This window comes from Cupriavidus sp. 96C5-1, from assembly GCF_057798855.1.
Genome location: NZ_JBYOJU010000064.1, coordinates 1 through 43,718, shown reverse-complemented (window position 1 = coordinate 43,718; position 43,718 = coordinate 1). Strand labels below are relative to the sequence as shown.

Annotated in this window: 33 protein-coding genes; 21 read left to right on the top strand and 12 right to left on the bottom strand. The window is 64.9% G+C overall.

Annotated elements, in window-relative coordinates; translation table 11 throughout:
• Positions 1-71: 71 nt before the first annotated feature.
• Complete coding sequence (locus AC3FOF_RS40705; protein WP_488729852.1) at positions 72-3,167, top strand: efflux RND transporter permease subunit; 3,096 nt, start codon at positions 72-74, stop codon at positions 3,165-3,167.
• A 162-nt stretch (positions 3,168-3,329) separates the two neighbouring features.
• Here AC3FOF_RS40705 and AC3FOF_RS40700 read toward each other — a convergent pair whose 3' ends face one another.
• A complete protein-coding gene (locus tag AC3FOF_RS40700) occupies positions 3,330-3,869 on the bottom strand; it encodes a transposase (RefSeq protein WP_488729851.1) in 540 nt (179 codons plus the stop codon).
• Between the two features lie 337 nt (positions 3,870-4,206).
• Complete coding sequence (locus AC3FOF_RS40695; protein WP_488729850.1) at positions 4,207-6,033, bottom strand: efflux transporter outer membrane subunit; 1,827 nt, start codon at positions 6,031-6,033, stop codon at positions 4,207-4,209.
• A gap of 34 nt (positions 6,034-6,067) precedes the next feature.
• Between AC3FOF_RS40695 and AC3FOF_RS40690 the strand changes: the two genes are divergently transcribed.
• From AC3FOF_RS40690 to AC3FOF_RS40640, 11 genes are all read left to right on the top strand, one after another.
• Positions 6,068-7,291 carry an efflux RND transporter periplasmic adaptor subunit gene (locus AC3FOF_RS40690; RefSeq protein WP_488729849.1) on the top strand — a complete coding sequence of 408 codons (1,224 nt, stop codon included), beginning with the start codon at positions 6,068-6,070 and terminating at the stop codon, positions 7,289-7,291.
• Positions 7,292-7,373: 82 nt separating this feature from the next.
• Positions 7,374-10,550: an efflux RND transporter permease subunit gene (locus AC3FOF_RS40685; RefSeq protein WP_488729848.1), complete on the top strand. Its 3,177-nt coding sequence runs from the start codon at positions 7,374-7,376 to the stop codon at positions 10,548-10,550.
• Positions 10,551-10,828: 278 nt separating this feature from the next.
• Positions 10,829-12,130 (top strand): 4-aminobutyrate--2-oxoglutarate transaminase, encoded by a 1,302-nt coding sequence (gabT, locus tag AC3FOF_RS40680; RefSeq protein WP_276265038.1) that lies wholly within the window; start codon positions 10,829-10,831, stop codon positions 12,128-12,130.
• A gap of 40 nt (positions 12,131-12,170) precedes the next feature.
• Positions 12,171-12,524, top strand: coding sequence for a DUF3870 domain-containing protein (locus AC3FOF_RS40675; RefSeq protein WP_017227815.1), 354 nt, complete (start codon positions 12,171-12,173; stop codon positions 12,522-12,524).
• Positions 12,525-12,775: 251 nt separating this feature from the next.
• Positions 12,776-13,720 carry a glutarate dioxygenase GlaH gene (glaH, locus tag AC3FOF_RS40670; protein ID WP_017227816.1) on the top strand — a complete coding sequence of 315 codons (945 nt, stop codon included), beginning with the start codon at positions 12,776-12,778 and terminating at the stop codon, positions 13,718-13,720.
• Between the two features lie 9 nt (positions 13,721-13,729).
• Positions 13,730-14,056, top strand: coding sequence for a hypothetical protein (locus tag AC3FOF_RS40665; RefSeq protein WP_488729847.1), 327 nt, complete (start codon positions 13,730-13,732; stop codon positions 14,054-14,056).
• Positions 14,057-14,197: 141 nt separating this feature from the next.
• Positions 14,198-15,961 carry a caprolactamase subunit beta gene (gene capB, locus AC3FOF_RS40660; protein ID WP_017227818.1) on the top strand — a complete coding sequence of 588 codons (1,764 nt, stop codon included), beginning with the start codon at positions 14,198-14,200 and terminating at the stop codon, positions 15,959-15,961.
• Positions 15,962-15,979: 18 nt separating this feature from the next.
• Entirely contained in the window at positions 15,980-18,091 is a 2,112-nt protein-coding gene (gene capA, locus AC3FOF_RS40655; protein ID WP_488729846.1) for a caprolactamase subunit alpha, read from the top strand.
• Positions 18,081-19,511 (top strand): aldehyde dehydrogenase family protein, encoded by a 1,431-nt coding sequence (locus AC3FOF_RS40650; RefSeq protein WP_017227820.1) that lies wholly within the window; start codon positions 18,081-18,083, stop codon positions 19,509-19,511. Before capA ends, AC3FOF_RS40650 begins: the two co-directional genes overlap by 11 nt.
• 200 nt (positions 19,512-19,711) lie before the next feature.
• Positions 19,712-21,094 (top strand): GABA permease, encoded by a 1,383-nt coding sequence (gene gabP, locus AC3FOF_RS40645; RefSeq protein ID WP_017227821.1) that lies wholly within the window; start codon positions 19,712-19,714, stop codon positions 21,092-21,094.
• A gap of 206 nt (positions 21,095-21,300) precedes the next feature.
• Positions 21,301-22,692, top strand: a complete 1,392-nt coding sequence (locus AC3FOF_RS40640; protein ID WP_017227822.1) for an aminotransferase-like domain-containing protein — start codon at positions 21,301-21,303, stop codon at positions 22,690-22,692.
• A 114-nt stretch (positions 22,693-22,806) separates the two neighbouring features.
• Here the strand turns inward: AC3FOF_RS40640 and AC3FOF_RS40635 are convergent, their stop codons facing one another.
• The 4 genes from AC3FOF_RS40635 to AC3FOF_RS40620 all read right to left on the bottom strand — a co-directional run bounded on the left by AC3FOF_RS40635 (position 22,807) and on the right by AC3FOF_RS40620 (position 27,732).
• Positions 22,807-23,922 carry a CaiB/BaiF CoA transferase family protein gene (locus AC3FOF_RS40635; protein ID WP_488729845.1) on the bottom strand — a complete coding sequence of 372 codons (1,116 nt, stop codon included), beginning with the start codon at positions 23,920-23,922 and terminating at the stop codon, positions 22,807-22,809.
• Between the two features lie 17 nt (positions 23,923-23,939).
• The gene (locus AC3FOF_RS40630; RefSeq protein ID WP_276265044.1) at positions 23,940-24,923 is read right to left on the bottom strand and encodes a tripartite tricarboxylate transporter substrate binding protein; all 984 of its coding nucleotides are present in this window, start codon (positions 24,921-24,923) and stop codon (positions 23,940-23,942) included.
• A gap of 72 nt (positions 24,924-24,995) precedes the next feature.
• Positions 24,996-26,168, bottom strand: coding sequence for an acyl-CoA dehydrogenase family protein (locus AC3FOF_RS40625; RefSeq protein WP_017227825.1), 1,173 nt, complete (start codon positions 26,166-26,168; stop codon positions 24,996-24,998).
• 10 nt (positions 26,169-26,178) lie between these two features.
• Entirely contained in the window at positions 26,179-27,732 is a 1,554-nt protein-coding gene (locus tag AC3FOF_RS40620) for an AMP-binding protein (protein ID WP_488729844.1), read from the bottom strand.
• Between the two features lie 99 nt (positions 27,733-27,831).
• Between AC3FOF_RS40620 and AC3FOF_RS40615 the strand changes: the two genes are divergently transcribed.
• On the top strand, positions 27,832-28,722 hold the full coding sequence (locus AC3FOF_RS40615) for a LysR family transcriptional regulator (protein WP_017227827.1): 891 nt from the start codon (positions 27,832-27,834) through the stop codon (positions 28,720-28,722).
• 185 nt (positions 28,723-28,907) lie between these two features.
• A complete protein-coding gene (locus AC3FOF_RS40610) occupies positions 28,908-29,681 on the top strand; it encodes an arylamine N-acetyltransferase family protein (protein WP_276265046.1) in 774 nt (257 codons plus the stop codon).
• Positions 29,682-29,712: 31 nt separating this feature from the next.
• Here the strand turns inward: AC3FOF_RS40610 and AC3FOF_RS40605 are convergent, their stop codons facing one another.
• Complete coding sequence (locus AC3FOF_RS40605) at positions 29,713-29,838, bottom strand: hypothetical protein (RefSeq protein ID WP_488729843.1); 126 nt, start codon at positions 29,836-29,838, stop codon at positions 29,713-29,715.
• 16 nt (positions 29,839-29,854) lie between these two features.
• Complete coding sequence (locus AC3FOF_RS40600) at positions 29,855-30,142, bottom strand: DUF6881 domain-containing protein (protein ID WP_017227830.1); 288 nt, start codon at positions 30,140-30,142, stop codon at positions 29,855-29,857.
• 365 nt (positions 30,143-30,507) lie between these two features.
• Here AC3FOF_RS40600 and AC3FOF_RS40595 point away from each other — a divergent pair, with 365 nt between their 5' ends.
• A complete protein-coding gene (locus AC3FOF_RS40595; protein ID WP_488729842.1) occupies positions 30,508-31,848 on the top strand; it encodes a hypothetical protein in 1,341 nt (446 codons plus the stop codon).
• 65 nt (positions 31,849-31,913) lie between these two features.
• Here the strand turns inward: AC3FOF_RS40595 and AC3FOF_RS40590 are convergent, their stop codons facing one another.
• Entirely contained in the window at positions 31,914-34,448 is a 2,535-nt protein-coding gene (locus AC3FOF_RS40590; protein ID WP_488729841.1) for an ankyrin repeat domain-containing protein, read from the bottom strand.
• 88 nt (positions 34,449-34,536) lie between these two features.
• On the opposite strand from AC3FOF_RS40590, the gene AC3FOF_RS40585 reads away from it, so the two are divergent.
• Positions 34,537-34,821, top strand: a complete 285-nt coding sequence (locus AC3FOF_RS40585; protein WP_488729840.1) for a hypothetical protein — start codon at positions 34,537-34,539, stop codon at positions 34,819-34,821.
• A 21-nt stretch (positions 34,822-34,842) separates the two neighbouring features.
• Here AC3FOF_RS40585 and AC3FOF_RS40580 read toward each other — a convergent pair whose 3' ends face one another.
• Positions 34,843-36,423, bottom strand: a complete 1,581-nt coding sequence (locus AC3FOF_RS40580) for an AcrVA2 family anti-CRISPR protein (RefSeq protein WP_488729839.1) — start codon at positions 36,421-36,423, stop codon at positions 34,843-34,845.
• A 553-nt stretch (positions 36,424-36,976) separates the two neighbouring features.
• Between AC3FOF_RS40580 and AC3FOF_RS40575 the strand changes: the two genes are divergently transcribed.
• Positions 36,977-38,029 (top strand): phytoene/squalene synthase family protein, encoded by a 1,053-nt coding sequence (locus AC3FOF_RS40575; RefSeq protein WP_488729838.1) that lies wholly within the window; start codon positions 36,977-36,979, stop codon positions 38,027-38,029.
• 159 nt (positions 38,030-38,188) lie between these two features.
• A complete protein-coding gene (locus AC3FOF_RS40570; RefSeq protein ID WP_488729837.1) occupies positions 38,189-39,112 on the top strand; it encodes a LysR substrate-binding domain-containing protein in 924 nt (307 codons plus the stop codon).
• Between the two features lie 49 nt (positions 39,113-39,161).
• On the opposite strand, the gene AC3FOF_RS40565 is transcribed toward AC3FOF_RS40570, so the two are convergent.
• On the bottom strand, positions 39,162-39,305 hold the full coding sequence (locus AC3FOF_RS40565) for a hypothetical protein (RefSeq protein ID WP_488729854.1): 144 nt from the start codon (positions 39,303-39,305) through the stop codon (positions 39,162-39,164).
• On the opposite strand from AC3FOF_RS40565, the gene AC3FOF_RS40560 reads away from it, so the two are divergent.
• Positions 39,289-40,479, top strand: a complete 1,191-nt coding sequence (locus AC3FOF_RS40560; RefSeq protein ID WP_488729853.1) for an MFS transporter — start codon at positions 39,289-39,291, stop codon at positions 40,477-40,479. The two genes, AC3FOF_RS40565 and AC3FOF_RS40560, sit on opposite strands and share 17 nt — an antisense overlap.
• Positions 40,480-40,620: 141 nt before the next feature.
• On the opposite strand, the gene chrA is transcribed toward AC3FOF_RS40560, so the two are convergent.
• Positions 40,621-41,823 carry a chromate efflux transporter gene (gene chrA, locus AC3FOF_RS40555; protein ID WP_488729836.1) on the bottom strand — a complete coding sequence of 401 codons (1,203 nt, stop codon included), beginning with the start codon at positions 41,821-41,823 and terminating at the stop codon, positions 40,621-40,623.
• Between the two features lie 381 nt (positions 41,824-42,204).
• On the opposite strand from chrA, the gene AC3FOF_RS40550 reads away from it, so the two are divergent.
• On the top strand, positions 42,205-42,477 hold the full coding sequence (locus AC3FOF_RS40550) for a metal/formaldehyde-sensitive transcriptional repressor (protein WP_017227838.1): 273 nt from the start codon (positions 42,205-42,207) through the stop codon (positions 42,475-42,477).
• 157 nt (positions 42,478-42,634) lie between these two features.
• Entirely contained in the window at positions 42,635-43,132 is a 498-nt protein-coding gene (locus AC3FOF_RS40545; RefSeq protein ID WP_017227839.1) for a GyrI-like domain-containing protein, read from the top strand.
• The last annotated feature ends 586 nt before the right edge of the window (positions 43,133-43,718 follow it).

Here is a 43,718-nt window from a genome sequence, read left to right as displayed (position 1 = left end):
CGCGCCGGTTCGCGTGGTGACGCAGGGCGGCATGCTGCTCAACGAAATGCTGCTCAAGCAGGAGGCCTGAGATGGTCTTCTCGCCCATCAGAAGTATCCTCAAGCGGCGCCTGGTCATCGTCTTCCTAGCCGTTGGCCTGCTGGCGGCCGGCGTGCTGAGCTTCCTGCAGTTGCCGCTGCAGGCGTATCCCGGCGTGGCGCCGGTCACGGTGCAGGCCATCACGCAGTGGTCGGGCCGCAGCACGGTGGAGGTCGAGCAGCAGATCACGATCCCGGTGGAGAACGCGCTGGCCAGCGTGCCGGACGTGCAGTCCTTCCGCTCGGTCTCGCTGTTCGGGCTCTCGGTGGTGACCGTCAAGTTCAAGGAAGGCGTCGACAACTTCAAGGCGCGCCAGAACTTCGTCACCTACCTGTCGCAGGCCAACCTGCCGCCCGGCGTGCAGGCCGCGCTGTCGCCGGACAGCGACGCCACCGGTGAAATCATGCGCTTCGGGGTGGAAGCCCATGGCGTGGACCTGACGACGGTGAAGACCTACCAGGACTACACCATCTACAAGGAACTGAAGCATATCTCGGGCGTGGCGGATGTGTCCGCCTTCGGCGGCATGGTCAAGCAGTACCAGATCGTGCCGACGCCGGAGAAACTGCAGGCCTACGGGCTCTCGCTCAAGCAGGTGATCGACGCCATCTCGAACGCCAACGCCAATATCGGCGGCGGCCTGATGAAGGCCGGCGAACAGCAGTTCGTGGTGCGCGGCGTGGGCCTGCTGCAGAACATCGAGGATATCCGCAACGTAACGGTCTCGGTCGCCAGCGGCGTGCCGGTGCGCGTACGCGATATCGCCGAAGTGCGCATCGGCCACAATCCGCGCCTGGGCATGGTGCAGTACAACGAGCACGACGATATCGTCGAAGGCATCGTGCTGCTCAAGCGCGACGACAATGCGTCGGAAGTCCTGGCGCGCGTGCGCGACAAGATCGCCGACCTCAACCAGAACGTATTGCCGAAGAACATCCAGATCAAGCCGTTCTATGACCGGCAGAACCTGCTCGACATCACCATGGGGACCGTCGAGCACGCGCTGTTCGTCGGCATCTCGCTGGTGCTGATCGTGCTGTTCATCTTCCTCGGCAGCTTCCGTGCCGCGGCGGTGGTGGCGGCGGTGATCCCGCTGGCCTTGTGCGTGTCCTTCATCAATATGGACCACTTCAAGGTGCCGGCCAACCTGATCTCGCTCGGGGCGATCGACTTCGGGCTGATCGTGGATGCCGCGGTGATCGTGATGGAAAACATCATGCGCCACCTGGAGGAAGGCGAGACCAACGTCGAGGACGGCATCGTCAAGGCCACCAGCGAAGTGCAGCGGGCCATGATCTTCTCCACCGGCATCATCATCGTGGCCTACTCGCCGCTGTTCTTCATGGGCGGGGTGGAAGGCATCATCTTCAAGCCGATGGCCTTCACCATGGGCTTCGCGCTGCTGGCCTCGATCGTGCTCGCGCTGACCTTCGTGCCAGCGGTGACCTCCTTCGTGTTCAGCGGCTCGCTGCGGCCGCACTCGCCGAAGTTCATCGAGGTCATCCTGCGTGCCTACAAGCCGCTGCTGCGCAAGCTGTTGAAGAAGCCCGGCCTGGTTTTCCTGGCCGCCTTCATCGGCCTGGCCGGCACGCTGTACAGCTCGCGCTACCTCGGCACCGAGTTCCTGCCCACGCTGGAAGAGAACAACCTGTGGCTGCGCATCACGCTGCCCAACACGGTCGATCTCGATTACTCGGCCTCCATCTCGCGCGACCTGCGCGGCTTCTTCCGCGAGCAGCCGGAAGTCAGGGCGGTATCCGTGCAGATCGGCCGTCCGGACGACGGCACCGACTCCACCGGCGTGTTCAACCAGGAGTACGCGCTGTACTTCAAGCCCCCCGCCGACTGGCCCAAGGGCGCCACCAAGCAGCAGGTGGTGGAACGGCTCACCAAACACCTGGACCGCATCCCCGGCATCGAGTACAACTTCTCGCAGTACATCCAGGACAACGTGAATGAGGCGCTGTCCGGGGTCAAGGGCGAGAACTCGGTGAAGATCTTCGGCCCTGACCTGGTGACGCTGCAGGACACGGCCAAGGAGGTCGAGTCCACCCTGAAGAAGGTGCCGGGCCTGGCCGACGTGGGCATCTTCAAGGAACTGGGCCAGCCCACGCTGAACATCACCGTGGACCGCGAGAAGAGCGCGCGCTTCGGCATGAACGTCAGCGACATCCAGACCGCGGTGCAGTATGCCGTCGGCGGCGATGCGGTCACCAACATCCTGGAGGGCGAGAAGACCTTCGGGCTGTCGGTGCGGCTCAACGACCAGGCGCGCAACAACCCGGACGTGATCGGCCGCCTGCTGGTGGACACGCCCGACGGCCAGCGCGTTCCGCTGTCGATGGTGGCCAAGGTGGAGGCCACCGACGGGCCGTTCTTCGTCTACCGCGAAGCCGGCAAGCGCTATATCGCCATCAAGTTCGGCGTGCGCGGGCGCGACCTGGGCAGCGCGGTGGCCGAGGCGCAGGAGAAGGTCGGCAAGGCGGTGACGCTGCCGGCGGGCTACAGCATCTTCTGGGACGGGCAGTTCAACCAGATGAAGATCGCGCAGAAGAAGCTGGCGGTGATCGTGCCGCTGACCATCCTGGTGATCTTCCTGCTGCTGTACAGCACCTTCGGCAACTTCAAGGACGCGCTGATGGTGGTGCTGAACGTGCCGTTCGCGGCCATTGGCGGCCTGCTGTCGCTGCATATCGCCGGAGAGACCCTGTCGATCTCGGCGGGCATCGGCTTCCTGTCGCTGTTCGGCATCGCGATCCAGGACGGGGTGATCCTGATCTCCTACGTCAACCGGCTGGCGCAGTCCGAAGACCTGCACGAGGCCGTGGTCGAAGGCGCGGCGCTGCGCTTGCGCCCGGTGGTGATGACCGCGATGCTGGCCGGCCTGGGCCTGCTGCCGGCGGCGCTGTCGCACGGCATCGGCTCGGAGGCGCAGCGCCCGCTGGCGCTGGTGATCGTGGGCGGCATGGTGACCACCACGCTGCTGACCTTGCTGGTGCTGCCGGTGGTGTTCTCCTGGGTCAACCGCAACCGCGGGCGCAAGGGCGGGTCCGATGCTGCCTCGCTGACGCCGGCCGAGGGTATCTGAAGCTGAACCAACCAGTGGCCGGCACGCCGCAAGGCGCGCCGGCCATGGCGCTGTGCCTTGGCGCCGGCGCAACCGTGGCACAGGCGCAAAAGGCCCCCGCGAAGGGCAAGCATCGGTGTCGCCGACTGTCTTCTGGGGCAGCAGGCCCTATCGATCGATCCCTTAGCCAGGATGCGCGGCGCGCTCGCATAGCGGGCACACGCGCATCAGCAATGGCCCATCGTCCGCCTGATTCCGGGACGGGCTATCGCGTCCGATCGGAGCGCATCGACATCCAAACGTGGCCGGCGCAGGCGCGTCGAGCACACTGGCCGGCACCACCGCATACCGTACCCCAAGCCGCACGCGGCGCTCCCTGTTTCCCGCCGGGTCCAACGTCAACAGCCACAGCCGGATCTGCAGCGACCAGTGCGCCACGGTTTCCGGCTGGATCGCCAGCTTCCGTGCGGCTTGGGCGGGGGATACGGGTAGGGAGATCAGTGCAAAGAATGCGCGGAGCTTGTCTTCCGGCCGCAGACGGGCCATCGGTGTCCCGGTCAGGCGATTGAACCGCCGGTTGCAGCCATGGCAATGAAACTGTGGCAGCCCGCTGTGATCCAGACCATCATAGGTCGCCCCCCGCGCATGGCAGCGAGGACAGCGCGGCGGGCGACGGCTTGCCGTATGCAGCTTGCGCCATGCCGACAGCAGGAATGCCGTCAAGTCGGCATCCGCCACATCGGCGGGCCCCAGGGGCCGAACGTGCATCAGGGCAGTGGCCTTGCGAGGATCGCCCGGATAAGGAATGTCGAGCGGGTTTCCCAGCGCAATAGAAGGGCCGGCGTCCGTTTGCGTCGGACGTCTCGGTGAAGGTGGACTCATCGGTCAGCAGGAAAGCGCTGGGTCATCAGAGCCCGGGGGTTATTCCAGACTCATCGTCATCAGCTATTGGCTTTGCAGCATGGCCGCTACTCGCACGCCATCGCTGCCGCTTGCTCGGTGCCGGGGTTCCCGTGGGAGCATCCTGGAACCGTGTCTCTGCGGTGTTCAGTGCCCGCCGTTAGTTGGAAGACTTCGCTCCTGCTTCGGCTACAGCCACGTCAGCCGGCTTGTTCCACCATCCGCCTCCCAGCGCCTGGAACAATGCGGCCGTATCGCCAAAACGAGTGGCCTGCGCCTGTACCAGGGTAATCGCCGTCTGCTGATAGGCCTGCTCCGCGGTCAGCAGGGCCAGATAGTTGACGTAGCCCAGTTCCTGCTGTTTGCGCGTGAGCTCGAGCGAGGTTTTGGCCGCGCGCTCGGCTGCCACCGCCGCATTCAAAGCGTTAGCATCGGCATGAAGCGCGTGTAATGTATCCGCTACATTCTGGAACGCTGTCAGCACGGTGCTGCGATACTGCGCCGCAGCCTGGCTCAGCGCCGCCTCGGCACCGCGCTGCCGATGCAGCAAGGTGCCTCCAGCGAAGAGCGTCTGGGTCGCACTGCCGACGAGGGTGAAGAATTGCCCGGCAGGCGAGAACATCTGGCTGAATTGGGCTGCATTGCCTCCAAACGTGCCATTGATGGCGAACTGGGGAAGGCGTGCCGCCACCGCCACGCCGACCTGCGCGCTGGCCGAGTGCAGTTGCTCCTCGGCGGCCCGGATATCGGGACGCTGGTCCACCAGCTGGGACGGCAGGCTGACGGGCAGTTCCTCCGGCAGATGGAGCGACGACAGCGCAAACGTTTCGTCCACGTCCTCGTTCGGCAGGTTGCCAACCAGGACGCGGATCAGGTCCCGGGTCTGCTCAAACTGCTTTTCGAGAGGCGGAAGCAGTTGCTTGGCCTGCGCCAAGGCCGTTTCCTGAGCCGCCACATCGAGACCTGCGGCAGAGCCGTACTTGAGCTGCCCCCGCATGATCTCGAGGGAGCGGGTATTGGCGCTGATGATGCGTTTGACGGCGGCGATCTGGTCCCGCACCGACGCCTCCTGGATCGCTGCGGCGACCACGTTGGAGGCAAGCGTGATATACGCTGCCTCGAGCTGGAACCGCTGGGCGTCCGTCTGTGCCTGGAGCGATTCCACCGCGCGCCGGTTGGCGCCGAAGACGTCTGGCACGAAGCCGACCGTCAATTGGGCGCTGTGCCAGTTATAAATAACGGGGGTGCTGCCTGGGGGCGTGGCGTCGGTCTGCCCAGTCGAGATGACGGATCCATTACCCTGGAGCCCTGGCGAGTTGCCGCCTGTATTCCCGGATATCTTGATGCGCGATGGCGAATAGCTTGCCTGAATCGTTGGAAAGAATAATCCCCGTTGCGCGTACACGTTCTCCTGGGCCTGGCGTAGCGCAGCCTGGGCGGCCTCGATAGTGGGGTTGGCCTTGAACGCCTTCCGGATCAGGGAGTCGAGTTGCGGCGAGCGGAACAGGGTCCACCATTCGGCCGGGATATCGCGCGCCGTGTTGAAAGTCTGCGCTGCCCCGGCGATTCCAGGCGCCGAGGCAGTCGCCATCGGCAGGGGGGTGGGCGCGTAGTCGCTGGCTTGAGGGGCTTTCGGCCGCTGGAAATCCGGCCCGACCGCGCAGCCGCCGGACGCTACGGCAACCAGTGCCGCCGCAAGTTGAACCAGCCTCTTCCTGGTTCCGAATTCAACAGAGTGCTTGCGCATCATTTTCACCCACATCGCTCTTTCGTCGATCGCTTGGTCGACAACTCCAGCACGACTACCCGCACGGCCGGCACTGCAGGCAGCATGAACGGTCCCGGCGGCATTCCCCCACCACGACCGTCGCGGCATGGCACGCCCATTGCCTGTCAGCGATGGCATGGCGGCGATTCTATGCGTGAACGGATTGACCGCGTACTGTGATTGATGACAGTAGACTGCGCGCCTGCCCAGTTCCATCATGCGCACAAATTCATGCAAATTTCGGGGTCCTGTCGTGCGTATCGATGCCAAATCCGCCGCTATCGGCGGCGCTGCCGCAGCCATTGCCGTGGTCGGATTGATGTTCGGCTTCTCGGCTCGCACGCAGCCCACGTCCCTTTACGGTCCGCAACCGGAGCAAGGCAATGCCGGCGGTGGCAAAGCGCAGGTGGCGCCTACCGCGCGTGGCGAGCAGGCAGTGATCCTGCTTCCGACGCAGTTGCAGCACGTCAAGGTCGCGCCGGTGGAGGAAAAGGAGTTCGCCAGCCAGCGTGAAGCGATCGGCAATATCGATTTCAACCAGGACCGTTCGGTCCAGGTATTCACCTCCTACCAGGGCAAGATCCGCAGCGTGTTCGTCAAGGTCGGCGACGACGTCGAGAAAGGCAAGCCCCTGTTCGAGATCGATAGTCCGGATCTGGTGCAGGCCGAATCCACGCTGATCTCCGCCGCCGGCACCCGCAAGCTGACCACCAAGGCGCTGGAGCGCGCCAGGCAATTGTTCGAGATCCAGGGTATCGCCCAGAAGGACCTGGACCAGGCCGTGTCCGACCAGCAGGCAGCCGAGGCCGCCTACAAGGCCGCGCGCGATGCCGTGGCGATCTTCGGCAAGCGGCCGGCCGAGATGGACCGCATTGTCGAGGAGCGGAAGATCGATTCGATCCTGACGGTGGCCAGCCCGATCGCCGGGCGCGTCACGGCGCGCAATGCGCAGCCCGGGCTGCTGGTACAGCCCGGCAACGCACCGGCACCGGTCACCGTGTCGGACGTCTCCACCATGTGGATGCAGGCCTTCGTGCCGGAAACGGAGAGCCCGCTGCTGCATGTGGGCCAGCCGGTCCGGATGAAGGCGATGGCGTTCCCGGGCCGGGTCTTTGCCGGCTCCGTCGCCACCATTGGCGCCACGGTCGACGCCAACACCCACCGCATGATGGTGCGCTCCGAGATCAGGGATCCCAAGCATGAGCTGCGGCCAGGCATGTTCGCCTCGTTCGAGATCCGCACCGGCGACGCGATCCGCTCGCCGGCCATCGCGGCCGACGGGGTCGTGCGCGAAGGCGACGGCAGCATGACGGCCTGGGTCACCACCGACCGCAAGCGCTTCGTCCGGCGCACGGTCACGCTGGGGCAGCAGCAGGATGGCTGGGTCCAGATCGTCGACGGGCTCAAGCCGGGCGAATTGACGGCCAATGAAGGCGCTCTGTTCCTGAGCAACGCCGCCGCGCTCGCCCGCCAATAAGGCCGGCCTACCCCGCAAAAAGGCGATCACAAGCGATCACAAGCGATCCATCGAAGATCAAAGAAATACGAAGAGGTAGACCGTGCTAAGGGCCATTCTCCGGTTGTCGCTGACCCGCCGACCGCTCATCCTGCTGTTTCTCCTGGTCTTCGTTGGGGCGGGCCTGTTCGCCTTCTCCAGGCTCAATATCGAGGCATACCCGAACCCGGCGCCGGTGATCCTGGAAATCACCGCGCAGGCGCCCGGCCTGTCAGCCGAGGAGATGGAGCGCTACTACACGGTGCCGATGGAAGTTGGCCTGGCGGCCACGCCTGGCGTCGAAAGCATCCGCTCGACGTCGTTCTACGGCCTGTCCTTCGTACGCGTGACCTTCAAGTACGGGATCGACTATTACTTCGGCTACACGCAGGCCGCGCTCAGCCTGCAGCAGAACGTCAGCCTGCCAAACAATGTGCAGCCGCAGATCCAGGCCTCCAGCCTGGTGGGGGAAATCTATCGCTACCAGCTCAAGGGGCCGCCGCACTTCGGCCTGACCAACCTGCGCACGCTGCAGGACTGGGTGCTGCAGCGGCGCCTGAAGACCGTGCCGGGCGTAATGCAGGTGGTGAGCTGGGGCGGCACCACCAAGGAATACGACGTCGAGGCCGACCTGCACAAGCTGGAGACCTATAACATCACGCTGCCGCAGATGGTCACGGCTCTCGGCAACGCCAACATCAACGTCGGCGGGCGCACCATCAACCTTGGCCAGCAGTCGGTCAATATCCGCGGGGTCGGCCTGATCGAGAACGTCAAGGACATCGGCAGCATCGTCCTGACGCAGAACAACGGCGTACCGGTGCAGGTCAAGGACGTGGCCAAGGTCAAGATCGGCTTCACGCCGCGCCTGGGCAAATCCGGACGCGACAACGAAGACGACGTGGTCACCGCCATCGTGGTGATGAACCGGACCTTGCAGACCAATGAGGTGGTGGCGCGCGTCAAGGCCGAGATCGACAAGATCAACAGCGACGGCACCCTGCCCGCCGGCGTCAAGGTCGAACCTTACTACGACCGGTCCACGCTGGTCTCGGTCACCACCCACACCGTCCTGCACAGCCTGCTGTTCGGCTGCCTGCTGGTGTTCTTTATCCAGTGGATCTTCCTGGGCGACCTGCGCAGCGCGATCATCGTCAGCGTCAACATACCGTTCGCGCTGTTCTTCAGCATCATGATCCTGGTGCTGGTCGGGGAATCGGCCAACCTGCTATCGGTCGGGGCGGTCGACTTCGGGATCATCGTGGACTCCTCGGTGATCCTGGTGGAGAACGTGTTCCGGAACTTCCAGATGCCGCTGGCGGAGCAGGCGCGCCTGCTGGCGAGCCGCGATGCGCGGATACTGGGGATGCGCGTGCCGGATCGCCTGCGCATGATCTTTGTCAGTGCGCTGCAGGTGGACAAGGCGGTGTTCTTCTCGGCCGCCATCACGGTGGCTGCCTTCGTGCCGCTGTTCACCATGCAGGGCGTGGAGGGGCAGATTTTCGGGCCGATGGCGCGCACCTACGGCTACGCCCTGCTGGGCGCGCTGATCGCCACCTTTACCATTACGCCGGTACTGTGCACCTATCTGCTGCCCAAGCATATCGAGGAGAAGGAAACCTGGCTGGTGCGCGGCCTGCACCGGCTCTATGCGCCGGCCTTGAAGTGGTCGCTGTCCAACAAGCGGGTCTCGGTCACCATCGGCGCCCTGGTGCTGGTCCTCACCGGCCTGCTGATGACCCGCCTGGGCACGGAGTTCCTGCCGTCGCTGGAGGAGGGCAATCTGTGGATCCGCGCCACCATGCCGCCGACGACTTCGCTGGAAGCCGGCATTCCGCCGGTGGCCAGGATGCGGCAGATCCTGCTGCGCCATCCCGAGGTGGCCACGGTGGTATCCCAGCATGGCCGGCCCGATGACGGCAGCGATGCGGCCGGCTTCTTCAATGCCGAATTCTTCGTGCCGCTCAAGCCGTTCGACCAATGGCCGGCCGGGATGACCAAGGACAGGCTGGTGGCGGAGGTCCAGAAGGAGTTCTCGGACGAGTTCACCGGCATCACGCTGAATTTTTCGCAGTACATCCAGGACAATGTCGAGGAAGGCTTGTCCGGGGTCAAGGGCGCGAACTCGGTCAAGATCGTCGGGCGTGACCTGGGGACGCTGGAGACGCTGGCCGACCAGGTCCTGCACGAGATGGGCCAGGTCAAGGGCGTGACCGATCTCGGCGTGTTCCGCGTACTCGGCCAGCCCAATCTCAATATCCGCGTCAACCGCGAAGCCGCCGCGCGCTACGGGCTCAACACCGGGGACGTCAATACCGTGGTGCAGGCAGCGCTGGGCGGCACACAGGCCACCACGGTGCTGGAGGGCGACCGCCAGTTCGCGCTGACGGTGCGGCTGGCGCCGGAATACCGCGGCAATATCGAGGCTGTGCGCAATATCAAGGTGGCCTACCAGGCCGCGAACGGCAGCAATGCCTATATACCGCTGAGCGCATTGGCCGATATCACCCTCGATACCGGGGCGTCCTATATCTACCATGAGCGCAACCAGCGCTTCATCCCGGTCAAGTTCAGCGTACGTGGCCGCGACCTGGGCAGCACCGTGGCCGAGGCGCAGGAGCGCATCGCGAATGCCGTCAAGCTGCCGGAGGGTTACCACATCGAGTGGGCCGGCGAATTCGAGGAACTGGAGCAGGCGAAGAAGCGGCTGGAACTGATCGTGCCGGTCAGCATCCTGATGATCATCGTGCTGCTGTACGGCTTGTTCAATTCGCTGCGCGACAGCCTGATGGCGCTGGCAGGCATACCGTTCGCCATCGCGGGCGGGGTGGCGGCGCTGTTCCTCACCGGGCTGGACTTCAGCATCTCGGCGGCGATCGGCTTCATCTCCCTGTTTGGCGTGTCGGTGATGGACGGGATCCTGATGATCTCGTACTACAACGACCTGCGCGGCCAGCAGGGCTTCAAGTCGACGGAGGCGATGTTCCACGCCGCCCAGCAGCGGATGCGGCCCATGCTGATGACGGCGCTGTCCGCATGCATCGGCTTGTTCCCGGCGGCGATCTCCACCGGCATCGGCAGCCAGGTGCAGCGCCCGCTGGCCACCGTGGTAGTGGGCGGCATGCTGGTGGGGCCGCTGATGCTTCTGGTGATCGTGCCGGCGCTGCGGATGGTGTTCCTGGGCAAGGAACCGGATCCAGGTGACACCGCCACCGTGGCGGAAAACGACGCGCCGCATTGATCGATCTGGCCGGCGATCGCGGCATGCCGCGGTCCACGGCGATTTCCGGCCGGATCCCCGGGGGCCTGCCGCTCCCGGATCGGCGCGGCACGTACCCTCCCCTGTCCACGTAGACCCCGCCACGGGCCGGCAGCCTCGGCCTTGCGCCGGGAGCATCGACCGGGTGTATGGCTTCCGGCTGCACTACAGTGCCGCCGCCCAGCGCCGCGGCGTGTATATGGCGCCGGGTGCGCCCCGACTCTAGACTCTGTCACGCAGATACACGATCAGGACAGAGAATGAAAGCCACAACCAATAGCGAACTTGCGGCACGGCGCACGCAAGTCATTCCACGCGCCATCGGCAATGCCCACGCCATATTCTGTGAGTCGGCCGAGAACTCGGAGATCTGGGACGTCGAGGGCCGCCGCTATATCGACTTCTGTTCCGGCATCGCCGTCCTCAATACCGGGCACCGTCATCCGCGCATCATGCAAGCCATTGCCGAGCAGGCCGGTCGCTTCGCCCACACCTGCTTTCAGGTGGTCGGTTACGAATCCTATATCGCGCTTGCGGAACGCCTGTGCAAGCTGGCTCCCGGCCCGCATCCAAAGAAGGCGTTCTTCATGACCACCGGCGCGGAAGCGGTCGAGAACGCCGTCAAGATTGCGCGCGCCTACACCAATCGCCCAGGCATCATTGCATTCCATGGCGCCTTCCATGGCCGCACCATGTTCGCGTTGGCTATGACGGGGAAGGTCGCGCCCTACAAGATCGGCTTCGATCCGTTGCCCGGCGAGGTCTATCACGCGGCATATCCTTCCGAGACGGACAATATCAGCGTGGAGGATGCCATTCGAAGCATCGAGGCAATTTTCAGGCATCAGGCCGATCCTTCACGCATCGCGGCAATCTTCGTCGAGCCGGTACAGGGGGAAGGCGGCTACATTCCCGCGCCCAAGGCGTTTCTTCTCCGCCTGCGCGAGCTTTGCGATGCACATGGAATCCTGCTGGTAGCGGATGAGATCCAGTCTGGCATCGCCCGGACCGGGAAGATGTTCGCGCTCGAACATGCCGGCGTGGTGCCGGACCTGATGACCCTGGCCAAAGGGCTCGGGGGCGGCATGACGCTTTCCGCGGTATTGGGCCGTGCCGATGTTCTCGACGCCGTGCCGCCTGGCGGGCTTGGCAGTACCTATGCTGGTCATCCCATGGCCTGCGTAGCCGCGCTGGCGGTACTCGACGCGATCGAAGAGGAGCGCTTGTGCGAGCGCAGCGCCGACCTTGGCGATCGCATGCGCGCGGCGCTGTGGCGGCTGAAGGAAACCGTGCCGCAGATCGCGGATGTGCGCGGCCTTGGTGCCATGACCGGATTCGCACTGTGCCATGGCGGCGACGCCGGACGGCCGGCGCCGGGGCTGGCCAGCAGGCTGAAAGCCGAGGCCGCGGAGCGGGGACTGTTGCTGCTGACCTGTGGCCCGCATGGCAATGTGGTGCGCATCATGACCCCCCTGACCATCTCCGATGCGCTGCTGGACGAGGGGCTTGGCATCATCGCGGACATCCTGACGGAGTGCGCCGCCAGCCCGGACTGGCAATAGGCCGCGCCGGCAGCCTTCGAAATGCCGTTGGCAACGTTCCATGACAAAGCCCCTCACCTTGCTGATCGCCGGCCATGCGCGTCTCCCGCAGGGCATGCCCGCGAAACAGGTATTCGATTCGTTGACGATCACGGTCGAGATCGACGCTCGCTATGCCGTGGTCATCGATGCATCCTGCACGCTTGTCACCGAGCACGGCAGGCGTTTCATTCGCGATCTGCTGCGAGGCCGTAGTCTCCGCGACGGCATTGGCGAGATGACCGGATTGATCCAGCAATGCTATGTAGGCCGAGCCAGCCCGGCGCTGGCGGCGGCGCTAAAGGACCTGCATCAGCAATACGAGAAGCTGCAGCCTGGCAGGGAGCCGAGACCGCTCGCGCCAAATCCGCTATAGCGACGCCCTGCCGCTCCACCGCCGTCACCCACGGCACGGCGTAACCCAGGTGCGATGCGCCCTGGCGTCATCCCACCCGCACCTTGCTCCGCGCAGATTTGCCCCTGTGGCAGCAGCAAGGGCCTGAAAATCGAGATCTGCTGTGAGCTGCCAAACGATGCGGCATCGCTTCGTCGGGTTGTGACATCATGTCGCGGGGGACTGTTCACCCTTCTCATCCAGCGCACACGACACACGTTTTGGACAAGCCAATGGATATCACGACAGTCTCCGCCTCCCCACGCAAGCACCACCTCGCCAATGGCGCAGGATTCCGCGTGCTCGCCCACCCGCATCATTCGCGCCTGCATCACATCGTGCTGGACGACAACGTGCTCGCGGCATTCTTTGGGGCATGCAAGCATGTCAACAGCCAGAATCTCGAGTATGTGCCGACCATGCGCTTCATTCTGGCCAGGGAACTGGAGGCACGCCTGGGTATCGCATTCAGGCAGTCTTTGCGCGCCATCCTGCACGATCGCAATGCCGGCGGCTTCACTGTCGGCGTGCAAGGCACGACGGTGGATGCCGATGACTATGTCAAGTTCGGTACCGCCATCAGCCACCTGATCGGCCCCGGCAATCATGATGCGATGTCCGGCACCTACTATGCGCGCTTTCTGGTGAAGGATACGGACAACAGCGATTCCTATCTGCGGCAGGCCTATCGCCTGTTCACGCTGCACACCGATGGGACCTTCGTGGATGAGGCCACGGATTGGCTGCTGATGATGAAGTTCTCCGAACGGAATGCCAGCGGGGGCGAGTCACGACTGCTGCATCTGGACGACTGGGAAGCGTTGCAATCATTCAGCGAGCATTCGCTGGGGTCCTATCCGTTCACCTACAAGTCCCCACCCAGCAAGAACGTGGCGCAGTTTGTCAAGCGGCCCACGTTCTTCAAGGTCAACAACCAACCCTGCATCTGCTACATCGATCAGTTCGTCTGCCCGGAAACCATCGAGCATGCCGCCTGGCTGCAGAGCCTGTCGGACTCCATGGAGGCGTCCGCCGGTACCTCGGCCATCCCCCTGCCGGTCGGCGACCTGATCATGCTGAACAACCAGTTCTGGCTCCACGGCCGCGCGCCCTTTGCGCGGCATCCGGATCTGCACCGCGAACTGATGCGGCAACGCGGGAAATTCTCGGAAATATAGCGAGGCCGGATGGGGGCCGCTGGTCCTCACGCGCGCACAAGGCACCGTTGTGACATCCTGCTGGCCGATGACGAGATCATCTGCGGGTTCGGCAAGAACGTTGCGTTGCGCAACATCGAACGCAAGGAAAGCCGCGGTTTCGTCGCGCATGCGGCAGCCGTTGGCGAGATGTTTCAGGCCCGGCTGCGGGTATTCGCCGACCACCCGCTGATCGAAGAGGCATGTGGAGTTGGACTGATTGGCGCGCTGGAACCGGTGGCGAGCAAGGCTACGCGCGAAAGCTTCCCGCCGGGCGTGGCGCGCCCGCCTTGCCAGCACGGCAAACTGTGTGGGTGAGACGACCATCACAGTGCTAGCGATGACGCGTCCCGCTGTACGTTGTTGCGCCTGGACGGCATCTCTATGATGGATCCAGGCCAGCGGGAACCCCCGGATTGCGTCCCCGCGAGGCCACAACAAAAAGACAAGGAGACAGCAATGGCCCGAGACGTCGATCCAATCACGTTGGCGGTGGTGCGCGGTGTGCTGGAGACGACCCAGCGCGAGATGACCCTGACGCTGGAAAAAACCGCGCGATCCAGTGTGTTCAATGTTGCCCATGACTACAGCAATGCCATATTCAATCATCGCCCGGAGATGATCCTGCAGGGGCAGGATATTCCGATCCACCTCGGCGGCCTGATACCCGCCATGAAAGAGGTGGCACGCTACTTTGGCGATGATCTGCACGATGGCGATGTCATCTATCACAACGATCCCGCCTACAAGGGCAGCCATATCGTCGACTGCTGCATGTACAAGCCGGTGTTCTTTCGCGGCGAGCTGGCGTTCTGGACGGTGTGCAAGGGGCACGTCACGGATATCGGCGGGCCGGTCCCCGCTGGCTACAACCCGGATGCCAAGGAGATCTACGCCGAAGGGCTGCGCATCCCTCCGGTCAAACTGTGGGACAAGGGCGTGGAACGCTACGACGTCATCAACTTCATGCTGACGAACATGCGTTCCCGCCGCGACCAGGAGGGTGACCTGAAGGCTCAGCTCGGGGCCGTCAACGTGGGCGCCCGCAACCTGATCGCGCTGCTCGAGAAATACGGCGTCCAGACAGTTCGCGACTGTATCGATGCGCTCATGGACATGGCAGACCATCACATGCGGCAGATCATTCGCGAGGTGCCGGACGGCACCTACGAAAGCGCCGCGATTCTCGAGGACTCCGGACATGGTTATGGCGAGATCGAGATCCGGGCAAGCGTGACCATCGAAGGGGACACCTGCCACATCGCCATAGCGAGTCCACGGCAGATCCCGTACTTTATCAATTCCTACGAGGGCAACTCCATCTCGGGCGTCTACCTCGGCCTGATGATGTTCGCCCAGCTCGACCCACCCTATAACGAGGGACTCTACCGCTGCGTCAGCGTCGATCTGGGCCCCAAGGGCACCCTGTGCAATGCGCAGGAACCGGCCCCCCACGTGAATTGCACCACGACACCGATGGAAACCCTGGCCGACGCGGTGCGCCTGGCGTTCGAGAAGGCAAGGCCCGGGCGCGCGGTCGGTTCATGGGGACATTCGAGCGGTGTCAACATTGCGGGGCGCGACCAGCGCAATAGCGAGGAGTACGTCACGATGGTGCTGGCCTCCCTGGTGTCGGGCGCCGGCGCGACCGGCTATATGGACGGCTGGCACGCCTGCGGTCCGCAATCCTGCTTCGGGGCCTTGTACTCCGGCGACATCGAAACACTGGAATACGCCTACCCGATCATCATCCACAAGTATGGCCTGATAACGGATAGCGCGGGTGCCGGCCAGTATCGGGGCGGCTGCGGGACGGTGTGGGAAGTCGAGCCGATTGGCCACGAGATGACCGTCGTGAGTTTTGGCGAAGGGCGCAAGCGGCCGGCAATCGGCGCAAACGGCGCGAGCGTCGCCATTGCCGCAAGCAAGCTGGGCAGGGTTGAACTGTGGCGCAACGGCAAGGTGATCGAGAGCCATCAGGAAAACGGCGTGCTGAAGGTGAAGGACGGCTTCCGCCTCGCCACCTACAACCCCGGCGGAGGCGGCTGGGGATCTCCTTTCCTGCGCGACCCAGCGATGGTGGTCACGGACATCCGCAACGGCATCGTGTCCATCGCTGCGGCAAGAGCCGAGTACGGCGTGGTAGTGAACGCGACGGACCTGACGGTCGACCATGCCGCTACCAACGCGGTGCGTGCCGATCGAGAACAGCAAGGGCAATAGGGGAAAAGGGGAAAAGACATGAACAGCAAGCAATTTCGCCTGGGCATAGATGCGGGCGGCACCTTCACGGATTATGTGCTGGCCGATGGCAACGGCGGCATCCATTTGTTCAAGGCGACTTCCACCCCGGAAGATGGCACCCGCGCCATTGCCGACGGACTCGGCCAGATCTCGGAAGCGCTCGACAAGCCGGTGAGCCAGATCCTGTCCAGTCTCGACCTGTGCGTGAATGGCACCACCGTGGCCTTGAACGCGCTGATCCAGCACAGGGGGGTAAAGACAGGGCTGATCTGTACTGCCGGTCATGAGGACTCGCGGGAGATCCGGCTTGGGCACAAGGAGGAAGGGCATCGCTACGATGCCAGGTACCCGCCGGCAAGAATGCTGGTGGAGCGCCGCCTGCGGCGCCCGATCAGGGAACGCGTGCTGTCCGATGGCACGATCCACACGCCCCTGAACGAAGACGATGTACGGGCTGCCTGCGCGTTGTTCCGGGCCGAAGGGGTCCAGGCAGTCGCGGTGTCCTTCGTCTGGTCAGTGGCAAACGGAGTGCATGAGCGGCGCGCCGCCGAGATTGTGCGCACCATGCTGCCGGATGCCTACGTCTCGGTCGGACTGGAGGTCTTTCCTCAGATGCGCGAGTACACGCGAACCTCCACCACCGTGGTGAATGCCTATCTTGGTCCGGTGCTGGCACGCTATGTCAACAGGATCGAGCGGTTCTACGTCGAGAATGGCGTCGGATCGCCGGTTCGCTTCTATCAGTCCAATGGCGGCATGGCATCGAGCGACGCCATCGTTTCCCGGCCGGTCAACGCCATCAATTCCGGTCCCGCCTCCGCCCCGCTCGCCGGGCTCTTCGTGGCCAGGCCGTTTCGCTACAAGGACCTGATCACCGTCGATATGGGCGGCACATCGTTCGACATCACCCTGACCAAGGGAGGCATCACAAACATCAACAAGGATATCGATTTCCTCCGCTACCGCATCGGTACGCCGATGGTGCAGGTCGAGACACTGGGCGCGGGTGGAGGATCGATTGCGTGGATCGACGCGATGGGCTTGCTCAAGGTCGGCCCACAGAGCGCCTCCGCAGTGCCTGGACCGGCCTGTTATATGCGCGGCGGCACCGCGGCCACCGTCACCGACGCCAATGTCGTGCTGGGCTACCTGAATCCCGAATCGCTGCTGGGCGGGCGCGTGCCGATCAACGGCGCGGCATCGAGGGCCGCCATTGCCAAGGACATCGCGGAGCCGCTTGGAATCAGCGTTGAGAAGGCCGCATATGGCATTGTCAGCATCGTCAATGTCAATATGATCAACGGCATCCGGCGCGTCTCCATCGAGCGCGGCTATGATCCTCGTGATTTCGTTCTGATCGCTGCCGGCGGCGCAACCTCGCTGCACATCGCCGGGCTTGCCCGGGAGATCGGCGTCAGGACGGTTCTGGTGTCGAAGCTGGCATCGGGTCTGTGTGCCTTCGGCCAGTTGCTGTCCGATCTCAAGTACAACTATATGGCAGCCTGCCCGATGCGCATCGAACCGCACTCCAACCTTGGCCGGGTCCAGCGGCAATTCGAACAACTGGAGGCCGAGGCAATTGCCGCGCTAGGCAAGGAAGGCTTCCCGCGTGACAGAATCCGTGTCGAGCGTCATCTCGATATGCGCTACTGCGGCCAGGCCCATGAGTGCTCCGTCAGCATCGGGGAACTCCATGTCGGCCGCGAAACAATCGGCCGGATTCGCGAGCTGTTCGACGCTCGGCACAAACAGCTGTTCACCTATGCCGAGCCGGAAAGCCAGGTCGAGATCGTCAATGTCGAGAGCACGGTGTACGGCATGCTCGAGCAACCGCCGGCCTTATGCCTGCAACCCGGCTCCGGCGACATCGAGCGGGCCGTCAAGGCCCGCAGGAACATGATCTTTGGCCGTGGACAGGGCATCGAGGAAATCGCTTCGCCCATCTACGATGGCACCATGCTCGGCGCCGGCGACGTGGTGTGCGGCCCCGCCGTGATCGAAGAAGTCACCACGTCGATCGTATTGCCGCCGGACTGGTCGGCCCGCCTGGATGCGAGCGGCGTGTACGTCCTGACCGATACCCAGCGCGCAGAAAAAAATGAACGCTAACTATATCGCCGGCGAATGGATGGGCGCGAACGGCAGCGTCGAGAATATCAACCCATCCGATTGCAGTGACATGATCGGCGAATACGCCCAGGCCAGCACGGAGCAGACAAGCATCGCCGTCCACGCCGCCAGTCAGGCGCTCGGCGCCTGGCGCGAGACCGGGCCGCAGGCACGTGCGGACATGCTTGAACGCATCGGCGCGGAGTTGGCCGCGCGCAGGGAGGAACTCGGCACCCTCCTCTCCAGGGAGGAGGGCAAGACACTTGCCGAGGGCATTGGCGAAGTGGCGCGGGCAGCAGCCATATTCAAGTTCTACGCGGGCGAGGTGTTCAGGATCCGTGGCGAACGGATGGACTCCGTTCGCCCTGGGCTTGCCGTCGAGGTCACCAGGGAGCCGGTTGGCGTGATTGGCATCATCACACCGTGGAATTTCCCCATGGCCATTCCCGCCTGGAAGATCGCACCTGCCCTCGCCTACGGGAACTGTGTGATCTTCAAGCCGGCGGAACTGGTACCCGGCAGCGCATGGGCGCTGGCGGAGATCATCAGCAGGGCCGGCCTGCCGGCGGGCGTGTTCAATCTGGTGATGGGCAAGGGCAGTGTCGTCGGTCAGGCCATGCTGGAGAACCCGGACGTGGCGGCCATCAGTTTCACCGGATCCGAGAAGGTCGGCCGCCACGTGATTGCCACCGCCACCGCGCGCATGGCAAAGGTGCAGGTGGAAATGGGAGGCAAGAATCCCCTGGTGGTACTGGATGACGCGGAGCTCGACGCCGCTGTGGATTGCGCGTTGCAGGGAGCCTTCCATTCCACCGGGCAGCGATGCACGGCCTCCAGTCGCCTGATCGTCGAGCGGGGAATCCATTCGCGCTTTGTCTCGCGTCTGGTACAGCGCACGCAGGCGCTGCGCGTTGGCCATGCACTGCATGCGCAGACCCAGATCGGACCGGTGGTGGACGCCTCCCAGCTCGGACAGGATCTCGCCTATATCCAGATCGGGAAAGATGCGGGTGCCCGCTTGCTGTGTGGCGGCGAACGCCTGCCACTGCGTCACGATGGTTTCTACCTGCAGCCCGCCCTGTTCGCGGATGTCGTGCCCGAGATGCGCATCGCGCGTGAAGAGATCTTCGGTCCGGTCGCCTGCGTTCTTGTGGCGGACAGCTACGAGCACGCGTTGGCACTGGCAAACGATACGCCGTACGGACTGAGCAGCGGGATTTGCACTCAGTCGCTGAAGCACGCCACTGATTTCAAGCGCCGCGCACAAGCGGGCATGGTCATGGTGAATACGCCCACCGCGGGTGTCGACTACCATGTGCCGTTTGGTGGCAGAAAGGGATCAAGCTACGGCTCGCGGGAACAGGGTAGCCACGCTGCCGAGTTCTTCACCACCGTCAAGACATCCTACACCGCGTCGTAAGCGCCCTGGCGCCGCCACGTTGCGGCCGCACTACCTGGGCTGGGAGGCCGGCACAGAGACAGGCAGCAGACGAAGGTGGGGATCGAACCCGCCGGACCGGTGCGCCATCGTTGCACGCGCGTATTCCCAACACGCGTATTCGATCGCCCGGGCCGGGATATATACAGCCGGTCAAGAAGACCGGAGAAGCAGGAGACACCATGAAAAATACATCCAGCAGCCTGTCGCCCGGGCTAAAGCAGCGCCACATCACCATGCTATCGATCGCTGGCGTGATCGGGGCCGGGCTGTTCGTCGGTTCCGGCCATGCCATCGCCAAAGCCGGCCCCGCCGTATTGATCGCCTATGCCATTGCGGGCTTGCTCGTGGTACTGGTCATGCGCATGCTGGGCGAGATGGCAGTGGCGTCGCCCGATACAGGCTCCTTCTCCACCTACGCCGACCGCGCCATCGGCCACTGGGCCGGGTTCAGCATTGGATGGCTCTACTGGTGGTTCTGGGTACTGGTTATCCCGCTGGAGGCAACCGCGGCTGCCACCATTCTGCACACCTGGTTTCCTGGCATAGCCATGTGGATCTTCGCTTTCGGCATCACGCTGGTGCTGACCGCGGCCAATCTGTGCAGCGTCAAGAACTACGGCGAATTCGAGTTCTGGTTCGCCCTGACGAAGGTACTCGCCATCGTTGCCTTCCTGGCGCTCGGCGGTGCGGCCGTCCTGGGCATCCTGCCCGGCAGCGGGGTCTCCGGCGCATCGCGGCTATTCGACAGCGCCAGCTTCATGCCGCATGGCTTCGGCGCTGTGCTCGCGGCCATGCTGACCACCATGTTTACCTTCCTTGGCACCGAGATCGTCACCATCGCCGCGGCCGAATCGTCGGAGCCCAAGCGACAGATCATCAGGGCAACCAACTCCGTGATATGGCGCATCACGCTGTTCTATCTCGGCTCCGTCTTCCTGGTAACCGCGCTGGTGCCCTGGAACGATCCGCTGTTGCCCAGCCACGGCTCCTACCAGCGCACGCTCGAGCTGATCGGCGTGCCGCACGCGAAAGGCATCATCGACGTGATCGTGCTGGTGTCGGTGGCTAGCTGCCTCAACTCCGCCCTCTACACCGCTTCGCGCATGCTTTACTCGCTCTCAAGCCGGGGGGATGCGCCCAGGGCAATGTCGCGCACCAATGGGCAAGGCACGCCCGTGATGGCAGTACTGGGCTCCACTGCCGTTGGCTTTCTTGCGGTGGTCGCCAACTACGTCGTGCCGGATCAGGTGTTTGCCACGCTGCTGGCATCCTCAGGGACGATTGCGCTGCTTGTGTATCTCGTGGTGGCCATCTCGCAGTTGCGCATGCGCTACAAGTTGATCGATGCAGGGCAGCAGCTGGATTTCCGCATGTGGATGTTCCCGTGGCTGACCTGGGCTGTGATCCTGTTTATCTGCATGGTGCTGGTGCTGATGGTGATTCGCCCGGATCACCGCCTGGAAGTGGGTGCGACCGGGGTCCTTGCCTTCCTGGTGGCCACCGCCGGCATGCTGCGCGGCGTGCGCGCCGCGCAGTTGCGCACGCGCGTGGCGAGTAGCTGAGCCTGCATGGCATAGCCGGCAAACACCTGCGGCCCGCCGCTCCCGGTGAGCGCGAGGCCGCGCCTCGAACCGCACCGACTGAGCGGTTTCAGGGCTCGAAACCGTCTTTTCCAGCCACGCGTTTCTCCCTCCCGGCGCCTCGATCCCCGCGGCGGGATACCACGCGCTGGTATGCTTCCGTCAAGTAAAAGAACTTAGGAGGCGTCATGTTTTTCCTGGATGCAGGTTCCTCAAAGCCGCTGGTACAGCAGATCGTGGAGCACTTCCAAACGCTGATCACCGAGGGAAAATTTCACTCCGGCATGAAGATCCCGTCCATTCGGAGTTTCGCGGAATCGCACGGTGTCAGCGTGTCCACCGTCGTCGATGCCTATGATCGGCTTGTGGCAGAGGGCCTCCTGATCCCTCGCCAGAATGCCGGCTTCTATGTGCGCAGCTTCCAGCATGGCCAGTATCTTGCGCCCGAGGCCGGCAACCTGGCGAACGTCCGGTTTGATTCGCTCTGGATGCTGCGCCGCATATGGGAAAACCGGTCTGTGGAAATCAATCCAGGCTGCGGATGGATGCCGGAGAGCTGGATGGATGATGATAGCCTGCGCCGCAACATGCGCAATGTGTCCAACCACTCGAGCGGTTCGATGACCGGCTACGGGACACCGAAGGGCTATCTCCCGTTGCGGTGGAAGATTTCCGACTGGCTGAACGAGGATGAGATCTTCTGCCCGCCGGAACAACTGCTGATGACCAATGGCGCCGCGCACGCCCTGGGCCTTCTGACCCAATACCTGCTGGCCCGCGGCGACACCGTGCTGGTGGACGAGCCCGGCTACAGCCTGCTGCTATTCCACCTCAAGCGGCTCGGCGTGAATATCGTCGGCGTGCCATGGACCGCGCAAGGCCCCGATCCCGTGGCGATGGAACAACTGCTGAAGCAATACAAGGTGAAGGTATTCTTTACCAACCCTCGCCTGCATAACCCGACCGGCGCGTCATACACCACGGCCACCGCGCATAAGACCCTGCAACTCGCGGATCGCCATGACTTCCTGATCGTCGAGGACGATGTCTGCTCCGATCTCGACGCCAGCACGCGCCGCTCCCTGGCCAGCATGGATCAGCTCGAACGCGTGATCTATGTCAGCAGCTTCTCCAAAACCATCTCCCCCAGCCTGCGCGTCGGCTATATTGCCGCGCATCCGGATCTGGTTGAAGATCTGACCCAGTTCAAGATCATGACCGGGTTGACGAGTTCGGAGGTCGAAGAGCGCATTGCCTATCAGATTCTCACCGACGGCCGTCACCGGAAGTACCTGAAGGGCCTGCGGGATAAGCTCGTGCAGGCGCAAGACGACACGCGGCGCAGGTTGCAGCAGGCAGGCATGCTGCTATTCAACCAGGCTCACGAAGGCATGTTCGTCTGGGCCCGCCATCCCCGCCATGCCGACGCGCACGAGCTATCGAACCAGGCACTCAACCACGACATATGCTTGGCGCCGGGCCATCTGTTCGTACACGACAAGCAGGTATCGCCATGGCTGCGCTTCAATGTCGGCTACTGCGCGAGCGACAAGCTCTATGAATTCCTTGCCGCCGCATAAGGAGCGCAGGCGCGGCAGGCAGCGCGATCCATTCCAGCGGCCTATCCCTGAGCGGCTGCGACAGCACCGGGAGAAGCGCGCCCGATAACCGCGCAGCCGGGGTTCACCGCGCCTTCAGCCGGCTTCGCCGGACACCGTGCCGTACTCCCCCAACGCCGGCACGCCATCGCCGCTTTGCGGCAAGCCCAGGGAGAACCTGACCGGGAAGCCGAGTGCGATGGCCCCCTCCTCCGGCAACGGGCGGATCATGCCTCTCGCCAGTACGTGCGGGTCGGCAAACAGTTCCCGCGCGCTCAGCGAAGGGGAGAAGGGAATGTCCAGCGGCGCGAAGACTTCGCTCCACTCCGCCAGCGTCCGGGTCAGGAAGATGCCGGCCAGCAGTCCATGCACTTCCGGCTTGTGCTGCTGGCGCCCGGGCCGGGAGGAGAAGCGGCCATCGCGCAGCCCGGGGAAATCCGCGCCGAGCGCTTCGCACAGGTTCACCCAGAACTTGTTCTCGAGGATACCCATGGCAAGGTGACGGCCGTCGCGGGTTTCGAAGATGTCGTTCTCCGGCATGACCGTCGGCGAGGCAAGCGGGCGCTCCGCGAAGTCGCGCGCGGCCCATGCGCCATGCGCCGTCCAGGACAGGATGGCGTCGTGAATGGAGACATCCAGGTGCTGCCCGCGGCCGTTCTGCCGCGCGCTCATCACCGCCACGGCCAGCGCCAGCGCCGCGTAGCCGGAGGCCGCGTAGTCGGAGATGCGGGCGCGCGGGCGCGAGACCTTGTCCTCGACCTGGACCGGCACGGACCAGTAGCCGGCCAGCGCGAGATAGTTCAGGTCGTGGCCCGCATGGTCCGCGTAGGGCCCGGTCTGGCCGAATCCCGAGATGGAACACAGCACGATAGCCGGGTTGATCTCCGCAAGCGCGTCAAAACCCAGGCCAAGCCTGTGCATGACGCCGGGGCGGAATCCCTCCACGACGGCGTCGGCGTCCCGCACGAGGTCCAGGAATGCCGCGCGGCCTTCTTTCGATTTCAGGTCGAGCGCACAGGAGCGCTTGCCGCGATTGAACTGCGCGAACACGGCTGGCCCCAGTTGGCGGGAGGTATCCCCTACCCCCGGCTGTTCCACCTTGACGACCTCCGCGCCAAGCTGCAGAAGCAGCGCGGTGGCGTGCGGGCCGGGCAGCAACTGGCTGACATCGATGATCTTGACATCCTTCAGGCACGACCACTCCGGTTTCATGATCTTTCTCCGGTGGTTCAGCCAAGGTCGCCGCTCATGCCGATCGCGCGGATCAACTGCCCGTAGCGGGCGGTATCGGCAACGACGATGCCGTTGAACTGGGCGGGAGAAGCGCTGCGGCGCAACTCTCCGGCACTGGCTTTGATCTGGGCATCGAGGCGGCCGGCAGCCTGCATTTCGGTGACGGCGGCAAAGAGCCGCTGGGTCAGGTCGGCGGGGAAATGCGCAGGCGCGAACAGGCCGCTCCAGTTGTCGATGACGAAGCCCGGCGGCAGGGCCTCGGTGAACGTCGGTAGCGCCGGGAAAAAGGTGGAGCGCTCGGCTGACGACACCGCCAGCGCCCGGATCTGGCCATTGCGCAGGTACTGGCTGGCCGTGCCCAGCACGGGCATGCCGAACTGGGTCTGGCCGCTCAGCATGGACGTGATGATTTCGGTAGCCCCCTTGTAGGGGATATGGACCGCCTGGGTACCTGTCTGATGCAGCATGGCCTCGACCGCCAGATGCGCGATGCTGCCCTTGCCACCCGATCCGTAGTTGAGCTTGCCGGGGGCATGCTTCATTGCCGCGATCAGGTCGCCCGCTGTCTTGTAGGGCGCGTCCACGGGCACCACGAGCGCGGTCGGTCCGCCGGAGATTGCGGCGATGGAGGTGAAGTCGCGTGCGGGATCGTACGGCATGTTGCGATACATGTGCACGTTGATGACATGCGTATTCGCGAGAATGCCAAGCGTGTATCCGTCCGGCGCGGCGCGCTTGAGCGCGTTCGCGCCGATGATGCCGCCGGCGCCCGGCATGTTCTCGACGACGAGCGGCTGGCCCAGCCTGGCGCCCAGTTCAGCCGACAGCGCCCTGGCGATATTGTCGGGCGCGCTGCCCGCCATGAATGGGACGATCAGGCGGATGGGGCGGTTCGGAAAGGGCGCGGCGGCGCGCAGCGGGGTCCATATGCTGCTCAACGCGGCCGCGCTGGCGGTGGCAAGCCAGGATCGGCGGTTCATGGGAAGTCTCCGTTTTGTCGCATGCGCAGTGGTACTGCGCCGGTGGTATCGAGGATCAGAGGCGGCGTGCGTTCACCGCATGGGTTCGAGGATCGCGCGGGCAATGGTGTTGCGCTGGATCTCGCTGGTCCCGGTGAAGATGCGGAACATGCGCAGCTTGCGGAAGGTCTGCTCGACCGGGTGGCCGCGGGTCACGCCGACGTTGCCGTGGATCTGCACCGCCTTGTCGGCCACTTCGAAACAACGCTCGGAAACGAACAGCTTGCATGCCGCCGCCTTCATGCGCAGGTCGGCGCCGCTATCCGCCAGCAGGGCGGTCTGCGCGATCATGCTCTCGCAAGCCCACAACGCGGCGGCCATATCCGCGAGCATGTGCTGGATGGCCTGGAAGCGCGCGATGGGTCCGCCGAATTGCCTGCGGGTGCCGGCGTATTCGAGCGAGGCTTCATACACCTTCGTCGCCAGCCCCAGCATGCTGGGGCAGTGCAGCAGCCGGTTGACGTTGATGCGCGACATGCCGAGCTTGAAGCCGTTGCCCTCGCCGCCAAAGATATTGGCGCGCGGCACCCGCACGTTGGCGAACTCGATGTCGGCATCGATGTGCTGGCCCGACATCGGCACGTAGTCGGTGCTGACCTTGACGCCGGGCAGGTCCAGGTCGATCAGCACCGCCGTGATGGCCGGCGGCGAGGCGGCCGCGTCGGTGACGCACATGACGATGGCGAAATCGGCAAACGGCGCGCCGCTGATGTAGTGCTTGCGGCCGTTGACGACCAGCTCGTCGCCATCGGCCACCGCCGTGGTGGCGATGCTCTGGGCGTCGGAACCCGAATGCGGCTCGGTCAGGGCGAAGCAGGTCGATTTCTCGCCCCGGATCACCGGCTGGAAATAGCGCGCGAGCTGCGCGGGGGTGGCGTACTTGAGCATATTGCCAACGCGCGGCGGACCGCCCAGATCCCCCAGCACGTGGGGCGCCAGCACGGCGCCGCTGGCGGCCAGGTCCGCCTTCAGCGCGCATTGCTCGGCAATGTTCAGGCCCTTGCCGCCGAGCTCGGCCGGCAGGCAGGCGGCATAAAGCCCCAGCTCGCTGGAGCGGCGCCAGACGCCGCGCAGCACCTCCCTGGGCCAGGCGTCTTCCGAGCCGAGGCCGAGTTCCTTCTCCAGCGGCAGCAGTTCCTCGTCGATATAGCGGCGGATGGCGGCGCGGGTCTCGACCAGCACGGGGTTGGTCAGATGATCGAACATGGCTTTCTCCTCAATTGACGCGGCGGGCAACACCCTGCCAGTACGGCTCGCGCACGAGCTTGCGGGCCAGCTTGCCGCTGGCGTTCTTGGGCAGCTCGCCGACGAAGTCGACGGAGCGCGGCGACTTGTAGTCGGCAATCCGTGCGCGGCAATGCGCGATCAGGTCCGTGGCGCTGGCCTGGCGACCGGGCCTGAGCGCCACCACCGCCTTGACGCTTTCGCCCCAGGTGTCGTCAGGCACGCTGATCACGCAGGCTTCCATCACGTCGGGATGTTGGTACAAGGCCGCCTCCACCTCCGTCGGGTACACATTGAAGCCGCCCGAAATGATCATGTCCTTCTTGCGGTCGACCAGGTAGATATAGCCCTCCTCGTCGACCCGGGCCAGGTCCCCGGTGCGCAGCCAGCCGTCGACGAGCGCCTCGCGCGTCAGTGCCGGCTCGCCCCAATAGCCCTGGAACACGTCCTCGCCGCGGATGACCAGTTCGCCGACGTCGTCTCCTGTCACTTCCCGGCCCTGCTCGTCGACGACGCACACCTCGGTCTCCCCGAGCGCGCGCCCGCACGAGGCCAGCCGCTCGGGCCGGTGCGCCAGCGCCTCGGCATGATCGGCGGTCGACAGCCGGGTCACGCCCGAGGTGGACTCGCTGGCGCCATAGCCTTGCGACAGGATCGGGCCGATGCGCTCCCATGCCTCGCGGATGCGCGCCGGCGCCATGGGCGCGGCGCCGTAGGCAAGCGTCTTGAGGCTGCTCAGGTCGGCGCTGGCCAGCGTCGGTTCCGACAGCAGCATATTGATCATGGCGGGCACCATGAACACATGGGTGATACGCAGGCGGGCCACCTCCGCCAGGAAATGCGCAGGCTCGAATTTGTCGAACAGCACCAGCGTGGCGCCGGTATAGAGATACGGCTGCATCAGCATGCCCGAGGCGTGGGTGACCGGCCCGATCAGGGCCAGGCGGTCGCCCGGCCGGGCCGGCTTGTCCATGCTGAGCAACATCTTGCGCAACGCTGCCAGCCGGTTGCCGTAGCTCTGCATGGCCGCCTTGATCCTGCCCGTGGAGCCGGAGGAAAAATGCAGTACGGCGAGATCGCCGGGGGCTGGCGTGACATCGGGCAATGCCGTGCCGGCACCGGCCAGCATCGCCTCGTAGTCGGCATAGCCCGCTGCCGGCCCGCCGATGGCGATAAAGGCCTCGACCGAGCCGAAGCCGGCGCTCGCCGGCGAATAGCCGGTGTAGCCCGGCCCGGCGATCATGACGCGCGGCGTGCAGTTCTCCATCACGTCCGATGCCTCCGCCCCGGTAAAGCGCGGGTTCAGCGCTGCCTTGACCAGCCCGGCCTTGTACAAGGCGCATTCGATCTCGACCAGTTCGGTACGGTTGCGCGACTGGATCGCCACGCGGTCGCCCTTGGCCAGGCCGAGGCCCAGCAGGGCATTGGCCAGCCGGGTCGAGCGCTCGTCCAGCTGGCGATAGGTCAGGACACGATCCTGATAAAGCACTGCGGCGTGATCGCCCCAGTACCGTGCGGCGCGGCGGAGGAAGAAAGCGAAGCCCATTTGTGTCTCCATGGATGTTCTGGGCCCCAGTCTGTAAGATGCAGGGCATCACTACAATGCAGCAACGGCTATAAAGACATAGCCAACAGGAATGTCCAGATGGAGACAAGAGACCTTGAATACGTGCTGGCCGTCAGCACCCACGGCGGCATCGGACGCGCCGCCGAGACCCTGGGCATCAGCCAGCCGGCCCTGAGCAAGGCGGTGCAACGCGTAGAGGCACAGATCGGCCTTCCGCTGTTCGAGCGCACGGCCAACGGGATGACGCCGACGCAGGCCGGCACGCAGTTCATCGAACGCGCCCGCCGGATCCGCCTGGAGTACGAAGATGCGCTCAAGGAGATGCAGGGCATGCGCACCGGGGAACAAGGCGTCCTGCGCCTGGGCTACTCCCCCTCCATTCCCAATCCGCTCGTGCTGGATGCCTGCCGCCGCCTGATCAAGGAACGGCCGGTGGCCAGGCTTCGCCTGCGCAGGCGCCTGGCGCGCGAACTGATGGACCTGCTCCTGGCAGGTGAGCTGGACCTGGTCATCGCGCCGGTGCCGGGCCAGCAGGCGAGCGAGTTCGCGGTAGAGGAAATGTTCGACGACCGGCTCGTGGTCGTGGCCGATGAAACGCATCCGCTGCATCGCCAGCGCGAAGTGAGGCTGGCGGACCTGACCGGCCAGGAATGGCTGTTGCCCGGGGCGCATATCCTGTTGCGGCAGCAGCTCGACGCCGCCTTTCGCAAGCAGGGACTCGTAGCGCCGGCGCCGCGGATCGAAACCGATTTTGGCAGCTTCTCGCTCTTTCACCTCATGCGGGGCACGCAGATGTTGAGCATATCGGGCGCAAACACCAAGGCGATGCCGGCCGGATTGCGGGCGCTGAATATCGGTCTTGACCAGTTGGACCTGCGCCGGCGCGTGGGCGTGATCTCCCGGGCCGGCGCCTACCTGTCGCCGCTGGCGCAGCGAATGACCGCGCTGCTGCGGGAGCAGAGCCGCTGAGGCATGGCTGCGGGCGCTCCGCTTACCCCCATGACAGCCGCCCTGATCCGCGAGAACAGCATGCCATCGGGCGAATCTGTTACGTAACAGATTCGCCCTTCCTGTATATAGGCAGGCCGTGACCGCGATGCCATCATTGGCGCCAGCTCACCATTCACCACCCACTTACCAGACACAATCGCAGCATGGAAGCCCAAAACTTTACTTTGCGGAAATACTTCGACCGGATCGGTTTTCAAGGATCCGGCGAGCCGGATATGGAAACCGTCGCCGGGATGATGCGGTGTCAGATTTTCACGGTGCCCTTCGAGAACCTCGACGTACAGGCGAAGAAAGCCGTCTCCCTGGTCCCGGAGGAGATCGTCGGGAAAATCCTGGACCGGCAACGGGGCGGCTATTGCTACGAGGTGAACGGCATCTTCGCGATGGCACTGCAGGCGCTGGGCATTCCCTATCAGTTCGTTGCAGCCAGGCCCATGTTCTACCCGGTCAAACGGCCCAAGACGCATATGGCGCTCGTGCTGACGGTGAACAGCCAGCGCTGGCTGTGCGACCTGGGCTTCGGCAGCTATGGGATCCGGGCGCCGATGCGGCTGGATCAGATCGACGTGGAGGTAAGACAGGATGGCGATACCTTCATGCTGAGCCGGACGGACGCCGGGGAGTACCTGCTGAAGGCGCTGGTCGACGGCGAATGGACCAACCAGTATGCATTCGACCTCTCCGCACAGGAATGGATCGACTTCGTACCGGCAAATTACCTGAACTCAACGCATCCGGATGCGATTTTCGTGCAGAAGCTGCTGATCGTCCTGCACAACCCGGAAGGCCGGAAGATCCTCCTCGGCGACACGCTGAAGACCGTGGCCAATGGCAAGACCACGGTGCAGGCCATTCGTCCGGATGAGCGTGTTGCCGTCTTGTTCCGCGAGTTCGGGCTGGAGGCCGCGGCAGCCTGAGGTGCCGGCGGGCGCCCAGCGGCCAGGGCGGTCACGGATGGCAGCGGCCCGCGGGCGCGCTCGCCGCGCGCTTTCCGAACAGCAGGATTTCATCCGCAACCACCTGGCGCAGCGTTGCCGGCGCCGATGGCATCGGTACGAACACGCTGTCGGCCATGCCGGCCGGAGAGCCCTCAATGTCTCGCCGGGCAGGCATATTGCAGCCAGAGCGCCTCGAAAATCTCGCAGGTGATCGCCACGCCGTCGAATTCCGGGTCCGCGTTGATCTCGTCGAGATAGGGCACGGGCACGATTCCGAGACTGGTATTTTCCGTTTTCAGGTATGCACTCGCGAAACCCACGTCTCCGTTCGCGAAGAATTCCAGTTTCCGCGTTTCGTAGCGTTCGCCGTCAAGCTCCGACACGAGGCGAACCGGCTCCGACGACAACTCGTGCGTCCAGGCGACATCGATGTATTCCACGGAGCCTCCGTTCAGGTTAATGCATGCCGGTCCAACGCAAAAAGCGGGCTCTTCGCTAGCGGCGCGGCTGCCAGCGCGACAGGGTTGGCCGCCGCCAGCCGCCATGAAACCGTCCCACGCAGCCAGTCGTGGAACCGGCCCGCCGCTGCGCTCCTTGCCGTTGCATCCCGATAGACGAGATAGTATGCCAGTTGCCCCTGGTGACGGACCGATCCATTGCGCCGGACGCATCGCCTGCCGATTCGGCGGGATCGACGCATTCAGACCGCCGATGCACTAGAATCCCGCACTCCGCCCCCCTCTGTCCGACGACATTGGCGGCCCGCTTCGCTTATTGCGAGGCATGCCAAACCATGGCTTGATCGATGCGCAGATCCAAGGCTTATATGCGTGCATTGCTATTGTTGCTGATCGCACCCGTGCTGTGCGCCCTCCAGGCGGGTATGGCGGCAGAGTGCCGGCCCGGCCCCGGCGCACCCCCCGTCGACACGCCGTACAACGGGTATCAGCCCACGGGCTACAAGGGCGCGCTGGAGCGCGACGCGCTCTGGTTCCGGTCCGTCGCCACCGTCAGGCAGGCGGACGCCTCGACGCGGTATGTCCTGAAGCGCCAATCCGCGGCGCGCCGGCAGCGGTACGAATCCATCGAGCCCGTCATGCTCGGCGGCAACACCTTCGGCTTTGCCGCATACCGGGACGGCTGCGGCACGCTGCTCAATGCCGATGGTGCGTCGCTGGGCGTGGCGCCGTTCAATGGTATCGAGACTGACTATCCCACCGAAGGCATGCCGGATCGCGGCGCACGTTTCAAGCTATCGTTTTCCGACGGCACGGACAGCGACTACGCCTACGTCATGTTCGTCAACGGACGCATGCGCGCCATGTCCCCGCACCACTATGTCTCGAGCTATTCGTATAGAGACGTCAAGACCTCGGGCGTCATCCCGCCTCATCTGCGGATAGTGGCGACCGCGTCCACCGGCGCGTTGGGCGTACTCGATATGGCTACGCTGCAGGAGGTGCTGATGCCAGAGTGGCTCGGCATCGGCGCGCTGAGCGATGCGTCGGTCCTTACCCCGGACGGCCACGCCGTCACCACTTATCTGGTGGCGGCCGGCAGTGCGGGACTGCGTCTGCACACGCTCGGCGGCAAGGCGATAGCGCTGCCCCGATTCGATCAGGCGCGCCTGGTCTACGACTGGTTCTCCTCCCCGGACGAACGTGGTCTGCCCAACCCGGCCGTCATCGAGACCATCGACACCACGGCCAGAACCTGCCGGATCTATACCGTGAGCCTGAAACCACTGCTGGACGATGCCATACCGCTACCGAGCCGGGGAACATGCCTTGCCCGCAGCCGGCCGGCCGGGCCTTACTTCATGTTTTCCGACAAGAGCGGAAAGACCCAGGTCTATCGCAAGGAATTCGCCGGCAGCGAGGGCAAGCTGGTCAGGACGGCAACCGATGTCGACGGCGAATTCACCTACGGGTTCCGCACCGGCGTGATGGTGCTCAAGAGCACCCGGACCGGCACCGCATCGTATCGACTCGTGGATGCACAAGGCGAGACGCTTGGCGGCATGCCCCTTTCGGGCTTCCGCGATCTGGGCTGCGGTTTCGTCCAGGTTCAGCGCGAAGGGAAATGGTGGTCCCTGCATGAAGATGGTCAGCTGTCGCCTGAACTAGGCTATCCGTTCAGCTGCTGACGAGGGCCATCTTCAGATCCATGCGGATAGCCGGGCGCGAAAACGCAAGGCTGAATGAGCGATCTTCAGCGAACGGCGACGCTCGCGGCAGCGCGCCGCGCCAGTTCGTCGGCACGAACGCCGGCAAAGGGCCAGGCGCGCGCGGTCATGCTCATGTCGCAGTTGCCGGCCTTGGCGGCACCCTGCATGACATGGCGGACCGCAGCCGCCATGTCCGGGCTGATAGCCTTGCCGGCATGGCCCAGCTGCCACGACAGCACATCCGCCACGGCCATGCCGCAGCGCTGCGGGTCGCGGTACAGCGCGGCGTCGTGCTCCAGCAGCATCTTCACCTTGGATGACTGGTCCAGCTGCATCATGATCACCAGCGGCAGCGCGTCGTTCTGGTCCACGCCGTTGATGCGCATGCCGCTGTCGCTGCGGTCGGTCTGGTCGGCACCCGCCTTCAGCCACGCCAGGTACAGGTCATCCGGCAGCCATGGCGCGCTCAGTGGCGCGATCGCGTTGTCCTTCAGGCCTCGCGGACTGTTCTGGTATTTCAGGCTGACGCCGGCGGCAACCATCCGCTCGGCCACGGCACGCGCGCTGGCGCGCAGACCGTCCCAGGCAGGACTATCCTTGCTGGCTGCCGCGCGCGACTCCATGTCGCTCCACATACGCAGCAGAGCCGACAGCGGCTCGCTGGTGAGCGGCGCCGCCGGCTTGCCCGAAGCCTGCACCAGACGGTCCACCAGCGCTGGCTGCAAGTAGCGCGCGGACAAGCTCAGTGCCTCGTCCAGCCCGTTGCGCGCCACGGCGTCCCTGCCGCCATAGCCGCCCACCGAAGGGTCCGCGCCACGATCCAGCACAAAGGCCACGCGCTCCGGAATGGCAAGGGCCACGCCCGGTTTCAGCTCGCTGCTCGACTCGCGCAGCGCATCGAGCAGCGGCGTTTCCCACATGACGCGGTTTCCATAAATGAGCCAGATGTAGGCCGCGTTGATGTCGGCGCCCTTGGCCAGCAGCTGATCCGCAAACCAGCGCGTGCGGAAGTTGCTGATGGCCGCGTGCAGCACGGTGCGGCCCTTCTCGTCATGCGTGCGGGGATCAGCGCCGTGGGAGAGCAGGTACTCCAGCGTGGCGCGATCGTCCCCATAGTAGGACGTGCGCCACATCAGCAAGGGTGTGCCGTTGTAGTCAGGCGCCTCGATCGACGCGCCCGCCGCCAGCAGCATATCCGCGATGGCATAGCGCTGCGCCAGGGGGCGCGTATCGCGCCCGTCCGGCATGGCGCCGGCCAGCATGGCCCGGCGCGGGCCCGGTCCGTCAGCCTTGGCGCCGGCGGCCAGCAAGGTGCGGACGATGTCTTCCTGCTTGTGGTACACCGCCGCGCCAAGCGCCGGCACGCCATGCTCGTTGACCCCGTCCGGATCCTGGCCGCGCGATAGCTGCGCGCGCACCGCGTCCAGATCGCCGGCCTTGATCGCCTGGAAAATCTCCAGCCGCGGCCGGCATGTGGCCGGGGTCAGCTGCTTCTCGTCCAGCGCGGTGCCGATACGGGCCGCCACGTTGGACGGGATGGCATGGTTCGACGCCAGCCGCAGGCTGCAGTACTGGCGGTAGTCCTCACGCGCCAGCGCCAGGTAGTAGTCGCGCTTTTCCGTGTTGCGCTCGCGCTCGCGTTGCTGCCAGCGCGCGTCCGCGCGGTTCAGGTAGGCGGCGATGCGCGACGGGTCCCGGCGCAGCACCTCGCCCAGGATCAGGTCGGCCTGGGCGGCATCGCCGGTCTCGGCCAGCCAGAATCCATAGTCGTTCAGGGCGACCAGCGTGTCGGGGTATTCGCCCTTGGGATCGATCTCGCGGTAGTCCTGCTCCATGACGAAGGTGCGCAGCTGCGCCAGCGCGCGGGCGAATTCCGCGGTCTTTGCGCGGGGAATGGCACGCGCCGCCTGGTGCAGGGCCCGGAAGGTCGCCAGCGTATCGACCGGTGAACGCTGCACGAAACGCAGGTCGGCCGGCAAGGCCGTCAGGCGGCTCGGATAGCGCACCAGGGCTTTGCCCAGCGTGGCCATGGCCTGGGCCTGGCGTGCCGCGTCCCAGGGGCGCGTGCTGGTCACCGTCGCAGCGCCGGCGTCGGCGCGCACCGTGATGGCTTCGCCGGCGGGGTCAACCAGGTAGCCGTTCACCTGCTTGCCGTCGACATCGTTGTAGGTATAGGCCACCCAGTAGAAGGTCTCGTCGCCCCGGGGCGCGGTGACGGACACGTTTTCCTCGCGCGCCGGGCGCCATGCACCCGGGTCGATTGCCAGCGCCGGCGAGCGGAACGCCAGCGTGGACCTGCTGCCTTCGCGCAGGTAGCGGTAGAAGAACAAGCGGTTCTCGACCTGGCCGACCAGCAGCGCATCGCGTGCATTCTCGGTGCCCCACACACGCCGTTCCGGCTCGTTCAGGGGATAGCGGCTCAGGCGGATGGATTCGATGGCCGCGCCGATATCATGCGCCAGCGCGGGACGCGGATTGCCTGCGGCGCAGGCAAGCGCCAGCGCCGCGGCGCCGAGCAATCGGGAAATCCGGGGAACGCGGCGGCCCTGGGAATGGGCGATGGAAGGAATTCGGAGCATCCGGGACTGAGCAGAGTGATAGGCGGGCCGATGATACCCTCCGCTCGCTCGTCAACGCCAGGGGCTGCTTACGTTTGCAGGAATGTGCTTGCATCTCGTTGAGCGCGCGCTGCGCGAGCACGGGCGCGGGCGCGAATGCCATGCCGTCGAGCAGGCCAGCATTCCGGTCGACCAGGAACTACTGCATGCGTTGAAGAACCAATTCGTGACTTGGCTTGCCGAGCCACTGGTCATGGAAGGGCAGGACACGCACGGTTCGCCTGTGTCATACAAGAGGATTCGATGGCAGCATCAAGGTTGCCTCTCGAAAAGCAAACCTCCACGGGATCAGTGCCATATAAATCCTGATCAGCCGAAACGGCAGGGTGCGTGACGAACGCGGTGCCCAGCGGTGCTATTCCCCCAGCCGATCCGCCCGTACGATGACGGGACCGATGAAGCTCAGCTTGCGCCGTGAGGCATTTGGCCCGTAGGGCTGCATCTTGAAGTGGGGCCGTCGCCAGTGGCTCCTCATCTCACGCATGCCGCTGCCCGTTGGTGCTTTGGGTGCCGCTGCCGGCTCCGCATCCAGCATCGCAGGGCCGACGACGTGACGGTCATACAACTGTTCAATCTCGGCGAGCCGGGCCGTACGTTTGCGTCCACCCAACCCTCTGAAGTTCCTCGGCGCATTCGTGTAGGCGCGGTCGTGCACGATATGCGCGTCACGGACGGTCAGATACAGCAGCATCTTGATCGCGTAAGCAAGCGCACCCCGCCAGTGTTGGCGTATTTCCTCGCTGTCTGCCATCGGTTCGCGGAACGCCTCATCCAGCAGTTCGCAGATCGTTCGCTCGGGCCGTTCAAGCGATAGCTGGATGGCATCCATCACGACGCTCCGGGTGGCGTCCGCAGTGTGCGCCCAGGTCACAAAACTGTATGAAGCATCTCCCTGGAAGATGACGATGGCCTCGTAGCTCCCCGGCGCGGCCCACATCGATGGCTCTGGAATGAGACAGAGCGTGTCGGCAGGCAGTGTTAGCGAGCCGATCGGTACGTCGTCTGCAATGTAGGCGGAACTCAGCAGGCGATGCAGCGCCTGGCTGGGCTCGTAGAACACGCCACCTCGAAGATCGAAGGCTTGCCATACGACGCTCTGCGACGCATGCAACGCCAATTCCGGAGCCGATCGCCCTCCCGATTCCGCTGGCAGAAGGCTCATGGCAAAGTTGCCCGTATGGCTTAGCAGGGACCTGATGTTCCGCGTGCGCATCGCCTCCGTGAGCGTCTCCCCATCCGTATGCGCATCCACCACCTGGCGAAACGTCTGCCATGCGGCCAGCGCCCCGGTCAGCCGATAGCGCACTGGTGCCGGCAAGCGTGCATAGCGCGCCTCATTGGTCTGGATGCTCTTCTCCAATGCGGGGAGCAGCGCGCCGCGCATGACCGCCACAGTTCTGGCCAGCGCATCGGCGGCAGGATCGAGGGGCACGCCATGTGGCTCGGCCAATGGCGTGCGGCCGCGATGTTTCGCATAAGACTTCAGGAATGCCCTTTCGTGCCGAACGACGATGTGCAGGGCGGCGGGTTGCATTCGGGCCCGGTCGATCCAGGCAAAATGGAAGTAGATGCCGGACTTCAAGGTCATGGTCACGCCCGCCCTGGGTTGCCGCATGGTCAGCCAATCGATCAGCCCGGGGCGAATGCCAGTCCAAATGTCGACGGCGAGCCGTTCGGTCTCGGCCTCGCTCCGCGCTTGCGAAGTGCCAGTCGTAACCCACATCGAAACGCCCGGCAGAATATCCCGGCAAAGGACCGGCTTCCCGTCGAGCGACCATGACGCCTGCAGCGCGAGTCTGACGAAATCAAACGTGCTGTGACCCGGGCCAGCCGGGATGTCGATACGCCCCCCCTCGCGAATCGCCAGGTCCGTGATGCCGAACGCTTGGCTACGGGCTTTCGGGGCAGGTTCATAACGGGCGTGCTTGTCGTGCATGGGCACTCTCCATCCGAGCCGATTCGCCGCCGCCTGCCGGCACGACTTCGACCTGCCTGGCAGCTTTCGCCTTGAGCAAGGCCTGCGATCGAATGACTGGATCCAGTACAACATCGTGTCACTAAAAACCGCCCGACGCGCTTCGTGACGTCGCGCATTGGGCATCCCAGATGGCAAATCATATAGAGGCAGCACACATCAATTCCCGAGAAAAATCTCGAAATTCGTAGGATATTTCGCAATGTCCGTGCCGAATGCAGCCAATCACATGCCTTTGGGGCAAGCGCCGGGATAGGCTGCGGTTCTCCGATGCCTGCCGTCGCCGTTGCCCCTTACGGTCCCTTGAACGAAGAGACAGGTGCTGGAAGTCAGGGTCTTGCGCCAAGACCGGAACGGCGGCAGCGGCAGCGAAGCCATTTCGCCAGGCCTTCGCGCGCGTCGAAGAAATCGGGGGGAGGATCGCACGCTACCAGGCAGCAGCCCTTTGCCGGATACAATGCGGCAGCGCCTGACCAGTCCAATGTCCAATACCGACCTGATCCCTGATCCATCCATGCACAATCCTGACCGGGCTTTTCTTCTGGGCCCGCTGCTGAAGGGGGTTTCGCGTTCCTTCTACCTCACCCTGCGGGTGCTGCCCGCCGGGATGCGCGATCCGATCGGCCTGGCGTATCTGCTGGCACGCGCTGCGGACACGATCGCGGACACCACGCTGATTCCGCCGGGGCTGCGGCTGGAGCTGCTCCTGTCCCTGCGCGGACAGGTCAATGGCGCCGCGGACGAAGGCGCGCTGGTGCGGCGCATGGCGGCGGAAGTGGCGGGTCAGCAGACGCAGTCGGATGAAAAGATCCTGCTCGAATCGCTCGGTCCCGCGCTGGCGGTGCTGTCCCAACTGAGCGAGCCGGACCAGGCCGCGGTACGCGAGATCGTGACGACCCTGACGGAAGGCATGGAATTCGACCTGCGTACGTTCCCGGACGAATCCTCCGGGCAACTCGTCGCGCTGCGCGAACCGGAGGAACTCGACCGGTACACCTACCTGGTCGCGGGATGCGTTGGGGAATTCTGGACCAGGATGACCTACGCGCATATGCCAGGCACCCTCAAAGGCGAGCCCGCTTCGATGCTGCGCCGTGGCGTGCGATTCGGCAAGGCGCTGCAGATGACCAATGTCCTGCGGGATTGCGGCAAGGACCTGCGTATCGGCCGCTGCTACCTTCCGGCCGCGATGCTGGACCGGTTCGACCTGACTCCGCAAGACCTGCTGCTGCCGGCGACGTCCCGCCGCGCGCAACCGCTGCTGTTCGAACTGCTCCGGACGACGCTGGAACACTACCGCCAGGCGCTGGCATACACGCTCGCGATCCCCGCGGGCGCCATCCGGCTGCGGCTGGCCTGCCTGTGGCCGATCCTCATCGGCCTGGAGACGCTGCTGCTGCTGGTCCACAACGACGGCTGGCTGGATCCGGCCAAGGTCTCCAAGGTACGGCGCGGCAAGGTGTACCGGATCCTGGCGTGTTCCGTACCGCTGGCGGCATCCGACAAACTGCTTCGCACCTGGGTTGAGCGGCTGATGGGGCGAATCGAAGCGCGGCTGCAAGGCTGACACAACCCGTACCGGCAGCGCGCGCCCCAGGCTTGCGGCAGGCAAAACAGCGATACACTTTCCGTTCGTGCGGCTCGGCGGCGTCCGCTCCGGGCGCCGCCCTTTGCGCCGCGATGCAGCACGGTCCCCCGAACGCCGTGCAGCCGCCAGGAATGTGCCATGCCGCTTCGTCTTCCCCCGCTTTCGTCTCTGCGCTTCTTCGAAGCGGCCGGGAGGCATCAGAGTTTCAAGCTTGCCGCCGCGGAACTGAACGTAACGCCAAGCGCGGTGAGCCACGGGATCGTCGGGCTGGAACAGGCGCTGGGCGTCGAGCTGTTCATGCGCGAGCCGCGCGGGCTTACGCTGACGCCGGAGGGCGCGGACTACCTGTCCTACATTGCCGAGGCGTTCTCCCTGATCGCCATCGGCACGCAGCGCCTGCCGGACAATCGCGCGAATCGCGCCATCGCCGTGAGCTGCGCGCCCACCGTCGCATCCCGCTGGCTGCTGCCGCGCCTGCATGGTTTCTGCCAGCACTGGCCAAAGCTCAATGTCAGCGTCGACACCTCGCAGCGGCAGGTCGGCTTTCCCGTCGATGGCTTCGATTTCGCCATCCGGATGAGCCGGGCCCCGGTCGCCGGCGCGGCATGGACCCGTTTGTTCGGCGAACGGCTGGTGCCGGTGTGCAGCCCGGCCTACCGCGACACCTTGGCCGATCCGGCAGGAAACGTCGATCTGCGGCGGGCGACGCTCATCCATGTCAGCCCCGCCAGCGAGGATTGGCAGGCCTGGCTGGATGGCACCGGCACGGCCGGCATCGAGCCGTCGGGAGGCTTGCGCTTCGATACGATCCAGCTGGCGTTCGAGGCGGCCGCCGCAGGCCTTGGCGTGGCACTGGGCAGGCGTCCGCTGGTCGACCGCGACCTGGCTGCGGGGACGTTGGTCGAAGCCAGCCCGAAGGCCATGGCCGCTGAAACCGCCTACTGGCTGGTGAGTTCCGAGGCCGCGGACCACCGGCCCAGCCTGCTCGGCTTCAAACGGTGGCTGCTGAAGGAGGCCGAGTGCTTCGGTACCGCCGCCGGGCCGGGGATCACGGCCAGCTAGACAGTGTTCCGCTGCCTCAAGATCACAGGTGAGAAATTCTCACCTGCCGTCAAAATCTTCTCCTTTGCCGCGCAAGCCGCCCGCTGCCACCATGGGTGTCCAGGAGGGCAAGGTTGATGTCGACGGCAAACAGCAGGCACGTTGTATCTTTGAAGAACCAGGCGGCATGGGTTGTCGTGTCGGGGGCGCTCATCCTGAGTGCCGCGATGGGGATCCGGCAGACCTTCGGGCTGTTTATCGGGCCATTCTCCTTCGACCGCGGCATGCCGGTCACCCAGGTCGCCTTCGCGATCGCGCTCCACAATCTTGTCTGGGGATTCGCCCAGCCTTTCGCGGGCGCCGCGGCGGACCGCCATGGCTCCGCGCCAGTGGTCGCCTTTGGCGGAACCACCTTTGCCGCCGGCCTGGCCCTGGCGGCACTGGCGCCGTCGGGCGCCATGCTGGTGGTCGGCATGGGCCTGCTGGTCGGCATCGGGGTCAGCTGCACGACCTTCGGCGTGGTGCTGCCGGCGGTCGGGCGCCTGGCTTCCCCGGAGAAACGCAGCATGGCGATGGGCCTGGCAAGCGCGGGCGGGTCGCTGGGACAGGTCCTCGTCGTTCCCCTAACGCAGACGATCCGGGAAACGTCGGGCGTCTCCACCTCTCTGCTCGTACTCGCGTTCCTGATGCTGGCCGCGGCGCCGCTGGGAATCGTCCTGGACCGCCGGAACCCGGGCGGCGCGCCATCGCGGGAGCCGCCGGCGCCTTCCCTGAGAGCGGTGCTGTCCCAGGCGTGCCGGCACCCCGGCTACCGCCTTCTCACCATTGGTTTCTTCGTTTGCGGATTCCAGCTGGCCTTTATCGCAACCTATCTGCCCGGCTACCTGTTCCTCTGCCATATGCCCGCGGGACTGGGCGCAACGGCGCTGGCCCTGATCGGCCTGTTCAACATGGCGGGAAGCTGGGCCTGCGGCTGGCTGGGAGGACGCTTCCGCCAGCAAACCGTGCTGGGCTGGCTTTACCTGATCCGGGGCATCGCCATCGGGGTCTTTTTCCTGTTGCCGAAGACGGTGGGCTCGGTCGTCGTCTTCGCCGCCGTGATGGGCCTGACCTGGCTGGGAACCGTGCCGCTGACGAGCGGGCTGGTGGCGAAGGTGTTCGGCACGCGGCACCTGGGGACGCTGTTCGGGGTCTGCTTTCTCAGCCATCAGGCCGGCTCGTTCCTGGGGGCCTGGCTGGGCGGCTTCGTCTTCGACGCGACCGGCTCCTATACCCTGCTGTGGGGCGCCACGGCGGTTGCCGGGCTGCTGGCGGCCATGCTGCACTTTCCCATCAACGATACGGCGGCAGGAAATCCGGCCCTCCAGTCCGGGCCGGCACGCACATGAGCGCGATCGCCGCCGGCGCGGCCGGTCCAGCCCCGCAAGCGCTGATGCTCGGGCCATGCCGATGCGGACATGGTTGCCGTGCTGAAGGCCATCGAGGCGCGGAGCAGGGCTCAGGGGTGATGCGCACGCCTTGCCGCCCGGTCACACCAGGCTCAAGCCCCACCCGATGACGCCGCTGGCGACGACCACCGCCCACGGCGGGAGCTTCCAGAACATCAGGGCGACCAGGGCCACGAGCGCCAGCCCGAAGTCCGCCGGCCGGTGGATGGCGCTGGTCCACACAGGCTGATAGAGCGCGGCGAGCAGCAGGCCCACCACGGCCGCATTCACGCCAAGCAGCGCGGCTTGCGTGTGCACGCTGCGGCGCAGCCTTTCCCAGAACGGGAGTGCGCCGGCCACCAGCAGGAACGACGGCGCAAAGATGGCAACCAGGCAGATCAGGCCGCCGGCCCAGCCCGTTGGCGTGTTGTTCATGGCGGCCCCGAGAAACGCCGCGAACGTGAACAAGGGGCCGGGCACGGCCTGGGTGGCGCCATAGCCGGCCAGGAACGCTTCGTTGCTCACCCAGCCGGTGGGCACGACGGCGGCCTGCAGCAGCGGCAGTACGACGTGGCCGCCGCCGAACACCAGCGATCCCGCACGGTAGAAGGCATCGAACATGGCAACGGCACGGCTCGGCACCAGCTGCGCCAGAACCGGCAGGCCGAGCAGCAAGCCAAAGAACACCGTCAGCAAGACCACCCCGGCGCGATGGCCGACCCGGATCGCCAGCGGCTCGTGCACCGCCGCCTGCGCGGGCTTGAACAGCACCAGGCCCGCGATGCCGGCCGCGGCGATCACGCCGACCTGCGCCCACGCCGACGGCACCATCAGGACCACGCAGGCCGCGATAGCCATGATGGTGACGCGAAGCGGGTCCGGGCAGAGGTTCCTGGCCATGCCCCAGACCGCTTGCGCGACCACCGCCACGGCAACCACCTTCAGGCCATGCAGCGCGCCGGGCGCGATGACGCCGCCGAAGCCCGACAGGCTCAGCGCGAACAGGATCAGGGCGCAGGCCGACGGCAGGGTAAAGCCCGCCCATGCCGCGAGCGCCCCGGCGTAGCCCGAGCGGGACAAGCCCAGGGCCATCCCCACCTGGCTGCTGGCAGGCCCTGGCAGGAACTGGCAAAGCGCCACCAGGTCCGCGTAGCCGCTCTCCGAGAGCCAGCGGCGGCGGCTGACAAACTCTTCGCGAAAGCATCCCAGGTGCGCCACGGGGCCGCCAAAGGAGGTGAGCCCAAGACGCAGGAAAATGAGGAAGACTGCCCAGGGATTACGGTCGTCGGTTGGGGCGTTGGTCATGCGATCGTCTTTGCGTTGCGTCTTTGCAAGCAGCGGCAATGGCTGCCGGCTATGGTCGGGATTCGATCCCGAAGCCGATTATGCTGTAAAAGCCGTGACGCAGAGATGATGCACCTCGTCATCGTGGCTGCGGTGCCCATGCCCCAGACGCAGGCGGGCATTGAATTCGCGCGGCTCCGGAAACGCTTGCTCCGACTCGACGGACCCATCGCGCTGGATGAAGGTGAAGCGCTGACGGCCGCTGTCCGCGCGCTCCGTCTCAACGCTCATCCCGCCGGCGCTCCAGGCGCAGCCTTGGCGGCGCCGTCAATACTGACTCCCGGCATGGATATGCTACCCTCCGGCTCAGTAATTCCGGCAACAAGACGAGGCAAGGGGGATATGGCACACACTGTTCGAGACAAGGCCAAGCTGCTGGCGCGGGTCAGGCGGATACACGGGCAAACCGCCGCGCTGGAGAGGCTGCTCGACAGCGAGACGGATTGCACCGCGGTGCTTCAGCAGATCGCTGCCATCCGCGGCGCGGTGAACGGCCTGATGGCCGCCGTCATCGAAGGGCATCTGGTCGACCATGTGGTGAAGGAAGCGGAACCGGAACAACGGCAGCAAGACCTGGACGTGGTGCTCCAGGTCATCAAGTCTTACCTGAAATAGCCGCCTGGCCAGGTAGTGACGCCTGGCGGCATGCGCCAGGCAGCGGAACGCTGGCAGTTGCCGGCAGGCGGGGCGGGATCCCGATCCGGATCGCGCCAGCGCCGGTGCCGGCGCGGAATCATCTGACTCGCAAAGAGAGCATCCGGAGACTTCAAGCATGACAGAACCCACGTTGACCGATCTGCCCGCGCCCCGCTTCGAAACCGGCCGGTCTCTGCTGATAGCGGGATTCAGCGGGCGCTTCACCATTGAGACCAACGGCGGCATTCCCGCCCTCTGGCAATCGTTTATCCCGCATATCGGCAAGGTGCCGGGCCAGGTGAGCAACGTTACCTATGGCGTTTGCTGCAACCCCGATGGCAATGGCGGCTTTGAATACATCGCCGGGGTGGAGGTGCGCAGCCTGGCAGGCCTCGATGCGGCATTTCGCTGCATCGAGATATCTCCGCAGCGCTACGCCGTGTTCGAGCATGCAGGCCCGCTCTCCACCCTTCCTCGGACGTGCATGCGTATCTGGAACGAGTGGCTGCCGGCGTCGGGCATGGTGTCGGCGTTTGCGCCTGATTTCGAGCGCTACAGTGAGGATTTTGATCCTGCGGCGGGGACTGGGGTGTTGGAAGTCTGGCTGCCGGTTAGGGAGCGGGGATGTGTTTAGGATTCGGGCGTGGGTGGGTTGAGACAGGTTTGCAGGGCCTGAAGGCGGAGTGGTGTCGGGGTCTTGGGCTTGGGTGGGTTGAGACAGGTATGCAGGGCCTAAAGGCGGAGTGGCGTCGGGCTCTTGGGCTTGGGTGGGTTGAGACAGGTCTGCAGGGCCTAAAGGCGGAGTGGTGTCAGGCTCTTGGGCTTGGGTGGGTTGAGACAGGTCTGCAGGGCCTAAAGGCGGAGTGGTGTCAGGCTCATGGGCACATGGAGGTGTCACTTTTCTTTACTCGTAAAGAAAAGTAACCAAAAGAAAGCGATCCTTGCAGGAGGCTGGCTTATCAGGATCGGGGACGTTTCGGATTCGTGGTGGGCGCGGCGGTTCTAATAAACTGCTGGCGCTACCGGCACGAACGGCATTGCCACTGCGAATGACGGTGGTTTCATTGTATGACCCCTGAATGACGATCTCGCTTGCCCATTCAGGCATCTGCCGTTACCAGTTTATATGGCCACTCGATCATGAACGGCACTGGTTTCGTCGTGGGCGCGGTGGCTCCAGATTTTGGGTATTCGCCTCAAGCCGGGGCCACCGCGCCCAC

What these genes read in the sequence shown, in the direction of transcription:
- AC3FOF_RS40705 (WP_488729852.1), top strand. Translation starts at nt 72, where the DNA reads ATGGTCTTCTCGCCCATCAGAAGTATCCTCAAGCGGCGCCTGGTCATC.
- AC3FOF_RS40695 (WP_488729850.1), bottom strand. Translation starts at nt 6,033, where the DNA reads ATGATGGAACTGGGCAGGCGCGCAGTCTACTGTCATCAATCACAGTAC.
- gabT (WP_276265038.1), top strand. Translation starts at nt 10,829, where the DNA reads ATGAAAGCCACAACCAATAGCGAACTTGCGGCACGGCGCACGCAAGTC.
- AC3FOF_RS40675 (WP_017227815.1), top strand. Translation starts at nt 12,171, where the DNA reads ATGACAAAGCCCCTCACCTTGCTGATCGCCGGCCATGCGCGTCTCCCG.
- glaH (WP_017227816.1), top strand. Translation starts at nt 12,776, where the DNA reads ATGGATATCACGACAGTCTCCGCCTCCCCACGCAAGCACCACCTCGCC.
- AC3FOF_RS40665 (WP_488729847.1), top strand. Translation starts at nt 13,730, where the DNA reads ATGGGGGCCGCTGGTCCTCACGCGCGCACAAGGCACCGTTGTGACATC.
- capB (WP_017227818.1), top strand. Translation starts at nt 14,198, where the DNA reads ATGGCCCGAGACGTCGATCCAATCACGTTGGCGGTGGTGCGCGGTGTG.
- capA (WP_488729846.1), top strand. Translation starts at nt 15,980, where the DNA reads ATGAACAGCAAGCAATTTCGCCTGGGCATAGATGCGGGCGGCACCTTC.
- AC3FOF_RS40650 (WP_017227820.1), top strand. Translation starts at nt 18,081, where the DNA reads ATGAACGCTAACTATATCGCCGGCGAATGGATGGGCGCGAACGGCAGC.
- gabP (WP_017227821.1), top strand. Translation starts at nt 19,712, where the DNA reads ATGAAAAATACATCCAGCAGCCTGTCGCCCGGGCTAAAGCAGCGCCAC.
- AC3FOF_RS40640 (WP_017227822.1), top strand. Translation starts at nt 21,301, where the DNA reads ATGTTTTTCCTGGATGCAGGTTCCTCAAAGCCGCTGGTACAGCAGATC.
- AC3FOF_RS40635 (WP_488729845.1), bottom strand. Translation starts at nt 23,922, where the DNA reads ATGAAACCGGAGTGGTCGTGCCTGAAGGATGTCAAGATCATCGATGTC.
- AC3FOF_RS40630 (WP_276265044.1), bottom strand. Translation starts at nt 24,923, where the DNA reads ATGAACCGCCGATCCTGGCTTGCCACCGCCAGCGCGGCCGCGTTGAGC.
- AC3FOF_RS40625 (WP_017227825.1), bottom strand. Translation starts at nt 26,168, where the DNA reads ATGTTCGATCATCTGACCAACCCCGTGCTGGTCGAGACCCGCGCCGCC.
- AC3FOF_RS40620 (WP_488729844.1), bottom strand. Translation starts at nt 27,732, where the DNA reads ATGGGCTTCGCTTTCTTCCTCCGCCGCGCCGCACGGTACTGGGGCGAT.
- AC3FOF_RS40615 (WP_017227827.1), top strand. Translation starts at nt 27,832, where the DNA reads ATGGAGACAAGAGACCTTGAATACGTGCTGGCCGTCAGCACCCACGGC.
- AC3FOF_RS40610 (WP_276265046.1), top strand. Translation starts at nt 28,908, where the DNA reads ATGGAAGCCCAAAACTTTACTTTGCGGAAATACTTCGACCGGATCGGT.
- AC3FOF_RS40605 (WP_488729843.1), bottom strand. Translation starts at nt 29,838, where the DNA reads ATGGCCGACAGCGTGTTCGTACCGATGCCATCGGCGCCGGCAACGCTG.
- AC3FOF_RS40595 (WP_488729842.1), top strand. Translation starts at nt 30,508, where the DNA reads ATGCGCAGATCCAAGGCTTATATGCGTGCATTGCTATTGTTGCTGATC.
- AC3FOF_RS40590 (WP_488729841.1), bottom strand. Translation starts at nt 34,448, where the DNA reads ATGCTCCGAATTCCTTCCATCGCCCATTCCCAGGGCCGCCGCGTTCCC.
- AC3FOF_RS40580 (WP_488729839.1), bottom strand. Translation starts at nt 36,423, where the DNA reads ATGCACGACAAGCACGCCCGTTATGAACCTGCCCCGAAAGCCCGTAGC.
- AC3FOF_RS40575 (WP_488729838.1), top strand. Translation starts at nt 36,977, where the DNA reads ATGCACAATCCTGACCGGGCTTTTCTTCTGGGCCCGCTGCTGAAGGGG.
- AC3FOF_RS40570 (WP_488729837.1), top strand. Translation starts at nt 38,189, where the DNA reads ATGCCGCTTCGTCTTCCCCCGCTTTCGTCTCTGCGCTTCTTCGAAGCG.
- AC3FOF_RS40565 (WP_488729854.1), bottom strand. Translation starts at nt 39,305, where the DNA reads ATGAGCGCCCCCGACACGACAACCCATGCCGCCTGGTTCTTCAAAGAT.
- chrA (WP_488729836.1), bottom strand. Translation starts at nt 41,823, where the DNA reads ATGACCAACGCCCCAACCGACGACCGTAATCCCTGGGCAGTCTTCCTC.
- AC3FOF_RS40550 (WP_017227838.1), top strand. Translation starts at nt 42,205, where the DNA reads ATGGCACACACTGTTCGAGACAAGGCCAAGCTGCTGGCGCGGGTCAGG.
- AC3FOF_RS40545 (WP_017227839.1), top strand. Translation starts at nt 42,635, where the DNA reads ATGACAGAACCCACGTTGACCGATCTGCCCGCGCCCCGCTTCGAAACC.